Annotated in this window: 60 protein-coding genes, 1 tRNA gene and 1 pseudogene (1 of these 62 only partly in view); 30 read left to right on the plus strand and 32 right to left on the minus strand. The window is 64.5% G+C overall.

All coding sequences use genetic code 11. The features are described from left to right. The 3 genes from LC066_RS13885 to LC066_RS13895 form a co-directional block, all read left to right on the plus strand. Positions 1-30: the 3' portion of an NADH:ubiquinone oxidoreductase subunit NDUFA12 gene (locus LC066_RS13885; RefSeq protein WP_224900081.1), read on the plus strand. 354 nt of this gene lie to the left of the window's left edge; the window shows 30 of its 384 coding nt (coding positions 355-384); the start codon falls outside the window, past its left edge; its stop codon occupies positions 28-30. Positions 31-179: 149 nt separating this feature from the next. Further along, a complete protein-coding gene (mlaD, locus tag LC066_RS13890; protein WP_222478140.1) occupies positions 180-632 on the plus strand; it encodes an outer membrane lipid asymmetry maintenance protein MlaD in 453 nt (150 codons plus the stop codon). Next, on the plus strand, positions 629-1,087 hold the full coding sequence (locus LC066_RS13895; RefSeq protein WP_318246718.1) for a DUF2155 domain-containing protein: 459 nt from the start codon (positions 629-631) through the stop codon (positions 1,085-1,087). Before mlaD ends, LC066_RS13895 begins: the two co-directional genes overlap by 4 nt. Positions 1,088-1,104: 17 nt before the next feature. Here LC066_RS13895 and aat read toward each other — a convergent pair whose 3' ends face one another. The 10 genes from aat to LC066_RS13945 form a co-directional block, all read right to left on the minus strand. Next, positions 1,105-1,776 carry a leucyl/phenylalanyl-tRNA--protein transferase gene (gene aat, locus LC066_RS13900; protein ID WP_224900083.1) on the minus strand — a complete coding sequence of 224 codons (672 nt, stop codon included), beginning with the start codon at positions 1,774-1,776 and terminating at the stop codon, positions 1,105-1,107. A gap of 103 nt (positions 1,777-1,879) precedes the next feature. Next, positions 1,880-3,229: an acetyl-CoA carboxylase biotin carboxylase subunit gene (accC, locus tag LC066_RS13905; protein ID WP_222478147.1), complete on the minus strand. Its 1,350-nt coding sequence runs from the start codon at positions 3,227-3,229 to the stop codon at positions 1,880-1,882. Positions 3,230-3,237: 8 nt separating this feature from the next. Then, positions 3,238-3,741, minus strand: coding sequence for an acetyl-CoA carboxylase biotin carboxyl carrier protein (gene accB, locus LC066_RS13910; protein ID WP_224900085.1), 504 nt, complete (start codon positions 3,739-3,741; stop codon positions 3,238-3,240). A gap of 206 nt (positions 3,742-3,947) precedes the next feature. Then, complete coding sequence (locus tag LC066_RS13915) at positions 3,948-4,586, minus strand: PRC-barrel domain-containing protein (protein ID WP_222478150.1); 639 nt, start codon at positions 4,584-4,586, stop codon at positions 3,948-3,950. 181 nt (positions 4,587-4,767) lie between these two features. Beyond that, positions 4,768-6,720: an acetate--CoA ligase gene (acs, locus tag LC066_RS13920; protein WP_224900087.1), complete on the minus strand. Its 1,953-nt coding sequence runs from the start codon at positions 6,718-6,720 to the stop codon at positions 4,768-4,770. A 96-nt stretch (positions 6,721-6,816) separates the two neighbouring features. Then, positions 6,817-7,572 carry an ABC transporter ATP-binding protein gene (locus tag LC066_RS13925; RefSeq protein WP_224900089.1) on the minus strand — a complete coding sequence of 252 codons (756 nt, stop codon included), beginning with the start codon at positions 7,570-7,572 and terminating at the stop codon, positions 6,817-6,819. Between the two features lie 68 nt (positions 7,573-7,640). Then, entirely contained in the window at positions 7,641-8,402 is a 762-nt protein-coding gene (locus LC066_RS13930; RefSeq protein WP_222478156.1) for an ABC transporter ATP-binding protein, read from the minus strand. Positions 8,403-8,412: 10 nt separating this feature from the next. After that, positions 8,413-9,612 (minus strand): branched-chain amino acid ABC transporter permease, encoded by a 1,200-nt coding sequence (locus LC066_RS13935; protein ID WP_222478158.1) that lies wholly within the window; start codon positions 9,610-9,612, stop codon positions 8,413-8,415. Between the two features lie 4 nt (positions 9,613-9,616). After that, entirely contained in the window at positions 9,617-10,648 is a 1,032-nt protein-coding gene (locus LC066_RS13940) for a branched-chain amino acid ABC transporter permease (protein WP_085887344.1), read from the minus strand. A gap of 181 nt (positions 10,649-10,829) precedes the next feature. Continuing rightward, entirely contained in the window at positions 10,830-12,170 is a 1,341-nt protein-coding gene (locus LC066_RS13945; protein WP_085887343.1) for a substrate-binding protein, read from the minus strand. Between the two features lie 236 nt (positions 12,171-12,406). Between LC066_RS13945 and LC066_RS13950 the strand changes: the two genes are divergently transcribed. From LC066_RS13950 to LC066_RS13970, 5 genes are all read left to right on the plus strand, one after another. After that, positions 12,407-13,747 carry a helix-turn-helix domain-containing protein gene (locus tag LC066_RS13950; protein ID WP_224900092.1) on the plus strand — a complete coding sequence of 447 codons (1,341 nt, stop codon included), beginning with the start codon at positions 12,407-12,409 and terminating at the stop codon, positions 13,745-13,747. Between the two features lie 108 nt (positions 13,748-13,855). Next, a complete protein-coding gene (locus LC066_RS13955; protein WP_224900095.1) occupies positions 13,856-14,227 on the plus strand; it encodes a response regulator transcription factor in 372 nt (123 codons plus the stop codon). 35 nt (positions 14,228-14,262) lie between these two features. Beyond that, positions 14,263-14,751 carry a hypothetical protein gene (locus LC066_RS21535; RefSeq protein WP_318246719.1) on the plus strand — a complete coding sequence of 163 codons (489 nt, stop codon included), beginning with the start codon at positions 14,263-14,265 and terminating at the stop codon, positions 14,749-14,751. After that, entirely contained in the window at positions 14,751-17,441 is a 2,691-nt protein-coding gene (locus LC066_RS13965; protein ID WP_224900098.1) for an ATP-binding protein, read from the plus strand. The genes LC066_RS21535 and LC066_RS13965 overlap by 1 nt, the downstream gene beginning before the upstream one ends. Before the next feature lie 77 nt (positions 17,442-17,518). After that, positions 17,519-18,769, plus strand: coding sequence for a FliM/FliN family flagellar motor C-terminal domain-containing protein (locus LC066_RS13970; RefSeq protein WP_224900101.1), 1,251 nt, complete (start codon positions 17,519-17,521; stop codon positions 18,767-18,769). A 240-nt stretch (positions 18,770-19,009) separates the two neighbouring features. Here the strand turns inward: LC066_RS13970 and LC066_RS13975 are convergent, their stop codons facing one another. Continuing rightward, positions 19,010-19,432 carry a TIGR01244 family sulfur transferase gene (locus LC066_RS13975; RefSeq protein ID WP_224900104.1) on the minus strand — a complete coding sequence of 141 codons (423 nt, stop codon included), beginning with the start codon at positions 19,430-19,432 and terminating at the stop codon, positions 19,010-19,012. A 239-nt stretch (positions 19,433-19,671) separates the two neighbouring features. Between LC066_RS13975 and LC066_RS13980 the strand changes: the two genes are divergently transcribed. Then, entirely contained in the window at positions 19,672-19,896 is a 225-nt protein-coding gene (locus tag LC066_RS13980) for a hypothetical protein (RefSeq protein ID WP_222478169.1), read from the plus strand. Positions 19,897-20,028: 132 nt separating this feature from the next. Here the strand turns inward: LC066_RS13980 and LC066_RS13985 are convergent, their stop codons facing one another. Next, positions 20,029-20,244 (minus strand): hypothetical protein, encoded by a 216-nt coding sequence (locus LC066_RS13985; RefSeq protein WP_224900106.1) that lies wholly within the window; start codon positions 20,242-20,244, stop codon positions 20,029-20,031. A 167-nt stretch (positions 20,245-20,411) separates the two neighbouring features. On the opposite strand from LC066_RS13985, the gene LC066_RS13990 reads away from it, so the two are divergent. Beyond that, positions 20,412-20,678, plus strand: coding sequence for a DUF2312 domain-containing protein (locus LC066_RS13990; RefSeq protein WP_222478173.1), 267 nt, complete (start codon positions 20,412-20,414; stop codon positions 20,676-20,678). Between the two features lie 121 nt (positions 20,679-20,799). Here the strand turns inward: LC066_RS13990 and LC066_RS13995 are convergent, their stop codons facing one another. Beyond that, positions 20,800-21,675 carry a hypothetical protein gene (locus LC066_RS13995; protein WP_224900109.1) on the minus strand — a complete coding sequence of 292 codons (876 nt, stop codon included), beginning with the start codon at positions 21,673-21,675 and terminating at the stop codon, positions 20,800-20,802. 92 nt (positions 21,676-21,767) lie between these two features. Between LC066_RS13995 and LC066_RS14000 the strand changes: the two genes are divergently transcribed. Beyond that, positions 21,768-23,435, plus strand: a complete 1,668-nt coding sequence (locus LC066_RS14000) for an ABC transporter permease (protein ID WP_224900113.1) — start codon at positions 21,768-21,770, stop codon at positions 23,433-23,435. Between the two features lie 56 nt (positions 23,436-23,491). Further along, positions 23,492-23,567, plus strand: a tRNA-Thr gene (locus tag LC066_RS14005). A 71-nt stretch (positions 23,568-23,638) separates the two neighbouring features. Here the strand turns inward: LC066_RS14005 and LC066_RS14010 are convergent. From LC066_RS14010 to LC066_RS14065, 12 genes are all read right to left on the minus strand, one after another. Then, entirely contained in the window at positions 23,639-24,877 is a 1,239-nt protein-coding gene (locus tag LC066_RS14010; RefSeq protein ID WP_224900117.1) for a recombinase, read from the minus strand. 33 nt (positions 24,878-24,910) lie between these two features. Beyond that, positions 24,911-25,171: a hypothetical protein gene (locus LC066_RS14015; RefSeq protein ID WP_224900121.1), complete on the minus strand. Its 261-nt coding sequence runs from the start codon at positions 25,169-25,171 to the stop codon at positions 24,911-24,913. Next, on the minus strand, positions 25,171-25,344 hold the full coding sequence (locus LC066_RS14020; RefSeq protein WP_224900124.1) for a hypothetical protein: 174 nt from the start codon (positions 25,342-25,344) through the stop codon (positions 25,171-25,173). Before LC066_RS14020 ends, LC066_RS14015 begins: the two co-directional genes overlap by 1 nt. Next, entirely contained in the window at positions 25,329-25,610 is a 282-nt protein-coding gene (locus LC066_RS14025; RefSeq protein ID WP_224900127.1) for a hypothetical protein, read from the minus strand. The genes LC066_RS14020 and LC066_RS14025 overlap by 16 nt, the downstream gene beginning before the upstream one ends. Continuing rightward, entirely contained in the window at positions 25,610-25,963 is a 354-nt protein-coding gene (locus tag LC066_RS14030; protein ID WP_224900129.1) for a hypothetical protein, read from the minus strand. Before LC066_RS14030 ends, LC066_RS14025 begins: the two co-directional genes overlap by 1 nt. Next, positions 25,963-26,283 carry a DUF2312 domain-containing protein gene (locus LC066_RS14035; RefSeq protein WP_224900131.1) on the minus strand — a complete coding sequence of 107 codons (321 nt, stop codon included), beginning with the start codon at positions 26,281-26,283 and terminating at the stop codon, positions 25,963-25,965. The genes LC066_RS14030 and LC066_RS14035 overlap by 1 nt, the downstream gene beginning before the upstream one ends. A gap of 12 nt (positions 26,284-26,295) precedes the next feature. Beyond that, on the minus strand, positions 26,296-27,510 hold the full coding sequence (locus tag LC066_RS14040; RefSeq protein WP_224900133.1) for a DNA polymerase III subunit beta: 1,215 nt from the start codon (positions 27,508-27,510) through the stop codon (positions 26,296-26,298). A 32-nt stretch (positions 27,511-27,542) separates the two neighbouring features. Continuing rightward, the gene (locus LC066_RS14045; protein ID WP_224900135.1) at positions 27,543-27,821 is read right to left on the minus strand and encodes a hypothetical protein; all 279 of its coding nucleotides are present in this window, start codon (positions 27,819-27,821) and stop codon (positions 27,543-27,545) included. Further along, on the minus strand, positions 27,818-28,003 hold the full coding sequence (locus LC066_RS14050; protein WP_224900137.1) for a hypothetical protein: 186 nt from the start codon (positions 28,001-28,003) through the stop codon (positions 27,818-27,820). Before LC066_RS14050 ends, LC066_RS14045 begins: the two co-directional genes overlap by 4 nt. After that, entirely contained in the window at positions 28,000-28,176 is a 177-nt protein-coding gene (locus tag LC066_RS14055; RefSeq protein ID WP_224900139.1) for a hypothetical protein, read from the minus strand. The genes LC066_RS14050 and LC066_RS14055 overlap by 4 nt, the downstream gene beginning before the upstream one ends. 73 nt (positions 28,177-28,249) lie before the next feature. Beyond that, complete coding sequence (locus LC066_RS14060; protein WP_224900141.1) at positions 28,250-28,480, minus strand: hypothetical protein; 231 nt, start codon at positions 28,478-28,480, stop codon at positions 28,250-28,252. A gap of 223 nt (positions 28,481-28,703) precedes the next feature. After that, complete coding sequence (locus tag LC066_RS14065; RefSeq protein ID WP_224900143.1) at positions 28,704-29,012, minus strand: helix-turn-helix transcriptional regulator; 309 nt, start codon at positions 29,010-29,012, stop codon at positions 28,704-28,706. Positions 29,013-29,101: 89 nt separating this feature from the next. Here LC066_RS14065 and LC066_RS14070 point away from each other — a divergent pair, with 89 nt between their 5' ends. The 7 genes from LC066_RS14070 (at position 29,102) to LC066_RS14100 (ending at position 35,220) form a co-directional block, all read left to right on the plus strand. Beyond that, the gene (locus tag LC066_RS14070; protein WP_224900144.1) at positions 29,102-29,350 is read left to right on the plus strand and encodes a hypothetical protein; all 249 of its coding nucleotides are present in this window, start codon (positions 29,102-29,104) and stop codon (positions 29,348-29,350) included. Between the two features lie 99 nt (positions 29,351-29,449). After that, on the plus strand, positions 29,450-29,869 hold the full coding sequence (locus tag LC066_RS14075) for a hypothetical protein (RefSeq protein ID WP_085890078.1): 420 nt from the start codon (positions 29,450-29,452) through the stop codon (positions 29,867-29,869). A gap of 349 nt (positions 29,870-30,218) precedes the next feature. Then, a complete protein-coding gene (locus tag LC066_RS14080) occupies positions 30,219-30,770 on the plus strand; it encodes a hypothetical protein (protein WP_224900146.1) in 552 nt (183 codons plus the stop codon). A 422-nt stretch (positions 30,771-31,192) separates the two neighbouring features. Next, on the plus strand, positions 31,193-31,966 hold the full coding sequence (locus LC066_RS14085; RefSeq protein WP_224900149.1) for a helix-turn-helix domain-containing protein: 774 nt from the start codon (positions 31,193-31,195) through the stop codon (positions 31,964-31,966). Between the two features lie 14 nt (positions 31,967-31,980). Beyond that, positions 31,981-32,583, plus strand: a complete 603-nt coding sequence (locus LC066_RS14090; protein ID WP_224900152.1) for a hypothetical protein — start codon at positions 31,981-31,983, stop codon at positions 32,581-32,583. After that, positions 32,580-33,257, plus strand: a complete 678-nt coding sequence (locus LC066_RS14095) for a hypothetical protein (protein WP_224900155.1) — start codon at positions 32,580-32,582, stop codon at positions 33,255-33,257. The genes LC066_RS14090 and LC066_RS14095 overlap by 4 nt, the downstream gene beginning before the upstream one ends. Before the next feature lie 412 nt (positions 33,258-33,669). Further along, on the plus strand, positions 33,670-35,220 hold the full coding sequence (locus LC066_RS14100; protein WP_224900158.1) for a hypothetical protein: 1,551 nt from the start codon (positions 33,670-33,672) through the stop codon (positions 35,218-35,220). A gap of 610 nt (positions 35,221-35,830) precedes the next feature. On the opposite strand, the gene LC066_RS14105 is transcribed toward LC066_RS14100, so the two are convergent. From LC066_RS14105 to LC066_RS14115, 3 genes are all read right to left on the minus strand, one after another. After that, on the minus strand, positions 35,831-36,829 hold the full coding sequence (locus tag LC066_RS14105; protein ID WP_224900161.1) for a hypothetical protein: 999 nt from the start codon (positions 36,827-36,829) through the stop codon (positions 35,831-35,833). Continuing rightward, complete coding sequence (locus LC066_RS14110; RefSeq protein WP_114350963.1) at positions 36,826-37,014, minus strand: hypothetical protein; 189 nt, start codon at positions 37,012-37,014, stop codon at positions 36,826-36,828. The genes LC066_RS14105 and LC066_RS14110 overlap by 4 nt, the downstream gene beginning before the upstream one ends. A gap of 756 nt (positions 37,015-37,770) precedes the next feature. Continuing rightward, positions 37,771-38,673: a LysR substrate-binding domain-containing protein gene (locus tag LC066_RS14115; protein ID WP_224900164.1), complete on the minus strand. Its 903-nt coding sequence runs from the start codon at positions 38,671-38,673 to the stop codon at positions 37,771-37,773. Between the two features lie 163 nt (positions 38,674-38,836). On the opposite strand from LC066_RS14115, the gene LC066_RS14120 reads away from it, so the two are divergent. The 10 genes from LC066_RS14120 (at position 38,837) to LC066_RS14165 (ending at position 49,857) form a co-directional block, all read left to right on the plus strand. Beyond that, positions 38,837-40,447, plus strand: a complete 1,611-nt coding sequence (locus LC066_RS14120; RefSeq protein WP_224900167.1) for an ABC transporter substrate-binding protein — start codon at positions 38,837-38,839, stop codon at positions 40,445-40,447. Further along, entirely contained in the window at positions 40,444-41,547 is a 1,104-nt protein-coding gene (locus LC066_RS14125) for an NAD(P)/FAD-dependent oxidoreductase (RefSeq protein ID WP_224900170.1), read from the plus strand. The genes LC066_RS14120 and LC066_RS14125 overlap by 4 nt, the downstream gene beginning before the upstream one ends. 45 nt (positions 41,548-41,592) lie before the next feature. Continuing rightward, positions 41,593-41,943: a RidA family protein gene (locus LC066_RS14130; RefSeq protein WP_224900172.1), complete on the plus strand. Its 351-nt coding sequence runs from the start codon at positions 41,593-41,595 to the stop codon at positions 41,941-41,943. Positions 41,944-42,067: 124 nt separating this feature from the next. Then, positions 42,068-43,075 (plus strand): ABC transporter permease subunit, encoded by a 1,008-nt coding sequence (locus LC066_RS14135; protein WP_085887028.1) that lies wholly within the window; start codon positions 42,068-42,070, stop codon positions 43,073-43,075. Further along, positions 43,068-43,982: an ABC transporter permease subunit gene (locus LC066_RS14140; RefSeq protein ID WP_224900175.1), complete on the plus strand. Its 915-nt coding sequence runs from the start codon at positions 43,068-43,070 to the stop codon at positions 43,980-43,982. Before LC066_RS14135 ends, LC066_RS14140 begins: the two co-directional genes overlap by 8 nt. Before the next feature lie 5 nt (positions 43,983-43,987). After that, positions 43,988-44,809 (plus strand): ABC transporter ATP-binding protein, encoded by an 822-nt coding sequence (locus LC066_RS14145; RefSeq protein WP_224900178.1) that lies wholly within the window; start codon positions 43,988-43,990, stop codon positions 44,807-44,809. Further along, positions 44,806-45,654, plus strand: a complete 849-nt coding sequence (locus tag LC066_RS14150; protein WP_224900181.1) for an ATP-binding cassette domain-containing protein — start codon at positions 44,806-44,808, stop codon at positions 45,652-45,654. The genes LC066_RS14145 and LC066_RS14150 overlap by 4 nt, the downstream gene beginning before the upstream one ends. 13 nt (positions 45,655-45,667) lie before the next feature. Further along, complete coding sequence (locus tag LC066_RS14155) at positions 45,668-46,774, plus strand: alpha-hydroxy acid oxidase (RefSeq protein ID WP_224900184.1); 1,107 nt, start codon at positions 45,668-45,670, stop codon at positions 46,772-46,774. After that, positions 46,771-47,871 carry an NAD(P)/FAD-dependent oxidoreductase gene (locus LC066_RS14160; protein ID WP_224900187.1) on the plus strand — a complete coding sequence of 367 codons (1,101 nt, stop codon included), beginning with the start codon at positions 46,771-46,773 and terminating at the stop codon, positions 47,869-47,871. The genes LC066_RS14155 and LC066_RS14160 overlap by 4 nt, the downstream gene beginning before the upstream one ends. Positions 47,872-48,348: 477 nt before the next feature. Further along, complete coding sequence (locus LC066_RS14165) at positions 48,349-49,857, plus strand: hypothetical protein (RefSeq protein WP_224900190.1); 1,509 nt, start codon at positions 48,349-48,351, stop codon at positions 49,855-49,857. 275 nt (positions 49,858-50,132) lie between these two features. On the opposite strand, the gene LC066_RS14170 is transcribed toward LC066_RS14165, so the two are convergent. The 3 genes from LC066_RS14170 to LC066_RS14180 all read right to left on the minus strand — a co-directional run bounded on the left by LC066_RS14170 (position 50,133) and on the right by LC066_RS14180 (position 52,041). Continuing rightward, complete coding sequence (locus LC066_RS14170; protein WP_224900193.1) at positions 50,133-50,471, minus strand: hypothetical protein; 339 nt, start codon at positions 50,469-50,471, stop codon at positions 50,133-50,135. Between the two features lie 7 nt (positions 50,472-50,478). Continuing rightward, positions 50,479-51,534: a hypothetical protein gene (locus LC066_RS14175; protein WP_224900196.1), complete on the minus strand. Its 1,056-nt coding sequence runs from the start codon at positions 51,532-51,534 to the stop codon at positions 50,479-50,481. Between the two features lie 309 nt (positions 51,535-51,843). Continuing rightward, a complete protein-coding gene (locus LC066_RS14180) occupies positions 51,844-52,041 on the minus strand; it encodes a hypothetical protein (protein WP_224900199.1) in 198 nt (65 codons plus the stop codon). Positions 52,042-52,145: 104 nt separating this feature from the next. Between LC066_RS14180 and LC066_RS14185 the strand changes: the two genes are divergently transcribed. Continuing rightward, positions 52,146-52,412 (plus strand): hypothetical protein, encoded by a 267-nt coding sequence (locus LC066_RS14185; RefSeq protein ID WP_224900202.1) that lies wholly within the window; start codon positions 52,146-52,148, stop codon positions 52,410-52,412. Positions 52,413-52,556: 144 nt separating this feature from the next. On the opposite strand, the pseudogene LC066_RS14190 reads toward LC066_RS14185, so the two are convergent. Further along, positions 52,557-52,661: pseudogene (locus tag LC066_RS14190) on the minus strand (IS5/IS1182 family transposase); the annotation flags it as partial.

Consider the following 52,661-nt stretch of genomic DNA (forward strand, 5'->3'; position numbering starts at 1 on the left):
GCGGACTACGAGGCCTGGAGCCCGGAATAAGCCCGCACCGCCCCTGCGCGGTGTCATCGTGATCGGTCCCGGAACAGGGACGAACGGATAGGGGGCAGCACGGCTGCTGCCCCGCATATCGGGCCACGGCGGCCTGCCCAGGCCAGCCGGGCGCCACCAGAACGGGAAGGCCCGCACCCATGTCGAACAACAGGATCGAGATCGTCACCGGTGCGCTGGTGCTGCTGATCGCCGCCGCCTTCCTGGCCTATGGATCCCGCGTCGTGGACCTGGGCGGATCGGGCGGCGGGACCTATCCCCTCAGCGCCTCCTTCCGCTCTGCCGAAGGGGTCAGTACCGGCACCGACGTGCGGCTGGCCGGCGTCCGCGTCGGCACCGTCACCGGGCTGGAGCTGGATCCCGCCACCTTCCGCGCCAATGTCGGCTTCACCTTGCGCGAGGGCGTTGAAATCCCCGATGACAGCCAGGTGGCGATTTCATCGGAGGGTCTTCTGGGCGGCAACTACGTCGAGATCCTGCCGGGCGGCTCGCCCTTCAACTATGCGGCTGGCGACGAGATCCTGGATACCCAGGGCTCGGTCAGCCTGATTTCCCTGTTGCTGCAATTCGTGGCCGGGGATTCGGAGGAATGATGCGACGCACCCTGTTTCTGCTGCCCCTGGCGATGATGCTGGCAGGCCCCCTGGCGGCGCAGGAGGCCGTGGCCCCCGGCACCGGCGCCATGCTGCGCGGCTTGGACAAGATCAACGCCAGCACCGAGGACCTGGAACTGGCCACCGGCGAGACCGGGCAGGTCGGCTCCCTGGAGGTTACGCTGCGCGATTGCCGATACCCGGAAAACAACCCGGCGGGCGACGCCTTCGCCTTCCTCACCATCCGCGACATGCGGGCCGAGGAGGACACCGGGCCGATCTTCGAGGGCTGGATGGTCGCCTCCTCCCCGGCGCTCAACGCGCTGGATCACTTCCGCTACGACATCTGGGTGCTGCATTGCGTCCTGCCCGCGGGCGTGGACACGACGCCTGATGCCGTGGTGCCGGAGGCGGAGCCCGCGCCCGAGCTGGATCCGGATCAGCCGGTCGACTGACCCGGGGAAGGGCGCGGTCAGCCGCGCTCTCGCGCGGCCCGGGCGTCGTGCCGGGCCAGCAGTCCATCGACATCCTGTGGCCCGACAGCGGCGAAATTCGCGTTCAGCAGCAGGGCCTCTGACAGTTGCGCATGATAGACCGCCCGGGGCACCTCGATGGCCCCGAGGGAGGCCAGGTGGTGCGTCAGGAACTGCGTGTCGAACAGGGAAAAGCTGGCCAGGTTCAGCCGGTCCACCAGCCAGGCCAACGCGATCTTCGAGGCATCGGTGCGGCGGCTGAACATGCTTTCGCCGAAGAAGGCCCCGCCCAGGGCGACGCCGTAGACGCCGCCGATCAGGACGCCATCTTCGTCCCAGACCTCGACTGAATGGGCTTGCCCGCGGTCGAAGAGCGCCTCGTAGAGCCGGGCGATCTCGTCGTTGATCCATGTCTCCGCGCGGTCGGCGCAGCCGTCCAGAACGCCGGTGAAATCCCGGTCGAAGCTGACGCTGTGATCGGGCCGGCGCAGGGCGCGGCGCAGCGAGCGGGAGATGTGGAAGCGATCCAGCGGGAAGATCCCCCGCCGGCGCGGGTCGACCCAGAACAGTTCGGGGTCGTCACGGCCCTCCGCCATCGGGAAGATGCCGGACATATAGGCCTGAAGCAGAAGATCGGGGGTGATGCCGTCGTCTTCGCTGTCATCCCTCATCGGAAGAGACCTCCGTCGGGGCGCAGCGGCGCGGCGGGGAAGAGGCAAGCAGAGCGAGGCAGGGGACCCTGGCCCCGCTCTGCGCCGATATGAAAGCCGGCGTTCAGGGCTTGAAGGTCCTCTCAAGCCAGTCTTCCAGCCAGTGGATGTTGTAATCGCCGGTCAGGATTTCTTCCTCGCCCAGCAACATCTCGAACAGCGGCACGGTGTTTTCCACGCCATCCACGATCAGCTCCCCCAGGGCCCGGTCGAGACGCGCCAGCGCCTCGCGCCGGTCGCGGCCGTGGACGATCAGCTTGCCGATCAGGCTGTCGTAGTAGGGCGGGATCGAGTAGCCGTCGTAAAGCGCGCTGTCCATCCGCACGCCCAGGCCGCCGGGGGCGTGGTAGGCGGTGATCTTGCCGGGGCGCGGCGCGAAGGCCGGCACGGTTTCGGCGTTGATGCGCACCTCGATGGCATGGCCGTTGATCTGCAGGTCATCCTGGCCGAACGACAGCGGCAGCCCTTCGGCCACGCGGATCTGTTCGCGCACCAGGTCGACACCGAAGATCGCCTCGGTCACCGGGTGTTCCACCTGCAGGCGGGTGTTCATCTCGATGAAGTAGAACTCGCCGTTCTCGTAGAGGAACTCGATCGTACCGGCGCCGGCATAGTTGATCTCGGCCACGGCGTCGGCGCAGATCTTGCCGATGCGGGCGCGTTCTTCCTCGGTGATGCAGGGGCCGGGGGCCTCTTCCAGCACCTTCTGGTGACGCCGCTGCAGCGAACAGTCACGCTCGCCCAGGTGGACCGCCTGGCCCTTGCCGTCGCCGAAGACCTGGATCTCGATGTGGCGCGGGGTGGTCAGGTATTTCTCGATGTAGACTTCATCGTTGCCGAAGGCGGCCTTGGCCTCGGACCGGGCGGAGTAGAAGGCGTTCTCCATCTCCTTGGCGTTATGCGCGACCTTCATGCCGCGCCCGCCGCCGCCGGCGGTGGCCTTGATAATGACCGGGTAGCCCATCTCGCCGCCCAGTTTCTGCGCCTCTTCCAGGCTGGCCACGCCACCGTCGGAGCCGGGCACGCAGGGCACGCCCAGTTTCTTCATCGTGTCCTTGGCGGTGATCTTGTCGCCCATCACCCGGATGTGCTCGGCGCGGGGGCCGATGAAGGTCAGGCCGTGGTCCTCGACGATCTGCACGAAGGCGGCGTTTTCCGACAGGAAGCCGTAGCCCGGGTGGATCGCCTGGGCGCCGGTCACTTCGGCGGCGGCGATGATCGCGGGGATCGACAGGTAGCTTTCGGTCGAGGAGGGCGGGCCGATGCAGACGCTTTCATCGGCCATGCGGACATGCATCGCGTCGGCGTCGGCGGTGGAATGCACGGCGACGGACTTGATGCCCATCTCGCGCGCGGCGCGGATCACGCGAAGGGCGATCTCGCCGCGGTTGGCGATCAGGATCTTGTCGAACATGGTTCGCCTCACTCGATGATCATCAGCGGGGCACCGTATTCGACGGCGGCCTTATCCTCGACCAGGATGCGCTTGACGGTGCCGGCGCGCGGCGCGGGGATGTGGTTCATGGTCTTCATGGCCTCGACGATCAGCAGCGTGTCGCCTTCGGACACCTGGTCGCCGACCTTGACGAAGGCCGGCGCGCCGGGCTCGGCCTGCATGTAGATCGTGCCGACCATGGGCGAGGTCACGGCGCCGGGATGATCGGCGGGATCTTCCGAGGCTGCGGGGGCTGCCGCTGCAGCGGGGGCCGCGGGAGCGGCCGGGGCGGGTGCGGCGGCAGGCGCCGGGGCCGGCGCGGCATAGCTGACCGGGGCCGGGGCCTCGCCCTTGCGGCTCACCCGGACGTTCAGCTGATCGTCCTTGCCATATTCGCGCTTCACTTCCAGCTCGGTCAGGTCGTTCTCGCGCAGCAGTTCTGCCAGAGCCTGAATGAAGGCCACGTCTGCGTCATGCGTCTTTTCGGTCATTGCACCCTCGGTCACATCTACCTGCTTCCATCGCCGGAAGCCCTATGATTGCAACCTCTATAGAGAAAGCCGGGGGGAGAGAAAAGCCGTGGAACGCACGTGGGTCACAGCCGGCAAACCCCGTCCTGCAAACGGCAGAAGCCGCCCCGGGGGGCGGCTTCGCTTGGCCTATGGCCAGTCATGATCGCTTCAAGATCCGGTACGGATCAGGAGGCGCCCAGCATCACCGGCTCGTCATCGCTGACCTCTTCGGCGCTCTCCGGATCGAACTCGGCCATCGATTCCAGCTGTGCCTTGGTGTAGCCCTCGGCTTCCAGCATCTCGATTTCGCCCTCGGCGGAGGTGGCGGTGCGCAGGTCGCTCAGCGGCAGGGCGACGTCATGTTCGCCAAGACCCAGGAAGCCACCGATGCCGACCACGGCCATCTCTTCGCCGTTCACCAGCACGACGTTGTCGACCTCGCCGATCACTTCGCCGTTGTCGCCGGCGACTTCATAGCCAACCAGGGTGCTGGCGGTCAGGGTCTCCGGGGTCATGTCGTCCATCGACTCGTCGACATTCTCGGCGACGTCATTGGCGGTCTCGCTGATCGCTTCGCCAGCGTCGTTGGCGGTTTCGCTGATGTAGTCGCCGGTTTCCTCGGCGGCATCGGCGATCTCGTCACCCATCGGTTCACCGTCGTTGTCCAGGTCGATCGCGGTATCGCTTTCGGCCTGCACTTCGGCGCTGTCATCGGTGATGGCGACCGAGCTGTCGGTGTCGTTTTCCATCTGGGCGAAGGCGGGGGTGGCGGCGGCGATGGCAATGGCTGCGGCGCCGGTCATCAGGGTCTTGATCGAAGTCATGTCGGATCTCCTCTTCCGTCGTGTCATTTCCTGCCGACACAACCGGCATCCCCCGCCCTCAGTTCCGGGAAAAGTTTCGGGAACTTTTTGCCGGGGTCAGGCATTGAAGGGGCCGCCTGGAAACGCGAAAGGCCCCGCGGCAGGTGCCGCAGGGCCTTGTTTTCAGAGGAATAATGGCGGATCAGCCGCGGTTCATCCGGTTCTCGATCAGTTCGTCCACCACCGAGGGGTCAGCCAGGGTCGAGGTGTCGCCAAGCGCGCCGTAGTCGTTCTCGGCGATCTTGCGCAGGATCCGGCGCATGATTTTCCCCGAACGCGTCTTCGGCAGGCCGGGCGCCCACTGGATCAGGTCGGGCTTGGCGATCGGGCCGATCTCGGTCCGCACCCACTGTTCCAGTTCCTTGCGCAGCTCGTCCGAAGGCTCCTGATCGTTCATCAGGGTGACATAGGCATAGATGCCCTGGCCCTTCAGGTCATGTGGGTAGCCGACCACGGCGGCCTCGGCGACCTTGGCATGCGCCACCAGGGCCGACTCGACTTCCGCCGTGCCCATGCGGTGGCCCGAGACGTTGATCACGTCATCGACCCGGCCGGTGATCCAGTAGTAGCCGTCCTCGTCGCGGCGGCAGCCGTCGCCGGCGAAGTAGTAGCCCTTGTAGTCCGAGAAGTAGGTCTTCTCGAACCGCTCATGGTCGCCCCAGACGGTGCGCATCTGGCCGGGCCAGCTGTCGGCGATGGCCAGCACGCCCTCGCATTTGGTCTCTTCGATGATCGTGCCGGCGGTCGGGTCCAGAACCACGGGTTGCACGCCGAAGAAGGGCGTGGTGGCCGAGCCGGGCTTGGTGGGCGTCGCGCCGGGCAGGGGGGTGATCATATGACCGCCGGTTTCGGTCTGCCACCAGGTGTCGACGATGGGCAGCTTTCCCTTGCCGATCTTGTCATTGTACCAGTTCCAGGCCTCGGGGTTGATCGGCTCGCCCACGGTGCCCAGCACCTTGAGATCCGACAGGTCGATGCCGTCGACGAATTTGTCGCCCTGGCCCATCAGGGCGCGGATGGCGGTCGGCGCGGTGTAGAACTGGTTGACCTTGTGCTTTTCGCAGACCTGCCAGAAACGGCTGGCGTCGGGGTAGGTTGGCACGCCTTCGAACATCAGCGTGGTGCCGCCGTTGGCCAGCGGGCCGTAGACGATATAGGTATGGCCCGTCACCCAGCCCACGTCGGCCGAGCACCAGTAGACATCGCCGTCATGGTAATCGAAGGTCAGCTGCTGGGTCATCGCGGCATAAAGCAGATAGCCGGCGGAGCTGTGCACCACCCCCTTGGGCCGCCCGGTGGAGCCGGAGGTGTAGAGGATGAACAGCGGATCCTCGGCGCCCATGGGCCGCACGGGGCAGTCGGGGGCGACCTGTTCCATCATCGCCTTCACGTCGACGTCGCGGTCCTGGATCCAGGTGGTCTGGTCGCCGGTGTGTTTCACCACCAGGCACCGCACCTTGTCGGAGCAATGCAGCAGGGCGGCATCGGCGTTGGATTTCAGCGGCGTGCGGCGCCCGCCACGGGGCGCGGTGTCGGCGGTGACGACAACCTTGGCCTGGCAGTCGTTGATCCGGTTGGCCAGCGCGTCGGGCGAGAAACCGGCGAAGACCACGGAATGGATGGCGCCGATCCGGGCACAGGCCAACATGGCGATGGCGGCCTCGGGGATCATCGGCAGATAGATGACGACACGGTCGCCGCGCATCACGCCCTGGGCCAGCAGCACGTTGGCAAAGCGGCAGACCTTTTCATGCAGCTCGGCATAGGTGATGTGCTGCGCCGGATCCTCGGGGTTGTCGGGCTCGAAGATGATCGCGGTCTGGTTGGCGCGCGTGGGCAGGTGGCGGTCGATGCAGTTGTGGGCGACGTTCATCACCCCGTCCTCGAACCACTTGATGCTGACCTGGCCCAGCGTGAAATCCGTGTCCTTCACCGTGGAAAACGGCTCGATCCAGTCCAGCCGTTCGCGGGCTTCCTTGCCCCAGAAGGCCTCGGGATCCTCGATCGAGGCCTTGTACATCGCGGCGTATCTGTCCGCGTCCACATGGGCGTTCGCCACGAAGTCGGCGGATGGCGGGTAAGTCGTGTTGGTCATCACGGGCTCCTCATCGCGTGATTAATCGCGGGTCGTTCTAGGCCCCGCGCCGGGGCCGGACAAGCCGGCCCCGGTCAGGACTGTCTCACAAACGAGTCAGATCGCAAGGTATTCGGCGCGCAATTCCTCGTTGCCCAGCACTTCGGCGGCCGAGCCATCGAAGACGATGGAGCCGGTGTCGAGGATCACCGCACGGTCCGCCAGTTCCAGCGCGCGCACGGCGTTCTGTTCCACCAGGATGGTCGTGATGCCCTGTTCCTTGATGATGCGCAGGGTCCTTTCGATCTCGTCCACGATCACCGGGGCCAGCCCTTCGTAGGGTTCGTCCAGCAGCAGCACCTTGATGTCGCGCGCCAGGGCCCGGGCGATGGACAACATCTGCTGTTCGCCGCCCGAAAGCGTCACGCCCTCCTGCTTGCGGCGCTCGCCGAGGCGCGGGAAGAGGTCATAGAGACGGTCCACGGACCAGCCGATGGGGGGCGCGATCTGTGCCAGCTGGATGTTTTCCTCCACCGTCAGGCCGGGGATGATGCAGCGATCTTCGGGCACCAGCCCGATGCCCGCCTGCGCCGCCTCATGGCTGGCCATGCGGTGCAGCGGCTGGTGATCAAGCCAGATCTCCCCGTGGGTGACCTGGGGGCTGTTCATCCGCGCGATGGACCGCAGGGTCGAGGTCTTGCCGGCGCCGTTGCGGCCCAGCAGGGCCAGGATCTCGCCCTCGTGCACGTTGAAGCTGATGTTCTGCACGATGTAGCTTTCGCCGTAATAGCTTTCCATGTTCCAGACGGAGAGGAAGGCGGGGGCGGTCTCGGCGTAGTTCTTGCCCTTCGAGAAGTCGGGTTTGACGTTCATGTTCTATCCTTTCTCACTCATCTTGTCCGAAAACCGGCATCCGCTTTTCGGGATGAGTGACGAACTCCTTAGGCCGCAGCCGTTTCGCCAAGGTAGGCTTCGCGCACCTTGGGGTGGCCCTTGATGTTCTCCGGCACGTCCTCGACCAGCGGCGTACCCTGGGCCAGCACGGTGATCCGCTCGGCCAGGCTGAAGACCACATGCATGTCGTGCTCGATGATGACGATGGTGATGTCGCGCTTCTGCTTGATCTCCTTAAGCAGGTCGATCGTGTTGTTGGTGTCCGCCCGCGCCATGCCGGCGGTCGGTTCATCCAAGAGCAGAAGGCGCGGTTCCTGTGCCAGGCACATGGCGATCTCCAGTCGGCGCTTGTCGCCGCGCGACATGGAGGCCGAATGCATGTGCCGTTTCTCGGCCAGGTTCATGTCCTCCATCATCGCCTCGGCGCGGTCGCGGATCTCAGCATCGCTTTCAACGGAACGGATGCCGTTCAGCTTGAACGCGCCGTCTCGCTTGGCGAAGCAGGGGATCATCATGTTCTCCATCACCGTCAGGTCGCCGAAGATTTCCGGTGTCTGGAAGACGCGGGAAATGCCCATCTGGTTGATCTCGTAGGGCGTGCGGCCCAGCACCGACTGGCCGTCGAACATGACCGATCCGGTGTCGGGGATCAGCTTGCCCACCAGGCAGTTCAGCAGCGTGGACTTGCCGGCCCCGTTCGGCCCGATGATGGCGTGAACGGTGTTCTCCTTCACGCTGAGGTTCACGTCACCGAGGGCCTGGAGGCCGCCGAAGCGTTTGCCGACATTCTTTACTTCGAGAATACCCATGTCTTGCTCCTCACTCGGCCGGGGTGGATTGGGTGGCGGTCTTCTTCTCGGCATCCTTGCGGCGCAGGAGGCGGCCCAGACGCTGCCCCCCTTCCACGAGGCCACCGGGCAGGAAGGTCACCACCAGCATGAACAGCAGGCCCAGGGTCAGGTGCCAGCCGGAGCCGACGAAATGCTCCAGCACCCAGACCACGGCGTTCTCGATCCCGTCGGGCAGGGCGTGGAACCAGCTGTGCAGGACCTGTTCGTTGATCTTCGAGAAGATGTTCTCGAAGTACTTGATGAAGCCCGCGCCCAGGACCGGGCCGATCAGGGTGCCGGCGCCGCCAAGGATGGTCATCAGCACCACCTCGCCCGAGGCGGTCCACTGCATCCGCTCCGCGCCCGCCAGAGGGTCCATCGAGGCCATGAGGCCGCCGGCGAGACCGGCATACATGCCGGAGATGACGAAGGCTGCCAGGGTGTAGGGCTTGGTGTTCAGGCCGGTGTAGTTCATCCGCTGCTGGTTCGACTTCACCGCCCGCAGCATCATGCCGAAGGGCGAGCGGAAGATGCGGATGGCCAGGTAGAAGGCCAGCAGCAGTACGATGGCGCACATGTAGTAGCCGTTGTTGAACTGGAAGGACCAGCCGCCGACATTCATCACCTCGGTCGCGCGCATCTCGATCCCGAAGAAGTTGGTCACGGGGATCGAGCCGGTGGCCGTTGCGGTCTCGCCCAGGATGCGCGGGTCGTCGAGCGTCAGTTGCAGGCCCGTTTCGCCATTGGTGATCGGCGTCAGCACCGAATAGGCTAGGCGGAAGGACATCTCGGCAAAGGCCAGAGTCAGGATGGAGAAGTAGATCCCCGTGCGCCGCAGCGAGATATACCCGATCAGCATCGCGAAGAGGCCGGAGACGATGACGCTGAGGATGATCGCCGGGACGATGTTCATCGACAGCAGCTTGAACATCCAGACGGCGGAATAGCTGCCCACGCCCAGGAAGGCCGCATGGCCGAAGGAAAGGTAGCCGGTCAACCCGAAGAGGATGTTGAAGCCGATGGCGAAGATCCCGAAGATCACGAACCGCTGCATCAGGTCCGGATAGCCCGCGTTGAACTGCGCCATGGCGCTGTCGGCGGGGAAAGGGTTCAGGATGAAGGGGGCGAACACCACCAGGGCGGCGACGATCAGCAGCAGGGTGAAGTCTTTCTTGTTCAGTCCCAGCATGGGCTCAGTCCTCCATCACGCCGCGGCGGCCCAGAAGGCCCCGGGGACGGGCAAGCAGAATGACGATGGCGGCGACGTAGATGACGATCTGGTCGATGCCGGGGATGATCGACTTGATCTCGTTCATCGAGGCGAAGCTTTCGAGGATGCCCAGCAGGAAGCCCGCGGCGACAGCGCCGGGCAGGGACCCCATGCCGCCGACCACGACGACGACGAAGGACAGCACGAGGAAATCCATGCCCATGTGGTAATTGGGCGAGTTGATTGGCGCGTACATCACCCCTGCCAGGCCGGCGACGGCGGCAGCCAGGCCGAACATGATGGTGAACCGCTTGTCGATGTTGATGCCCAGCAGGCCCACGGTCTCGCGGTCCGCCATGCCGGCGCGGACGACCATGCCGAAGGTGGTGAACTGCAGGAAGGCGAAGACGCCGCCGATGATGACCGCCGCGAAGGCGAAGTAGATCATCCGCCAGTAAGGATAGATGATGGTGTTGGGATCAAAGCCCATCATGGCGCCGAAGTCGAAGGAGCCCTTGAACGCATCGGGCGCGGGCGTCTGGATCGGGTTGGCGCCGTAGTAATGCTTGATCAACTCCTGCAGCACGATGGCCAGGCCGAAGGTCACCAGGATCTGGTCGGCATGGGGGCGGCGGTAGAAATGCTTGATCAGCCCGCGTTCCATGATGAAGCCGACGGCGATCATGATCGGGATCGAGAAAAGGATCGCCAGGGGCACCGACCAGTCGATGATGGCATGGCCGAGGTCCGGTCCGAACCATCCCTCGATATAGGGCGTCTTCACTTTCAGCGGGTTACCCAGGAAGTCGGTGCGCGTCGGATCGACGGTCTCGAATGACAGGTTCAGCAGCTTGTTCAGCGACACGGCACAGAAGGCGCCGATCATGAACAGCGCGCCATGGGCGAAGTTGACCACGCCGAGCGTGCCGAAGATCAGGGTCAGGCCGAGGGCGATCAGTGCATAGGCACTGCCCTTGTCCAGCCCGTTCAGGATTTGGAGGATGATGGCGTCCATGGCTCTACCTTGGCTCTGTCGGCGCGCCCCGTGCCGGGCGGCCGTGCGGAAGTAGGGGGAGAGGGGCCGCACCGGTCAGGCGCGGCCCTCGGAAACGGGACGGGAAGGGGGGACAGGTGGTGCGTCCTGCCCCCGCCCGTCGCGGGGAGGGTTCCCCCCGCGACCCCGTGCCCCGCAGGCGTCAGGCGCCGGCGTTGCAGGACCCGAGCGCGCCGCCCGAGAACATCGGGTGATCCGGCGCGTAGGTGACCTGATCGACGGGCGTGACCTCGACCACTTCCAGAAGGTCGAACTCGGAGGTCGGGTTGTCCTTCCCCTTCACCACGAGCACGTCCTTGAAGCACTGGTGGTCATCGGCACGATACAGCGTCTTGCCGTTGCCCAGGCCGTCGAACTCGTAGCCCTCCAGGGCCTCGGCCACGGCGCAGGGGTTGAAGGAGCCCGCGCGGGCCACGGCATCCGCATAGAGCAGGGTCTGCACGTAGCAGGTGTGCGCGGCCTGGGACGGCGGGAAGCCGTACTTGGTGCCGAAGCTCTTCACGAAGGCCTGGGAGCCCGCGTCCTGCAGCGACCAGTGCCAGTTGGTCGACCCGAAGATGCCCTTCACGTTCTCGCCGGCGCCGCGCGCCATCAGGCGCGAGTAGAGCGGCACGACGATCTCGAACTGCTTGCCGTTGACCATCTTCTCGCGCAGGCCGAACTGCACGGCATTGGTCAGCGAGTTGACCATGTTGCCGCCGTAGTGGTTCAGGATCAGCACGTCGGCGTCCGTTTGCAGGATCGGCGTGATGTAGGAGGAGAAGTCGGTCGCCGCCAGCGGGGTGCGGACGGTGTTGACGGTTTCCCAGCCCAGCGACTCGGTCGCCGCCTTGATCGATTCCTCCTGGGTCCAGCCCCAGGTGTAGTCGGCGGTCAGGTGATAGGCCTTGCGATCGGTGCCGTACTGCGAGGCAAGCACCGGGGCGAGGGCCGCGCCGGACATGTAGGCGTTGAAGAAGTGGCGGAAGCCGTTGGCCTTCTTGTCCTTGCCCGTGGTGTCGTTGGAGTGGGTCAGGCCGGCCATGAAGATCACGCCCGCTTCCTGGCAGAGACCCTGCACGGCCACGGCCACGCCGGAGGACGAACCGCCGGAGATCATCACCGCGCCGTCCTTCTCGATCATCGACTTGGCCGAGGCACGGGCCGCGTCGGACTTGGTCTGGGTGTCGCCGGTCACGTATTCGACCTTCTTGCCCAGGATGCCGTTGCCCTCCAGCACCTGCGAGCTGAAAGTCTGCATCATGCCGCCGTCGCCTTCACCGTTCAGGTGCTCGACCGCCAGCTGGAAGGCGCGCAGTTCGTCGGCGCCTTCGTCCGCATAGGGGCCCGACTGGGGCACGTTGAAGCCCAGGGTGACGGTGCCGCCCGTGGGTTCGTTGGTGAAGGCGCTTGCGCCCGAGGTGAAGATGGTCGGCAGAGCAAGACCGGCGCCAGTCACGGCACCGGTTTTCAATAGCCCGCGACGGGTCAGAAAGTTCGTCATGGATTCCTCCCTAGATCAGGTGCGCCCGGACCTCCTCCGCCCGGCCACTTCATCACGATCGGGTTCAATACCCGAGCGCATGATGCAAAAGGATCATGGCAGAGGAATGGAAAAGCGATCAACAACCCACTTTCATTACTTGATTTTTTTGTAAATTAATCGACTATACGAGTGCGAGTTGTGTAAATTAATCAATGTTGCGCCGCAGAATATGGTTGAAAGAACAGGGAAATTTGATGGCTGAACGTGGCAGGGGCGGATCGCTGACCGGCACGCGGATTCGCGAAAGGCGCAATCTGGTGGGCATGCGGCAGGCGGAACTGGCCCGACGGGCGGGCATCTCGGCCTCCTATCTCAACCTGATCGAGCACAATCGGCGCAGAATCGGCGGGAAGTTGCTGCTGTCGCTGGCCGAGGCGCTGGGGGTCGAGCCCTCCGCCCTGTCGGAGGGCGCGGAGGCCGCGCTTCTGGCGCAGTTGCGCCAGGCCGCCGCAGACCGGCCCGAGGCCGGTGCGGACCTGGAACGGATCGAGGAATTCGTCGGCCGTTTCCCGGGCTGGGCGCAACTGGTGGCGCAGCAGGGGCAGCGCCTGGGGGCCTTGCAACAGGCCGTGGAGGCGTTGACTGACCGCCTGACCCATGACCCTCACCTGGCGGCTTCGCTGCACGAGGTGCTGTCGACCGTCACGGCGATCCATGCCTCTGCCGAGATCCTGGTGGCGGAAAAGGAGCTGGAGCCCGAGTGGCGGGATCGTTTCAACCGCAACATCCGCGAGGACAGCGCCCGCCTGGCCGAGGGCGCGCGGCGGCTGGTCGAGGAACTGGACGAGGGCGAGACCAGCGAGGCGGCCATCGCCTCTCCCCAGGACCAGGTCGAGGGGTTCCTCAGCGATCACGGCTTCCACTTTCCCGCGCTGGAAGGGGGCGCGGAGGACGGTGCGGTGGAGGCGCTGCTGTCGACCGCCGGCGAACGTCTTGGGTCGGGCGCCGCCCGGCTGATGGCGCGGCGAGTGCTGGACCGATACGCGCGCGAAGCGGCGGCGCTGCCGGTCTCGGCGGTGATAGAGGCCCTGCCGGAGGGCGTCGTGCTGGACCCGGCGGCCCTTGGCGCGCGCTTCGGCGTCGATGCCGGGCGGATGATGCGCCGCCTGGCAACACTGCCCGCCGACCGGCTGGCCGAGAAGGGGCAGGCGCCCCTGGGCCTGGTCGCTTGCGACGCCTCGGGCACGCTGACCTTCCGCAAGCCGCTGGACCGCTTCCCTCTGCCACGCTTCGGCGCGGCCTGTCCGCTCTGGCCGCTGTTCCAGGCGCTGAGCCGGCCGATGATGCCCATTGCCGGCAAGATCCGCCTGGCGGGCCGGTCGGAGGGAGTCTTCGTCACCCATGCCATTGCCCAGCCCGTGGGCGCCCCCGTGGCCAACCGCGATCCCACCTTCGAGGCGCATATGCTGATCCAGCCGGGGCGGGCCGAGGATCCTGTGGACCTGCCGCGCGTCGGGGTGACCTGCCGGATCTGCCCGAAAGCGGATTGCCGAGGGCGCCGCGAACCCTCCATCATGGCGGAAAGCGGGGGCTGAGGCCTTTTGGCGTCACTGATTCCGTTTCCGCGCGAGAAGGCGCTTTCAACGCGCCCGTGAAGACTGCTAGAACTTTCCGGCATTGCTCTGCTGGGAGGGGAGGACCGAATGAGCAAGTCCGTACTCGTCGTCGAGGACGAGCCGAACATCATCGAGGCGATTTCCTTCATCCTGTCACGGGACGGCTGGCATGTGTCCAGCCACTCCAACGGCGAGGATGCGGTGGAGGCGATCCGTGCGCGGGCGCCCGACCTGGTGATCCTCGACGTGATGCTGCCCGGCCGCTCCGGCTACGACATCCTGCGCGAGCTGCGCGCTGGCGAAGGCGCCGGGGCCAACCTGCCGGTTCTGATGCTGACCGCGCGCGGCCAGACCAAGGATCGCGCCCTGGCCGAGGAAATCGGCGCCAGCCGCTTCATGTCGAAACCCTTCTCCAACGCCGAGGTGCTGGAGGCGGTGAACGCGCTGGTCGCGCCGTGATGCGCTGCCTCGCAGATATGGGGGACTAGACGCCGATGAGCCCGCCGCCGGTCCGCCCCGTTTTCCTCGAACGCCAGAGCTACCGTCAGCGCAGGCTGATCGACGCGGCACGCTTGCTGCCGATCCTGGGGGTGCTTTTGCTGGCCGTGCCGCTGCTGTGGCCCGAGGGCAATGAGTTCGAACTGGGGGAAGGCAGCGCGGGGCAGGGCCTGCCGGTGTCGCGGGCGATGATCTACATCTTTTCCGTCTGGGCCGGGCTGGCCATCGCCTCGGCCCTGCTGGTCTGGCGTCTGTCGGTCGAGGAGGTCGAGCGGCTGGACAGTGGCGGGACCGGGGGGGCACGCGGCGCCGCGCCCGACCTGCCGGCCGAGTTTGTCCTGCGCAACCGCGGGGCGGTTTCGGCGGCTGCGGGCGCGGACTTCGGCCGTGGGGCGCCGGGCGCCGACGACATGGGCGTTGATGGTGTCAGCAACGCGGGCCCGGGCGCAGAGGGTGAGGATGGTGCCGGCGGGGGCCGGGGCTGATGGCCTCGCTCAACCTGCTGATCGCGGTCTGCATGGCCTATGGCGCGGCGCTGTTCCTGGTGGCTTTCGGCGCCGAACGTGCGGCCCTGCGCGGACGCTCGGGCTGGTTGCGTTCGCCCATCGTCTACACCTTGTCGCTGTCGATCTACTGCACCGCCTGGACCTTCTACGGGGCTGTCGGCTACGCCGCGCGGTCGGGGCTGGAATACATGACGATCTACATCGGCCCGTCGCTGGTGATGATCGGCTGGTTCTGGGGCCTGCGCAAGATCGTGCGGATCGGGCGCAGCCAGCGCATCACCTCGGTCGCCGACCTCATCTCGTCGCGCTACGGCAAGTCGAACCTGCTGGCGGTCGCCGTGACCCTGATCGCGGTCGTGGGCACCACGCCCTACATCGCCCTGCAACTGCAATCCGTGACACAGAGCTTCGCCGTCTTCGCCGCCGCCGACCCAACGGCGCGCATGGGGGCCGAAAGCCAGACCACCGCGCTTTGGGTCGCCGCCGGGCTGGCGGCCTTCACCGTGCTTTTCGGCACCCGCAACCTGGATGCCAACGAACGCCACCACGGCGTGGTCATGGCTATCGCGGTCGAGGCGGTGGTGAAGCTTTGCGCGCTGCTGGCCGTGGGGATCTACGTGGTCTGGGGGCTGGGCGGTGGCCTGGGGGAGACGCTGGCGCGGATCGACGCCTCGGCCCGGCTGGGGGAATGGCACATCGCCAACGGCCGCTGGTCGGGGCTGATCTTCCTCGCCGGTGCCGCCTTCCTGACCCTGCCGCGGATGTTCCAGGTGCTGGTGGTGGAGAACGAGGATGAACGCCATCTGCGCACCGCCTCCTGGGCCTTCCCCGGCTATGTCATGCTGATGAGCCTTTTCGTCATGCCGATTGCGGTGGCCGGCCTGTCGACGCTGCCGCGCGGCTCGAACCCCGACATGTTCGTCCTGACCCTGCCGCTGAGCCAGGGGCAGACCGGGCTGGCGGTCTTTTCCTTCATCGGGGGGTTCAGTTCCGCCACCTCGATGGTGATCGTGGCGGCCATCGCGCTGTCGACCATGGTGTCGAACCACATCGTGATGCCGATCTGGCTGAAGCTGCAGCCGGGCAAGGGGGCGATGGTTTCGGGCGACGTGCGCCACGTGGTGATCCTGGCGCGGCGGCTGTCGATCGTCGGCGTGCTCTTCCTCGGCTATCTCTACTACCACCTGTCGGGCGGTGGCGCGGCGCTGGCGGCCATCGGCCTGATCTCCTTTTCGGGGGTGGCGCAGTTCCTGCCGCCGCTTCTGGGCGGGATCTTCTGGCGCGGCGGCGCGCGGTCGGGCGCCCTGGCCGGGCTGGGTGCGGGATTTTCCATCTGGCTGTGGTGCCTCTTCCTGCCGTCCTTCGGCGAAGGCGTGGTGATCCCGGCGGAGGTCATGCGGCATGGACCCTGGGGCCTCAGCTGGCTGCGGCCCTATGCGCTTTTCGGGATCGAGGGGCTTGATCCGCTGGTGCACGGGGTCCTGTGGTCGATGCTGATCAACTCCGGCCTCTTCGCTGGGATCTCGCTGCTGTCCTTCCCCAGCCCGATGGAGCGGTTGCAGGGGGCGCAGTTCGTCAACATCTTCCAGCATTCCGCCAGCCCCCGCGGCTGGGAGGGCGGCACGGCGCAAAGCGAGGACCTGATGGTCATGGCGCAGCGCCTTTTGGGCGCGCGCGAGGCGCAGAAGCTGTTCCAGCGCGAGGCGGAACGCCAGGGCGTACAGGGTTACCTGCCCGAACCCACGGGGGAGTTCCTGCAGGTCTTGGAACGCGAGCTGTCGGGCAGCGTGGGCGCCGCCACGGCGCACGCCATGGTGGGCCAGATCGTCGGCCGCGCCGCCGTCTCGGTCGAGGATCTGATGGCCGTGGCCGATGAAACGGCGCAGATCATGGAATACTCCAGCCAGCTGGAAGCCAAGTCGGCCGAACTGGCCCGCACCGCCCGGCAGCTGCGGCTGGCGAACGAGAAGCTGACCCAGCTGTCGGTGCAGAAGGACGCCTTCCTCAGCCAGATCAGCCACGAGCTGCGCACGCCCATGACCTCGATCCGGTCCTTTTCCGAGATCCTGCGCGATGCCCCGGACCTGTCCGGCGAGGCGAAGTCGAAATATGCCCAGATCATCCATGACGAGGCGAAACGCCTGACCCGCCTGCTGGACGATTTGCTGGATCTGTCGGTGCTGGAGAACGGCCAGGTGACCCTGAACCAGAGCCGGGTGCGTCTGGGCGACGTTCTGGACCACGCGGTGCATGCCACCGGCGCCGATGATGGCCGGCTGACCCTGCGCCGCACCCCGGCGCAGGAGGACATCTGGATCGACACCGATGGCGACCGTCTGGCGCAGGTCTTCATCAACCTGATCGCCAATGCGCGGAAATACTGCGATGCCGAGGCACCGGTGCTGGGCATCTCCGTGCGCCGGGCCGAGGGGCAGCTGATCGTGGATTTCATCGACAACGGCTCGGGCGTCGAGACCTCGCAACAGGCGATGATCTTCGAGAAATTCGCCCGTATCGGTGATCAGAAGGCCGGGGGCGCGGGCCTTGGCCTGGCCATCTGCCGGGAGATCATGCTGCGCCTGGGCGGTACCATTTCCTACCTGCCGGGGCAGGGGGGCGCAGCCTTCCGCGTCGTGCTGCCGCCGCCGGAGGCGCTGGCAGCGCAATAAGGCGGGGCTAAAGCGAATGGTAACCATCTGACGCCTACAACCAGCAGGGAAACCCGCGAATGGCGGTGGCGAAAGACATGGCATCAACTGCATCCAATGCGGTGCTGCGCAAGAAGGCGTCAGCGGCGCGAGAGACCTACCAGGCCCGGGCGATGTCGCCCGAGAAAGCCTTGCGGCTGTCGCTTGCCAAAAGCGCGGATGAGCTTCTGGATATGTCGCTGGTCGTCCTGTCGTGCCAGTACGACTACCTCTCGGCCGATGATCTGGCGGGGCATCTGGCCGATGACGCGCTGCTGGTGCTGCTGGATGGGGCCGGGAGAGTGACCGGGGCGATGATGCTGGATCTGATGGCGACCTCCGCCCTGGTGGAGCAGAGCACCATGGGCCGCGTCTCCCCGCTGGAGCCGGAGCCGCGCGCGACCACGGCCACGGATGCAGCCCTGATCGGGCCGATCCTCGACGATGTCTTCCTGCGCCTGGCGATGATGCTGGAAGGGGATCCGGCGGCGGACTGGATGGCCGGGTACAGCTTCGGCGTGCGGCTGGAGAACGTACGGCTGATGAGCCTGGCGCTGGATGCCCCCGATTTCCACGTCTTCCGCCTGCACGCGGAATTCGGCGCCACCCGGCAGGGGCACATGCTCTTCGCGCTTCCAGACCGCCGCCACCTGCCCGCGATCGAGCAGGAGGGCGAGGCCGCGGGCGATGCCGGACCCACCGTGGGCGAGGCGGTCATGTCGGCGCCCGCCACCATCGACGCGGTCCTGCACCGCACCACCATGCCCTTTGCCCGCGTCAGCGCGCTGAAGGTGGGGGATCTGATCGGGATCCCCCGCGCCGCTCTGACCCAAACCCGGCTGGAAACCCGCGGCGAGACAGGGCGCGCGGCCTGCCTGGGCAAAGTGCGCTTGGGCCAGATGGGCGGGTTTCGCGCCGTGCGGCTGACCATGGCCGAACTGGCCGAGGCGCAGGGCGTCGGTGGCGCGGGCCAGGCCGGCCTGCCTGCACCGGACGGCGGCGGGGCGGGCTCGGCGATGGACGGCGGTGAGATGGATTTCGCCGCCGCTGACATGGCGGAGGCCTCGCCCGCAGCGATGGATCTCGGCGCGATGGATTTCGATACGGCGGAGATCGGCGGGTTCGACAGCGACGAGGGCGGGGAGCTGCCGCCCTTGGGCGATCTGTCGTCCTCGGATGACGCGGGGGAGGCAGATTTCCCGGCGCTCGACGACCTGCCCGACCTGTCGGACTTGCCGGAGCTGGAGGCGGGAGACGACGACGATTTTCCGGCCATGTCCCTGGCCGATCTGCCCGACCCGGAGGAGTAGAGGGCACCGGCAGGTCCGGGCGGTCCTGCCGAATGAGCTGCCGTTCTCCCCCTTTTGGCAAAGCGGAAGGCCTCTGGCGCGAAGAGCCGGAGGTGGCTGGCGCGGCATGAAAAAGCGCCCGCGAGGGGCGCTGTCACGTCATGGGTCTTGAGGGGTAGGCCAGAGGAGGGAGCCCGACGGGCGCCCTGGTGACCGCGAGGGCCGGGGCGCGGCCCGGTGACCGGGCCCGCGCCTGACTGTTCAGCCCATCTGTTCGAGACGGGGGCGCAGGTTCGACAGGTCGTAACCCGCGCGGGCGGTGGTCGCGAGGATTTCCTCGGTGCCAAGCGCGCCGCTCATCGCCTGGCCCAGCGACCAGATCACCGAACAGCGGGTGCCCGAGGCGCAATAGGCCAGCACCGGGCCATCGGCCTCGATCAGCTCCATCTGCCGCGCGATATTCTCGGGCGTCATGGTGTCATGGGTCAGAGGCAGCACGGCAAACTCGATGCCGGCGGCCTCGGCGGCCTTGGCCATGGTGTCGGCCTGCAGGGCCGGGGGCACCTCGGCGTCGGGGCGATTGCAGATGACCCGGGTGAACCCGGCATCTCGGATGGCCGTGAGGTCTTCCGGTTCGATCTGCGGAGAGACGGAATACTGCGGGGTGATTTGACGAATGTTCATACCCCATCAATAGGAGCGGCCCCGGCGCCTGTCCAGACGCAGGGCGCCCGGCGGGGCGAGGCCTCGCGACCTTCTGCCGCGTCGATGATCATTTCCTTTGGGCGCGGGGCGTCGCTTTCGCTATAGTTGTGGCAGTTCCCGTCGGAGGAGCGGCGGCCCCACTTCATAGAAAACTACCGGGAAGCTGGCCGCAGGATGCTGCGGCGCAGAGGCTTCCCCCCACACCCGGAGGAGCCATCATGAACCCTGTCGCGCTTGACGAGTTGCAGCGGAAATTCGCGAATGTGTCGGAGCTGATTTCCGGAACACGGCCGGGTAGCCGGCATCATCATTTGCCTGAATTGCATGACCTGATCGGGAATTACACCCGCCGCGGCCTGGTGGTGCCAGCCCCCCTGCGGCAGCTTCAGGAAGACCTGACCAACGAGGCGATCGAATCCCGCTTCGACAACATGCCGGTCTGAGACCGGAGGCGGGCGGCCCTCCGTCCGCGCTGCGGCGCCCGGAATGCGGCGCCGCGGCATCGTTTTGCAGGGGCACGGCGTCGAATCGCACGAGAACGGACGACCCGTAGCCCGGGCAATGCGGGCCGGCGGTCAGCCCAGCCAGATCCCCAGGATCACCAGCATCAGCCCGAAGACGGACAGCAGCAATCCGCCCATGTTCATCGGCATGGCGCGGCGGATCACCTCGCGCAGTTCGGCGTCCTCCAGCCCGGCCGCGCGGCCGCGCGCCACCTTGATGATCGACCAGACCAGCAGCACCAGGCCAACCAGCGACACCGCCGCGCCCCCCCAGATCATCACGTCCATCGACTTCTCCGCCTATCGCTTGTCACATCTGCGTTTCGCGCGTAGCGGAGCGGGACCGCCGTTGCAAGCGCGGGGGTGGAATGGACCCTTGCGGCGGGGCGCCCGCGCCGCTAGCAAAGGAAGCTGCCCGAGCAGGGGACCGCGCAGAAAAACAGGAGGCGACAGCCATGATGGACGACGAAGACGTCAAGTCCGACAACTACCGTGTGACCGCAGGCGAGCTGCGCCAGTTCATCGAACGCTTCGAGCGCCTCGATGCCGAGAAGAAGGACCTGGCGGACCAGCAGAAAGAGGTCATGGCAGAGGCAAAGGGCCGGGGCTACGACGTGAAGGTCCTGCGCAAGCTGATCGCCCTGCGCAAGCGCGAGCCCGACGACATCGCCGAGGAAGAGGCGGTTCTGGAAATGTACAAGGAAGCGCTCGGCATGCACTGAGCGCTTTGGCCCGTGCGGGACATCCCCCGCCGGCCCTCGCGGGGCGCACCTTTGCGCTCCGCCCGCCCAGGCCGGACCGCCTGCGGACCGGCGGGGCCCGGCCCACGACCTGCCGCCTCATCTATGGCGTGATGAAGGTCACCCCCGGAAGGCGTTCGATCTCGTAGACGTCTTCCTCGTACAGCTCCGTCAGCATGTCGATCATCAGCTCGTCCCAGTCGGGGCCGGTCAGCTCTTCTTCCAGCGCGTCGTCCAGGGCGAATTTGTCGAGGAAGGCGGTGGCGGCGCGGCGGCGCTGGCTTTCGCTCATCCCCGGATGGGCAGCCAGGTAGGCCTCGAAGCGGCGCATCCCCTCGGGCGACATGATGTCGCTCAGCATGTCGAACTCGCCGTCCAGCCGGTGCTCCGGTGACAGCCCGGCCAGTGCCCGCATGACCTCGCCCCAGATCAGGGGCGTATCCTCGTGGCACCAGCAGGTGATCTTCATGTCCGGCACGGTCTCGCGGATGCGGCCGATCAGCTCCGACCAGCGCAGCGCCAGCGGATCGGTGCCGCCCATGAACTGGTCGAAGCTTTGCTGCGGGGAGATGTTGAAGACGTCCGGCAGGTAGGTCGCCGGGTTGCGCACCGCCAGGAACAGCTCCTGCCGGTCGCCGGCAAAGAACTCCCGGAAATCGGCCAGCTTGGTCTCCGCGTGGGGGTAGAACTGGTCGTCCGCCACCGCCAGCTTGGGCACGCAGAAGAAGTTCTCGTTCGACAGCACAAGCCGCTCGGGCGCCTCGTGATCCAGGGTCTGCGTGAGAAACTTGTCGCGAGCCCCGGCCTCGGGCGGACGCGAGGACAATTCGTGGATGGCATCGCGCAGCGCGCGACGATAGCGCGAGGGCCCGGGGACGGCGATGCCATCTTCATGCAGGCGGTCGCGGTTCTTCAGCAGGCAACGGATCAGCCGGTCTTCGTCCGTGGTGTGCACCCCGGCGTGGAGAACAACCTGCATCACCTCACCTCACCTGCCGTCACGTTCTGCGGTCGGTTTTCTATATACGCTCGCATCTGGACAGGCAAAGCGGTTTCGGGCAACCAGACCTCATGCCGCAAGACCACGCTCAGATCTCCCGGACCGCATCGTCGCGCCCTGCGCGGCGCCTTCCCTCGCCCTGGTCGGTGGGGGCGGCGCTGATCGCGGCGCTGGCGCTCTTCCCGATCCTGTCGGTGATCTGGACCGCGCTCTGGCCCGAGGCGAACATCTGGCCGCATCTGGTGGCGACGACCCTGCCGCGCTACCTGGGCAATTCGCTGATCCTGATGGGGGCCGTGGGGGCGCTGACCGGGGCCGTGGGCACCGGGGCGGCCTGGCTGGTGACGCGCTATCGCTTCCCCGGCCATCGCTGGCTGGAATACCTGCTGCTGCTGCCGATGGCTATCCCGGCCTATGTGGGGGCCTATGCGCTGGTGGATTTCCTAGAATACGCCGGGCCGGTGCAGACCGGGCTGCGCAGCCTTTTTGGCTGGACCTCCTCGCGCGACTACTGGTTCCCCGAGATCCGTTCGATCGGGGCGGCGATCGTGGTGCTGACGGCCTCGCTTTATCCTTACGTCTACCTGCTGTCGCGCGCCGCCTTCCGCGAACAGTCCGGCGGCGCCGAGGAGGTGGCCATGTCGCTGGGGCGCGGCCCTGTCCGGCGGTTCCTGACCGTAGGCCTGCCCCTGGCGCGGCCCGCCATCGCCGCCTCGGTCGCCATCGTGATGATGGAGACGGTGAACGATTTCGGCACCGTCGACTATTTCGCGGTGCAGACCCTGACCACGGGCATCTTCTCGGTCTGGCTGCAAAGCTACAACGCCGGCGGCGCGGCGCAGATCGCCTGCGTGATCCTCGGCCTCGTGGTCTTCCTGGTGCTGCTGGAGAAAAGCTCCCGCCGTCGCCTGCGCTACTACAACCTGTCCAGCCGTCACCGGCCCGTGTTGCCGGTGCGCCTGCGCGGCCTGGCCGGCTGGGCCGCGACGCTGGCCTGTGCGCTGCCCTTCGCCCTGGGGTTCGTCCTGCCGGGGGCGGTGATCACCAGCCACGCCTGGAACGAAGCCGGGGCCTGGACCGACCCGGGCCTGCTGACCGCGCTGCGCCACACGCTGACGGTCTGCGCGCTGGCGGCCCTGGTAACGGTCGCCGCCGCGGTCTTCCTGGTCTACGGGGTGCGTCTGTCGGGCGCCGCCCTGCCGCGCCTGCTGATGCCGGTGACGACCATCGGCTATGCGGCCCCCGGCGCGGTGCTGGCCGTGGGCATCCTGATCCCGCTGGCCGGTATCGACCATCGCCTGGCCGATGGCGTCACGGCGCTGACCGGCTACGATCCGGGCCTCCTGCTGACCGGGACGGGCTTTGCCCTGGTGCTAGCCTACTCTGTGCGTTTCTTCGCCATCGCCCAGGGGGCGGCCGACAGCGCCATGGGGCGCATCCCGCCCTCGCTGCCCATGGCGGCGCGGTCCCTGGGCCGCAACCGCGCGGCGGTGCTGCGCGAGGTGCATTTCCCGCTGATCCGTGGCTCCCTGGCCTCGGCCCTGCTGCTGGTTTTCGTCGACAGCGTGAAGGAACTGCCGGCGACGCTTCTGCTCCGGCCCTTCAACTACGACACCCTGGCGACGCGGGTGCATGAGAAGGCCAGCCTGGAGCAGTTGGGGGAGGCGGCCCCGGCGGCCCTGGTGGTGATCGCCGTCGGCCTCTGCGCCGTGGCGCTTCTCGCCCGCGCCAACCGCTGACCCTGTCGCGCAACCCTCTTGAACGGCGCGGGCGATCCGCGTAAACGGCCTGTGATGCCCCTATAGCTCAGCTGGTAGAGCAACTGATTTGTAATCAGTAGGTCCGCGGTTCGAGTCCGTGTGGGGGCACCATAAAATCAATTACTTAAGAGAAGTTCTGTTTCGTCGTTTCGACCTGTTTCGACGGTGTTTCGACGGCAGGTTCACTGCGTGTTTCTGAGCTTAACGACCTTTGCGATGGATTCGTCTCGGCCGCGGGCATAGCGGTCGGTGGTTGTCACGTTCAGATGCTGCCCCGCGTCGCGCAGAATGTAGGGGTCAGCGCCGAGGTTCTTCGCCTCGGTCAGGGCGCCCGCGCGGGTGTCCATCACAGTCAAATTCTTGGGCAGTCCAAGGTCATCACGGATTCTGCGGAACGCTTGGCTCCAGCCATAGACCGTGTAGGGCATGCCAGTGCGCTCGCCTGTGATGACCGGACCGATGCGACCACGTTGCGACAGGATGAAAAGCCTGGCGCGGAGCTCTGGGACATCTGTCAGGCCGAAGCGGATCGGGTCCGGCATCGAGCGTGCAGTCTTTGAGATGACCTTCGAGAAACCTGACAGATCTTCATCGAACATGTCCCATGTGAGACCGTCCTGCCATCTTTCGTAGGCGTCGGGCAGAAGGCGCTGCCGCCGATTGCGTGAGAGCTTGCGGACGATGCCGCCGGCATCGGGAGCGCAGGGGAGCCACTGGCCCCGAACGTCGACAGAGCGCAGGCAGAAGACCCACTGGATCAGCAAGCCGGTCGCGAAGGCGAACATGCCCCTTGCGTCGGCCTCGTCCACAACGGCCCGAATTTGTTCGCGCGTCGGAGTGACCGAGCGTCGGGGCGGGGTCTGAAACCGCATGTCGCGGAGTATGTCCGAAACCTCGTGCGCCGGAGCGTACTTCAGCATCTTGCCGTATTTGGCCACCGCGCGAAGCCGCTCGAACATGCGATGGATATAGGACGTGTTGCGGCCCTTGGCTTTCATGCCGTCACGCAGATCGCAGATGGTGGTATAGTCCGTGGCGCCGATCGCGACCCTGCCTATGGCCGCGTCCCAGCGATCCAGGATCCAAATATAGTTTGTCCGGGTGTTTTCCTTGACCCCGTGGATCGGGCTATGGCGGTCGGTCTTGTAGCGGTGGATAAGCCATCCCCAAGTGCCGGGCTCGCGCGTTTCAATGTTTGCGCCGTAGTATGCTAGCATCTGGCGAGTCAGCTCGCGTGCCTCGTGCGCGCGCAAGAGATCCTGACCGTCGCCTTCCTCTCCGGTGAGGCGGATCGAGGTCTTTGGGTATCCCATTTTTCGAAACTTGGGGGAGGGCTTCCAGTAGTAATACTGCCTCCCCTTGCTCAGACCCGGGGCGTAAGACGGATCCGATCCGTCCCAGAGGGCGTCCTTGTAGGCCATTTGTCCTGCTTTCGTTGTTTCGAGGTTTCCCGGTCAGAGGGCATCGAGGTTGATGCGCTGTCGCTCGGCGTCAGGGAAAACCTTGGCTGCGTCCGTGACCCGTCGACGGTTCTCAATCCAGGCCTTTACGTCGGCTTTGATGTAGAGCTTCAGGATGGGATCGGGCCGGGGGAAGCCCTCTGCTTCGAGGTTCTGGCGCCGGTTGCGAAAGGCGCCCGGTGACATCCCGAGAAAGCTGGACACCCAGCGGGTGCTTCCCACGGCGGCTTCCTTATTGAGGGTGTGGTCGGCCATCACTCATCCTCCTTCACTTTGCGGATCATTTCCTTCAGCTCACCCAGGATGGCGACGCAGACGTTTCGCAGCGCAGGGGAGGCTCCTTCCTGCGCAAGCGACCGGGCGCGCGCGCCGATGCTCTGCAGTCGTTCGACTTCTTCGGCTTGGTAGCCAGTCAATTCATCAAGCATTGCAGGTCCTCCCGCTCAGCCAGCTGCCCACAATTCGCCTTCACCACCGCGGCTGCCACGGGCGGACAGACAGAGTTCCCGACGCAGCTGACCTGTGTGTTCTTGGTGAAGCTGCGCCAATTCCAGCCGCCATCTCTGTCCTGCTCCCAGCCGCCCTCGTTTACGTAGTCGCGGGGTAAGCCCTGTGCGGTGAAGAGCATGCGCGTGCCTATGTGGGCGAGGACGTAGCGGGTGCCGGTGATGTCCATAAGGTGCGAGCCGTCCATCAGCGGGCCTCCCGGGACAGTGCCAGCCCGCAGAGGGCGGGCAGCAGGGCGAGGGTGGCCAGCCCGGTGCAGGTGGCCATGGTGAGGAGGTTGGTGGCGTCGGTCTCGCGCCCGAAGAGCCAGCCGGAGAAGGCGGGGGCGGCCATGATGTAGGGCGCCCAGGGGCGGGCGGCGCGCAGGAGGCGGAGCATGTGGGCGCTGTCGCGGGTCATCAGGGCCAGCGCCACGGCTTCACCGCTGCAAACAACCGCCGCCAGCAGCAAGGCGGGATTGCCGGTGAGGGCGAAGGTTGCCGCAGTCATGGCGCTGAGGCTCGGCGCGAGGAGGATGGGAGAGAAGATTAGCCAGCGCATCAGCCCATCCCCATGGCGTCTTTGTACATCTGCAGCACCGCCTCTTCCTCGGCGATGTCGTCGGGCTCGCGCTTGCGCAGGGCGATGAGGAGCCTCAAGACCCTCACGTCGTATCCGCGCCCCTTGGCCTCGGCCATCACCTCTTTCTGCTGGTCCGCGATGCCCTTCTTCTCCGCCGCGAGCCGCTCGAAGCGTTCGATGAAGCTCCGCAGTTCTCCCGCTGCCACGCGGAAGGCGCCGTCACGGACTTCGCGATCCGCGTCTGTTTCCTTGAGGCCGGCATCCTCCTTGGACGCCTTGGGGAAGCCCATGTCCTTCATGATCCGTTCCCCTCAGTCGCGCATCGGCATGAGAACCCAGAGCGCATCGGGGTCCTCGGTGACGATGCGGGCGGGCTCTCCGCGCCCGGCGCTGGAGAGGGTGAAGGCCGGGGCGATCCGGGCGAACTCGGACAGCAGCGCCAGGCTGTAGGTTGCCGTCTGGCCTTCCCGCTCCGTATGGCCCTGCAGGGCGATGCTCAGATCAACGCCATCGGGCATGCTGAGCGACATGCGTCCGGCGCCGGGATCCAGCCGCAGGGGCAGGCTGCGCCCGTAGCAGGTCGCACTGGCGATGGTGCGCAGGCGGCTCAGGGCGCTGGCCGACAGGTGGGCGGTGAAGGCGTCGGAGGCCGGCGGCGTGACCCGGGTGTAATCCGGATAGGTGCCGTCGATCCCCTGGATCACCAGGCGCAGCCCGGGCGCCGTCACCATCATGTGGCGCGCATCAGCAGCGAAGGTCAGCGGGGCATTCCCTGCCTTACGCGCGATCGCGATCAGCAGATCGACGGCGCGGACCGGGACGATGAGGCCGTCGGGGCGGTCGGTCGCCTTGCTGCCGTCGGCGCGCGGCCCCTCGATAAAGCGCGCCGGCTCATCGCAGTCGATGATGGCCATGCGGTGGCCATCGGTAGACACGGCCCGCAGGGTGCCCGCGTCCGGCTTTGTCGTCAGGAAGGTGCCGTTGAGATAATAGCGGGTCTCTTCGCGGCTGACGCAGGACCGGCCCAGATCGAAGAGCCGCAGCGCCTGCGCACCCGAAAGCGTGAACGCGCCCGCGCCGGGCCCTCCCACGGGCTCCAGATCCGTGAAGGGCTGGGGGAAGTCCTCGGGAGGGATGCTCAGCTGCAGCGTGACCTGGATCTCGCCGTCGGAGAGGCGGACGCGGTCATGGTCCTCGCCACTCATATGGGTGATCGTGACGGGCCCCCGGGCGGCCCGCAGGAAACCGGCCAGCGCCCGATGCGACATCACCAGATCCGCGCGCCCGATGGTCTGCGCCTCCAAGTCCAGCGCCAGGGTCATCTTGAGGTCGGTGGCCTCCAGTGAAACCTGGCCGCCCTTGAACCGGGTCCGCACGCAGCCCAGGGCCGGGATCGTGTTCCGGCGCTCGATCACGCGAGGCAACCGGTTGGCCGCCAGCCGAAGCTCGGCAAGGGCGACGGTGGCGCTCGGGCCGTCGGAGATCTCCGGGGCAGGCGCGGCGGCGCGGGGCATCTGGTGCAACATGGCAGGTCCTTTCCGGTGGCGGTGTCTGGAGGTCAGGGGTAGGCGGGCAGGGCGTCCGCCTCGGCAGCCGTGTCGGCCACGGTCTCGCGGGCATGGGTGATCCAGGCGGCGATGGCCTTGGCCTCGGTCGGGCCGCTTGCGGTGATCCGGTAGAGGGTCAGCACGGCGCGGCCTTCGGCGGGGACGTGGAAGCGGCCGCCCCCTTCGAGAGCGGCGCAGACGAACGCCTCGTGCAGGGCGTCGCCACTCAGCGGCGCAACGCGCCCGAGGAAGTCGGTGATCGCGTGGGTATCGAAGAGACGGCCGGTCATGGCTGATCTCCGACGGTGGCGTCGGGCTGGAGCGCCCGGCGCGCGAGCGTTGTCGGCAGATCCAGCAGCGCGGCGGTGATCAGCAACGCCACCGCCAGCCAGCAAAGGCCTTCCAGCGCGAGTTGAAACAGAGACCGCCTGTGGTCGGTTCGGCGCGAGGTCATGGGCATCCGGGCGCTCATGCTTCCGGCTCCACGGGCTCGGGCGCCGGGCGCGATTGTTCTTCGGCCTTCTGGGCTTCCTCCGGGGTGGAGGCCCGGCAGGCGCCGGTTTCGCGGTCGAAGGTGGCCCAGCCGGTCGCAGTGACCGCGCGGTAGAAGCCCATTGTCTCGGGGACGATCAGGGGACGCGTCATGCCGGCACTCCCGCGATCATCACCAGGGCAGCGGTGGTCAGCAGCCAGCCGGTCAGGGCGACGGGGAGCAGGCTCATGCCGCGCCCTCTGGATGGGCGCGGCTGGCGATCAGGGCGCGGACCTTGCCACGGCAGCGCTCGGTGATGTCCAGGACCTCGGCCATCTGTGACGACACGGCCGGCGCGCCGGCGAGGTGGTGCGGGGTGAGCCGGGCCAGCCGGTCGGGCGAGATCGGGGTGCCGCGGGCGGCCTTCCGCGCGGCCCAGTCGGACCGCAGGCGCGCGCTTTCGTCAGGGGTCAGCATCGAAGCCTCCATCTGTGATGATGGAGGTTGATAGTCCGAAAAAATCAGACTAGTCAATCCAATGGTCTGAAAAATTCAGACATACGTTCTCGATTGGGGCTTGATCGGGCCGCTCATAAGTGAGAACAAAACATGAACGATAGGGAATCGAAGATGATACTGGCGCGCTTTGTTCGCGTGCTCCGAGTGCTTGGGGTCGACGTGAATTGGGTGTTTGACCCTGCTACTCGCTGGCTTTTAGGGCCGCGTCCGCCAGCTTCGCCTGCACGCTTGGGTGAAGGTGGGCAAAGTCGCCGTGGAAGAGGAAATTGAAGTCAATGCCGTGAGCCCGGTAAAAATACCTTGCAACCGAGATGGATGGCGCGCCTCGGGCCTCCTGGGAGTGGTACGTCTGCTTTGCCAGGCCAACTGCATCGGCGACTTCCTTCTGGGTGAGGCCAGTCGATAGTCGGGCTGCAATTAGGCGCAGGCGAAGTGCGTCGTTGGACGTGTCGCCTAGCAGGAAGATCTTTTCGAGCTCTTCGTGTGTCATGCCGCATGTATCTGGCTTGGTCTGAATTTTTGGAACCGATTTTCGTCAGACTATTGACAGTCTGAAAAATTCAGACCAAAGCTCGCGGTATGAGTTATGCATCCCGAGAACTGATCCGGGATCTCGGTGGGTATCGTACCGTAGCGATCCGGCTGGGGATTTCGGCGAACACACTTCATAGCCACATGATGGCGGCTGCTTTCCCAGCGAAGTTCTTCGTGGCGCTTCGCGCCCTTGCGGTTGAGCAAGGGCTGCCAGAGCCATCCCAAGAGCTCTTCTCTTTTGTTGATCTGCGCGGTGAGAAACTCGGAATTGATGGTGAAGGGGATGCCGCATGACGTGCTCATCCCTCTTTGTTTCCGATCCTTTCGATATCCCTTTCCATGCTCCGGTTATGCCGAGGGCTTTGTCGACCTTCCAGAAAACGGGGTTTCGCGATGAGCGGTGAGATCGCGGTGTACCAGGGGCCCGCCGTGCGGGCGCTGTTCAAGCAGCTGGTGCGGGACTTCGGCGGCGTGGATGCCGCGGCGGCCCTGCTGGGCTGTGCCAAGGGCACGATCTCGCGCGAGGTGAACGGCGGGCTGCCGGTCTCGATCGCGCATTTCTGCGGGCTTGAGGATGCGCTGGAGCGCTTTCCGATCACCTCGATGCTGGCCGACCGCCGGGCGGCCCGCCATGTCCGGCAGGAGGTCAATGACCTGGTGCTGCGTGTGGTGGCCGAGAATGGCGACGTGTCCAACGCCGCCGTTGGCCTGCTCTGCGCCGGCGATGCCGAGGGCGTCATGAAAGAGCTGCGCGAGTCCATCGCGGCTTCGCAGCAGCTGCTGGCCCGCCTCGAAGATGAGGCCGCCGCATGAGCTGCGCCCTCACATGCCCCTCCCGCCGACGGGCGGGCGATTGTCGTGGGGAGGGCGCTATCGTTGGCGGTGCGCTCCCCGCGCCGATCACCTTTCTTTCCAACCCCTCACGGACCCCGGCACAGGTGCCGGGTCGTGCGGAGCGCCGCCTGTCGGGCAGGGCAGGGCGCTCCCAGGCGCGGAGGGCCCATGTCCTCCAGTCCCTCCGCGCCGCCCGTTTCCCCGGACCTTGTCTGGCCGCCCCGCGGGACCGCGCGGCCGTCCGGGGCGTCGCGGTCCCGATCTGTCCGTCCCCGACTTGGGGCGCGTCCCTCCCGGCGCGCCCCGCCTTTTCCCTGGAGGGTTCCGCATGGACATCGTGACCGCAGAAGAGCGCCGTCTGATCGACGAGGCGCTGGAGCGTATCCCCGAGGAGAAGCGGCGCATCCCTGCAGGCGTCAGCGGCATGGACCGGGACTACGTCTGGGACCCGAAGACCCAGTCGATCGTCACCCGGAACGAGGCCTTCAAGGGCGGCTTCCGGACCATGCAGCGCGCGCAGGTGCCCACACTGGCAGACCGCCTGAAGGATCGCGAGATCGCCCAGGACATCAAGGATGGGCTGAGCATCAGCGAGATCATCCTGCTGCGCCACACGGCACGTCAGCGCATCCAGCGGGTGGCGCGCGAGGACGGGCTGGAGATCGCCCGGCCGAAGCCCGCGCCGCTGCGGGGCGGGCGGGAGAAGTCCGTCTCGGGCGATGACGAGGAAATCACCCGGAAGATCCTGGCCCTGGTCGATGGCCAGAGGGGACTGACCGAGATCGCCCGGCTGGCGGGCTGCCACAAGGATGCGGTGCGCCTGCGCCGGGATCGGCTGAAGCTCGATATCCCGGCAGCGAAGCGGAGGAAGGTGGCGTGATATTGTATGCTTACGTAGCGTCTTTGTTTGACACGGGCAGGGCTGCGCGAGATTGGGGGGACGTGCGCGCCATTCCCCAGGCGCGCCTGGCGTCGCTGCGTGTCCCCACGGGCTTCGCCAGGGGGCGTAGCGCCAGTCCCCATCAGGCGACTGCGCCCCCGACGGGACCTCCCCCTTTTGAACAGGCCGTGCGCGCCCTTCGGCGCTGCGCGGTCTTTCTGGCGCCCCGCGCCCCGATCACCGGTGCCGCTCTGACGGGACCGGGCGGGAGCGTTCTGCGTCGAACAGCCGGCCCCTGAGGCCGCGATAGAGGCCCGGGCAGCGGGCGGACGACCTGGAGGACAGGAGATGACTGGACAGAAGAGGGCTCGGAACCGTGGTTCCGGGCGCGGAGACGTGTTGCCTGCGGGCAGGAGGGGACGATGAGCATTCCGGCGATGAACTGGGCCTTCGCGCAGCGGGGGCTGAAGCCTGCGACCAAGCTGGTGCTGGTCTGTCTGGCGGATTGCCACAACGCGCATACGCGGCGCTGCGACCCCTCGCAGGAGACGCTGGCGGAGGAGTGCTGCATGAGCCGCTCGACGGTGAACGTGCACCTGAAGCTGCTGGAGGAGCAGGGGCTGATCCGGCGCGTGCAGCGCTCGGACAAGCGCACGCGTAAGCAGCTGTCGAGCCTCTACCTCCTGGGCTGCGACATGGAGGAGGCCCCCGCGGAGAGCGGCGAGAAACCCGTGTCCGAAATCCGGACACGGGAGACCGCAGGCGCCGAGGGAGCCGTGTCCGGAAACCGGACACGGGATCGCGCCAGCACGGGCCGGGGAGCCGTGTCCGAAAACCGGACACGGGACACAAGGGCAAGCCGTGTCCGGAAATCGGACACGGGGCAGGGCCGAGCCGTGTCCGGAAAACAGCCGATCCCGTGTCCGGAAAAGGGCCAATCCCGTGTCCGGACGGTCGGACACGAACCTGAAAAGAACCTGAAAGGAACCTTGCGCGCGGAGGCGGGCATGCCCGGGCGCGCGAGGCCGGCACGGTTCTTCACCGAGGATGAACGGGCAGATGCCCGGGAGGTGGCGGCGCATCTGCGCAGGGGCGGATCGGTGAACGCCGAGGGGATCCCGGGACGGGTGCGGGACTGCCTCGTCGCGGAGGAGATCCTGGGGCGGGACGAATTGCAGGCAATCGGACTGGGCTGAGAAAGGGCAAGAGGATGCGGATCGAGCAGGATCAGGATCACGAGACGAAGCGGGACCGGGTGCGCCGGCTGTTGCTGGGGCCGCTGGAGGGGATCGGGTTCCGGTTCCCGAAGGCAGTCGATGCAGACGAAGGCCGCAAGCGCCTCGACCGGCTGGCGGATGAGCTGGGCTACATGAGCGACGCGAACCTGCGGCGCCTCTTCGAGGCGATGCGCTCGAAGGGCGAGGGGAGGGCGCGGGACTTCTGGCCCAGCCATGCGGCCTTCGTCGCCCTGGCCCAGGTGGCTCAGCCTCGCCCGCTGGAGGAGATGCCCGGGCTGGCCAGCTGGTTCGGCAGCGCAGCCGGGCGCGCCGCCCTCGCCGAGGGGCGTCTGGTCGAGGAATACCGCTGGTGGCTCAGCAAGCACCGCCCGCCGCTGAACCCGCAGGAACGCCGGATCATCGCGGACCGGGCAGGGGCGGCGCAGTCGAAGGTGGCCCGCCTGCGCGAGCGTATCAGTCTGCGCCTGCCGGTGGATGCGGCCGACCGCGAATGGCTCCACGCCTATGAAGCGCACCAGGACGCGGCGCGCGAGCTGGTGCGGCGTGGCCAGCAAGCACAGGGAGAGGCAGCATGACCATGGCCCTCCGACATCGCCCCCGCGGGCTCAGCAGCGCGTCTCCGCGCGAAGTCACCATCCAGCAACTGCTGGACTGGGCGTTCCAGAAGGAGAAGATCCGGATCGACTTCGACCAGGGCGCCAATGAACGGCCGCAGGGCGCGCTCAAGGGCTACGGCATGGAGCATATCCTGATGCGGCAGGCGGAACTCGGTTGCCGCGTGCAGGGCGGCGGCACCTCGGAGCCGCACCCTGACGCGGATGCGGTGGCCGACGCCCTGGCGCAGCTGCCCGAGGGCGTCGGAGGCCGGCGCATGGCGTTGGTCATCGCAGATCTTTGCCGCGCGGGTGAAACCTTGGGCTGGGGATCGGACCTCGCGCCGCAGGTGCAGCCCATCGACTGGAAGCAGACGAAGCACGGGCGCTTTGCCGTGACCGAGACCTGCGGCAAGGCCCGCTACACCAGCCGCGGCAAGGTGCGGGAGGTGGATCTGCGCTGCTGCCCGATCACGATCGAGAACCACCCCCGAGACCAGGCGCGAGCACGGCGGGACTATCTGATGTGGTGGTCGGCGCTGAAAGAGCTGCGCGACACCTTCCGGATCTACGGCGGGCTGACTGCGCACCAGGTCACCGAGGCGCTGCCGCCGATGAAGCCATGGGAAGGGGAGAGGGCCAGGCGGGCAGCCTGAGGAGATCTAGGGCAGGGAGGCGCGAGAGGGTCGGGGCGGAAGCCTCGGCCCTTTGTGTTGGCGACGCGAGGTCCACTGCTGATTAGAGGGTGCCGTTGATTGAAAAGCGGACTTCCCGAAAGTAGCTCCTCAATGGCTGCTTTGCGCAGGAAGCGGACCGTCGGCTTTGTGGCGGAGTAATCGTTTCGATTTTGCCACATTCAGTCCTAGTTGCACGCCGGTAGCGCCACTATGCTGGGGCGCAGGTTTCGCGAAGCGAACCTCTCGGCCCTCATTGTGCAAACGTTCCGGTAGCCCCTAGTGGCACTGCTAAGTTAGCGCCTTCGCAGCTGGGTCAATCCAGAGTCGCAAGGCCAGTCCATCGGACGCACACTGCCCTCCGGAGCATGTCGACTTGAATTCGAAGAACGAAATGAAGCCCACGATGTCAGGCCGAACCGCGCGTTCGACCGGAAGGTCAGCACTATTCCTAGCCAAGGCGAGCTGGGCCATTGCAAAACCGGTTGGGCGTCAGGCTGGCAAATTGGCCGTCAAAGGTGGCGTGGCCGTCAAGGATCAAGCGGCTTTAAAGTTTGCAGAGTTCGAGTTGAGACATTCAGAATATACCAACGAGAATTTTTATGAGAAAGCTGCGACTGCCTTAGAAGACCTGGTCGATGCGTTGTTGATAGAAAAGCGCGGGACATCGGCAAGGATTGTCAGGGCGCTGTCTGTAAAGCTAGCTGCTGCTGGAACAACGGCAGGGATATTCTCTATTGCCTCCTTTCTTGGGACCGCCAGTACAGGAGCCGCAATCTCATCACTTTCAGGCGCGGCGTTTAATAGCGCAGCCCTTGCATGGATCGGTGGGAGCGTTGCGACAGGTGGTTGGATCGTTTTGGGAGCCGCAGTTGCGGGCAGCACCATGGCATACTTCGGGTCCCGCGCAGTCATCAGCAAATGGACTGGCAAACGACGCAAGAAAAAGTCCTTGGACCCTCAGGAGAAGCGATTTGTTGAAACCTGTCTGATGGTTGCAACTGCATTTCGCAAACGCGCTGATCAGAACGCCGTCCTGGATCCGATAACCGCTCAAGTCTTGCAGCAGCAGCTGCGGAATGACCTCTTGGAGCAGCTGGATATATGCATCGCCAAGGTCAGCGACTGGCCAGATCTTCCACGTAGGAGGCTGGATGCTCGCAAGGATGACCTGATGGAGTTGTTCGAAGCGATATCGTTGGCAGAGGGCAAGGCTGGACCCGCGCAAGAACAACCAAGGACAGGGGCGCCTATGCTGACGGGCGTCGTCTCTGCGACGATCATGAAGTTGATGTCAGAGAACCGGTCATCTTTTACTGGGGACGAGGAACTCGTGCTTGATGCCCTGCGCCGGTCCAACAGTAGCCTCTCGGATGCCGGTGAGGCCGAACTCTCTGACTATGTTCAATCGCTGTCCGTTGATCAAATTGATGGGCTGAAGAACAACGTGAAAGGCATATATCACGAACTCGCGTTTCAGCAGCGTGAGAACCTTGATGGGGACGAATACATCGTCGAACTCTTTGGCGATACCAACCATGCGGGTGCAGACGTTAAGATAATCAATCTCGCGACGGGCGACGTTTCAGAGGTTCAGCTGAAGGCCACCCAATACGCATCCTATGTCCGAGAGCATAACGAGAAATACGAGAGTATCGAGGTTCTGACGACCAGCGAGGTCGCGGAGGCGTCGTCGGAGTGGAGCTCATCGGGCTTCAGTGACATGGAACTATCCAGGGACACGACCACTACCTTGGGCAAACTGGGGCATGAGACCGGCGCTGAGGTAATGGAAAGCATGGGGGTCGCGGCGATGGTGACACTGGCCGTGAACGCAAGGTCCTTGCTGAAGGGTGATGCTCTGTCGCAAGATGCCAGACAGAGAGTTGTCCAGGACGGTGTAGTTGCGGCAAGCGTCGCTGGCTTGGTGCAGCTCATCGTATAGGTCACGCCCTGGGACAAGGGCCGCGAATTTCCTATACTCCCCGTACAGCCAGGCACGGCAAGCTCGGAGCTCAAGGTTACCTCTGGTTGCCGAACGCACCAATTCGGCTGAGGCAGTCAAGGTGGAGCAGACAGCCGCCATTCACTGCGCCATCGCTTAGACACAGGAAAGCGCAAAAAGCGTACCAGTAGCTTCGTTGCGGATCTGACGAACCTGATTGTCGCAACCCGCCCTTCGTGAAGACGCCTGGCACTATGCTGCTGTGAGCGGGAGGGCGGGAGAGCCGACCTTCGCTGCGCCCAGGACGAGCGGCAGCTGTGCGCAGGAAGCGAACACGTCAGGCGGGCTGCCTCCAGTCGCACCTCTAAGCGCTTCCGGCCCAAACCTGCCTTTCAGTCTCTTGCCGATCTCCGCGGTGTAGCTTCACCGAACCAGCCATTCGTGCATCGCGCAGCATTTTTCGTGGGTTAAGTTCGGCAGTGGCGGACATTGCTGACCTTCGCGAGAGTGTCACTGATTGTCTTCGGTGCCTGAGCGGTCGGGCGGGGCGTCGCCTCCAAGAGGACGGACAGCAGGTCTTCAGCAAAGAAACGCATTATCAAACTCCGGATCACATCGACATCAGCTGGCGGCGTTCGATGCGCTTCCAGTCGCGCCCCGAGACACTGCCCCAGTTGCCCACTTCGTTCGGACGGCGCCAGCGCGGCGTGGCCATCTTCTGCAGGGCAGCCAGCGCCTCGTCGAAGGACGGATACTGAACCTCTTCGCCCTTGGCGCCGATCATGAACTTGCCACCGCGCGCGAGGCCGGGATGGAAGTGGCTACCGTCTGCGGCGACGGGGACGAAGACCACCTCTTCCGCGAAATCTGGGCTCGGTGCCTCTGGCGCCACCTCATCGGGCAGCTGCCAGATCGAGGCAAAGAACTCCTTCCGACCCTTCAGCCACGTGGCTGCGCTGACGGCCGTCACCCGCTGGCCGACCTTTTCAAGCCCGCCATCGCCGCTGGAAAGGATGTTCCGGATACGGCCCTCCGTGACCCCTCCGAAGATGGCGAGAGAGCCGATGTCAACCACGCCAAGCGTTTCCTCGCCAGTGTCGTCATAGCTGAACCCGGTATCCAGAGCGTGGCGGGAGAGCGCGAGGTTCACGACACGGCTCATCTCGCCATCCGCCTTCAGATGAAGGTAATCTTTGAGGTCAGCAAGCTGCAACGGGAGCTTTGCCACCCAGGCTCGCCGCGCTGCAAAGGGGATATCTTCGGGCGTTACACCGAACAAGCCATAAAGACCCGCGCCATCCAACAGCTCGACAGCTTTCCAGCCTCCGTCGCGAGGAGCAGAAGGCGCAAAGAGCACATCTCCCCATGTTTCAGCATCATGGGGTGCATTGGGGACCACCTTGAGAAGGTGAGATGCGACAGCGTCGCGCCCGAAGAGCTGCTCAACTGCGCGAAAAACCGCAGCGGCGTGATCGCCCAGTTCAAGATCGTATCCGCGCAGATACTCGACCAGTCCGGTGCGTTCGTCGCCGAACCAAGCCTCGCGACGATCCGCAGCCGTCATCCTTTCCGGGGTAGGGGCGGGCATGTTCATGGTTTTGTCCTTCAAGCGTGCAAGCGGCGGATCATGGCGCGGAGGTTATGGCGCGCACGGTGATCGGAGGGCGTGGAAGCCGCGATGAGAAACCCCCTCTCGAAATGAAGAGCGTAGTGACGGCCGCGCGGCTCGATGCCGAGCAAGTCAACACCTTCTGCACGACACAGTTGCTGATACTCTCTGACGACCTTGCGCATGAGGCAATCTCCGTGAAATCATATTTGTTGCCTCATTTTCACACTAGTTTGCGCACATGTAAATGGCGTGTTTTCACTTTTCACCTATTTTGCCGCATTGGCCCACTGAAGCCCAAGCGGGCCCTCGGGCGTACTTTTTTTCACGCAATTTCATGCACAAAGCCTTGCCGCCCTCAGCGACAGAAAGCGATGATGAGCGTCTGCACGCACCCGTCGGCCTAATCCACAGCTTCCTTCACCCATCCCCTTGCCGCGAATCGAAGCCGGCCGCACGGCTCGCTCCGGAGAAGAGCGGCCCTCAACCAGAAGCATTACAGGTCAGTCTGCATAGGAGCCCTTGGAAAGCCGCGCGGCGAATGGCCGCTTCCCGCTCTTCGCGTCGGTGCCTCGCGGCGTGCCGCGTCGTGCACGAATGTCCCGGACGGGCTGGCTCCGGTCATTCGCTGCGGCAGGCACGAAGGTCCGCTTATGTGTTCTCGGCCACCGCGGCGCTGTTTCTCAGGGGTGCAGAGGAGATCTCTGGTTGGGGTTCGGGCTAGTCGCCTGCCGATGCCCCCCGGGGGTACCCTGAAAATCTGGGCACCATGCTCCTGACCGGTGAGGGGACCGCCGTTTTCGCGCTCGGCTAATTGGAGAAAAAAGCCCACTCGGTAGAGTTCGGATCGGGGCCATGAGGTCTTCAAGCGGGGTCTGATCTGCGTGTCTGACAGACGGCCGCAATGAAGTTTCGGTGCCGCTGCCTTGCGTTGGCAGGCTCTACTCTGCCTGGTCGACATCATACCGCTTGAGATGCTCGCGCAGTACCTCGACCACTCGCTCGGTGGCTTGCGAAGGCGGGCGCGAGGCGGGCAGCAGGATCCAGACATTCATCGTCGTCAGCGGTACCACTGGGCGGCGCACCAGCTTGTCCTCCTCATAGCCCAGACCGACGAATGGAGGGAGGATCGACACGCCGGCGCCGCCGGCGACAAAATCGCAGGCGGTTTCCGACATCGGCACCTCGACGATTGACCGCTTCTGTACCCCGCGCAACTGGAAAGCGCGGTCGATGGTCATGATCGAACAGTCATCCCGCGCCAGGCCGATGAACGGCTCATCCTTCAGGTCTTCCACTCGGATCAGTCGTTTCTCTGCCAACGGGTGCCCTGCCGGCAGGGCGCAGACCATGGCGAAGCGCATCGCCAGCTCCGACGTAACGTTCGGATGCTCGAAAGGCTGCACCGACAGGCCAATGTCGATCTGCTGCCCCTCGACCAGTTCCGCGACCCTGGGACTGGAATGGCTGGCGATCGAGATGTGCATTTTCGACTGTTTCGCCATCAGCGGGCCCAAGGCATGCGCCAGAAAACGGGCAGAGAGAGCGGGGGGCGCTGCAATTGTCACCTCCCCCCACTCTCGATCGCGCACCGCGCGAGCAAGCTTCTGGATGCGGTCCGTCCCGGAGAAAAGCCGCGATACCTCGGAGGCCAAAAGCTGCGCGTCAGACGTCGGCAACATCCGACCGCCACTGCGCGTGAACAACCGAAAGCCGCAACTTTCTGAGAATGATTTCAATAGTTTGCTGACGGCGGGCTGGGATATGCCCAAACGTTCGCCAGCCAGGGTTACGGAGCCCGTCTCCATGACCGCGTGGAAGGCTTCGAGCTGTCTGATGTTCACGGAAGGGGCCTCCGGCAATGAGAGTGATATGAGGTTTAGTTATGATGTGACGACAAATAGGGATTTGACAATCATGTTATGCGTCGGCTCGCATGGCGTCATCCGGAAATCTCCCCACAGCAAGCCAAGGCTGCCCGAAAAAGCGATACAGGAAGGTACTGAAATGAATAAATTCGCATATCTCTGCGGGGCGGCGGCGCTGGCGCTGTCGGCGCCCGCCGCCCAGGCTCAGGTTCTGACCGTCTGTCTGGAAGGTGCCCCCGAGACCTTCAACCCAGAGCTGACCAGCAACGGCACCACCGCCTATGTGCTTGGCCAGATCTACGACGGCCTGGTGTCGGTCGAAAGGGGCGGTTCGGAGATCGAGCCCGCCCTGGCCGAAAGCTGGGAGGTCTCTGAAGACGGGCTGACCTACACATTTGCCCTGCGGCGGGACGTAGCTTGGCAGTCCAACGATTCCTTCACGCCCTCGCGCCCCTTCAATGCCGATGATGTCGTTTTCACCTTCCACAGGATGATGGACAGCGAAGACCCGTTCTATGAGGTCTCGGGGGGCAACTACCCGACCTTCAACGCGAAACTGGCGGACAACCTGGCCTCGGTTGAAAAGGTGGATGATTACACCGTCGCCTTCACCCTGACCAAGCCGATGGCCGCCTTCATCGGCACGATGGCGCATGGATCGCTCGGCATGACCTCTGCGGAATATGCCCAGGCGATGATGGACGCGGGCACGCCCGAACAGCTGGACCTGGCGCCCATCGGGACCGGCCCGTTCCAGCTTCAGGCCTATCAAACCGACGCCATGGTGCGCCTGTTGCCCTTCGCAGGCACCTGGGGCGCGGAGATGGGCGACGACCTGCGCACGCCGATGGTCGATGCGGTGGTCATGGCGATTTCGGGCGACGCCACCGTGCGCCTGCAGCGTGCCTTGGCGGGCGAATGCCTGATCGGCCTCTACCCGAACCTGGCCGACAAGGAGACGATCGAGGCCTCCGACGCGGTCGAGGCCGTGCAGACGCCGGTGCCCTCGACCGGGATGCTGCATTTCAACTTCGCCGAGGAGCCGTTCCAAGATCAACGGGTGCGCCAGGCCCTGGCCCAGGCCATCGATATGGAGAACTTCGTCGAGGTGATCTATTCCGGCATGGGCCATCTGACCGGCGCAGTGGTGCCGCCCGCACTGTGGGGCACCGCCTCGGAGATCGGCCCGTGGGACTATGACCCCGAAGAGGCGAAACGCCTGCTGGCCGAGGCTGGCTACGAGGACGGGTTCGAGACCGAGGTCTGGGCAATTCCAGTGTCGCGTCCCTACATGCCCAACGGACGCCGCGCGGCAGAGATCGTTCAGGCCGATTGGGCCGAGGTGGGCGTGGACGTGTCCATCGTGACCTACGAATGGGCCGAATACATCCAACGGGCCCGCGCTGGCGAGGCCAAGGTGGGCATGTTCGGCGGCATCTACGACTTCCCTGATCCCAGCCAGATCCCCAACAACTACCTGACCTGCCAGCCCGACGGCTCCACCGCTCCGTCCAACATTGGGGACTGGTGCGACGACCGCTTCAATGAGGTGATGACCGAAGCCGGATCGATCACCGACCAAGAGGAGCGGATCGCTCTTTACCATGAGGCGCAGCAGATCGTGCATGACGAGGTGCCGGTCATCGTGCTGGGCGGGGCCGATACGATCACCGCGGTCAATACCTCGGTGCAGGGCTATGTGCCCGCCGTCTTCGGCTCGTCTCGTCTGTCGGGGGTGACCGTCGAATGAAAGTGACAGTGATTGGCGCCGGGATTCTCGGCGCCAGCACGGCCTACCACCTGGCCCTGTCGGGGCATGAGGTGACCGTGATCGACCAGGAACACCAGGGCAAGGCGACCCTGGCGGGGGCAGGCATTGTCTGCCCCTGGGCCACCAAGGCGGATGAGCCTGAGTGGTACAAGATGTATGCCGCAGGTGCGGCCTACTATGATGCTCTGGTCAGCGACCTGGCGGCGCGCGGCGAAAGCGATGTGGGCTACCGCAAGGTGGGCGCGCTGGTGACCGCCGAGGATCCGGCGGAGTACGACGCTGCCGGGGAACGGCTGGCGCTGCGCACCGCCGAAGCCCCCGAAAGCGGAGGCTTCGAGGAACTCAGCCCGACCGAGGCGCAGCAGAAGTTCCCGCCGATCAACCCCGCCTACAAGGCTTTCTGGGTGCCCGGCGGCGCACGGGTGAATGCCCGCCAGCTGGCTCCGGCCATGGTCCGCGCGGCGGTGGCCCTGGGCGCTACCTTCCGCAGCGATTTTGCCACGCTGGAACTGGAGGGCGCCAAGGCCCGGGTTCTGGACGGGCAGGGGAAAGAGATCCCCTCGGACCAGATCGTGGTCACTGCGGGCGCCTGGGCCAGCCAGATCCTGGCGCCTCTCGGGCTGGACCATCCGGTAAAGCCGCAGCGCGGTCAGATCCTGCACTTCGGCATGAAGGGCGCGGATACCTCGCGTTGGTCTGTGCTGCTGCCCATGGCCAGCCACTACCTGCTGGCCTTCGACGACAGCCGCGTCGTGGTTGGCGCCACCCGCGAGGACGGCAAGGGGTTCGACTACCGCGTGACCTGCGAGGGGCAGCACGAAGTGCTCAGCGCCGCGCTGCGCTACGCGCCGGGCCTGGCAGATTCGACCCTGCTGGAAACCCGCATCGGCTTCCGGCCCGCGCCGCCGGAGTTCCGCCCCATCCTCGGCCCCGTCCCTGGGATCGAGGGGCTGATCCTGGGCAATGGCCTGGGGGCTGCCGGCCTGACCATCGGCCCCTTCGCCGGCCGTCAGCTGGCCCGCATCGCCACCGGCGAGGCCCCCGAAGTGACCCTAGATCCCTACGCCCCCGCCGCTTGAGCGGGGGAGCAAGACCAACGCAAGACCAACGAACGGACAGACCAAATGATCCAACGCCACAACGCCCGCCCGCATCTGCACGGCGCCTCCGTCCACAACGGGGTGATCTATTGCTCGGGCCATGCTGCGACCAACCTCGACCTAGACATGAAGGGCCAGACCGAGGAGATCTGCGCCAAGCTCGACACCCTGCTGGCCGAGCTGGGCTCGGACAAGTCGAAGATCCTTCAGGCCCGCGTCTATCTGTCGGACATGACCGCCAAGGCCCAGATGAACGAGGCCTGGATGGAATGGATCGACGCCGCCGACATGCCTTCGCGTGCCGCCATCGGTGGCTGCGACCTGGGCGACCCCAAGCGCCTGGTCGAGATCGTGGTGACCGCCGCGGTCGGCTGACGCCCGCCCGTGAACCATCCCGTGCGGCTCATCTCCCCAAGTTGCCGCGCTGACTTCCGGGCCGCTTCGCCCTTCGTGGCGGCCCGGATCTGTTCCCCCTACGCCTTGCCCGAAAGGACGCCCCTTGTTCCGTTACCTCCTCGGAAAGCTCGCGGTTCTGATCCCGACCTTCTTCGGGATCACCATCGTCGCTTTCGGGTTCGTCCGTGTCCTGCCCGGCGATCCGATCATGCTGATGGCCGGCGAACGCGGCCTGACGCCGGAGCGCCATGCGCAACTGATGGCGCAATACGGCTTCGACCGCCCGCTGTGGCAACAGTACCTGTCCTATCTCGGCGACCTCTTCCAGGGCGACCTTGGCACCTCGCTGGTGACGCACCGCCCCGTGGCCGAGGACTTCCTGACCTTCTTTCCTGCCACGATGGAACTGGGCCTTTGCGCCATGATCCTGGCGGTCTGCATCGGCCTGCCCCTGGGGGTGCTTGCGGCGGTGAAACGCGGCAGCTGGTTTGAGCAGATCTCGATGTCGGCGGCCCTGGTGGGCTATTCGATGCCGATCTTCTGGTGGGGCCTGCTGATGATCATCCTCTTCTCCGGCACCCTGGGGTGGACGCCGGTCTCGGGGCGGATCTCGTTGATGTACTATTTCCCGCAGGTCACCGGCTTCATGCTGATCGACAGCCTGCTGTCGGGGCAGGCGGGGGCCTTCCGCTCGGCCGTGCTGCACCTGATCCTGCCCTCGGTGGTGCTGGCCACCATCCCGGCGGCCGTCATCGCGCGCCAGTCGCGCTCGGCCATGCTGGAGGTGCTGTCCGAGGATTTCGTGCGCACTGCCAAGGCCAAGGGGCTGGGGCCTGCGCTGGTGGTCGGGCGCCATGCGCTGCGCAATGCGTTGATCCCCGTGGTCACCGTGATCGGCCTTCAGGTCGGCTCGCTCATGGCCGGGGCCATCCTGACCGAGACGATCTTCTCCTGGCCGGGCATCGGCAAGTGGATCGTCGATTCCATCTCGAAACGCGACTACCCGGTGGTGCAGGGCGGCCTTCTGGTCATCGCCGCCGTGGTGATGATCGTGAACCTGATCGTGGACCTGCTTTATGCCGTCATCAACCCGAGGATCCGACATGGCTGATCCCGCGACCCTGGGCCCCGCAGCCGAGCCCGAGCGCAGCACCACCCGCGATGCCCTGCGCGCCTTCTGGGCTGACTTCCGGCGCAACCGTGGCGCCGTGATCGGCCTGGCAGTGATTGCCCTGCTGGTGCTGGTGGCCCTGCTGGCCCCGCTTCTGGCCCCCCATGATCCGACGCAGCAATTCCGCGACGCCCTGCTGATGCCGCCCGCCTGGAAGCCCGAGGGGCAGGGGGCATATCTGCTGGGCACCGACGCCCTGGGCCGCGACATCCTTTCGCGGCTGATCTTCGGGGCGCGCTATTCGCTGCTGATCGGGTTGATGGTGGTGACCATCGCCCTGACCGGCGGGATCACCATCGGCGTGATCTCGGGCTATTTCGGCGGCTGGGTGGATACGGTGATCATGCGGATCATGGACGTGATCCTGGCGTTCCCCTCGCTGCTGCTGGCGCTGGTGCTGGTGGCGATCCTGGGACCGGGATTGACCAATGCGATGGTGGCCATCGCGCTGGTTCTTCAGCCGCATTTCGCCCGTCTGGCACGGGCCAGCGTGATGAACGAGAAGACCCGCGAATACGTGGTGGCCGCCCGCATCGCCGGGGCCTCGAACCTGCGGCTGATGCTACGCACCATCCTGCCCAACTGCCTGGCGCCGCTGATCGTGCAAGGCACGCTGTCCTTCTCGACCGCGATCTTGGATGCCGCCGCCCTTGGCTTCCTTGGCCTTGGCGCACAGCCGCCAACGCCCGAGTGGGGCACCATGCTGGCCGATGCGCGCGAGTTCATCCTGCGTGCGCCCTGGGTGGTGACCTTCCCGGGGCTGGCGATCCTGACCACCGTGCTGGCGATCAACCTGTGTGGCGACGGCCTCCGAGATGCGCTCGACCCGCGACTGAAAAGGGGCTGAGAGAGATGACGACGTTACTCGAAATTCGCAATCTCACCGTCACTTTCGAGACTTCCAACGGACCGCTGACTGCGGTCTCGGGGATCGACCTGCACGTGGATGCGGGCGAGGTGCTGGCCATCGTCGGCGAAAGCGGCTCTGGCAAATCCGTGGCCATGCTTGCGGTGATGGGCCTGCTGCCGGACACTGCCACGGTCACCGCCGACATGATCCGCTTCGACGACACCGATCTGCTGGCCCTGTCGCCGAAGGAGCGGCGCCGCATCATCGGGCGCGATATCGCCATGATCTTTCAGGAACCCATTGCCTCGCTCAACCCGGCCTTCACCGTGGGCCTGCAAATCGGCGAGGTCCTGAAAAAGCATCAGGGTATGAACCGCGCCGCGCGCCGGGCTCGCACCCTGACCCTGCTGGAGGCCGTGGGCCTGCCCGACCCGGTGGGCAAGCTGCGCGCCTATCCGCACCAGATGTCGGGCGGCCAGTGCCAGAGGGTCATGATCGCCATGGCCATCGCCTGTGCGCCGAAATTGCTGATCGCGGATGAGCCAACGACCGCGCTCGACGTGACGATCCAGAAACAGATCCTCGATCTACTGGTCGAGTTGCAGGAGGCCTCCGGCATGGGGCTGATCATGATCACCCACGACATGGGCGTGGTGGCCGAAACCGCCGACCGGGTCATCGTCCAGTACCAGGGGGTGAAGCGGGAAGAGGCCGACGTGCTGTCGCTATTTGAGACGCCGCGGGACAGCTACACCCGCGCGCTGCTGTCGGCGCTGCCAGACCGGGCGGCGGGCGGCCCGTTGTCGGGGGTGGTGGTCTCATGAGTCGTTTCGTGCTGGAGGCCAAGGGCCTCATCCGTGATTATCCGGGACGCGGCGGGCTGCTGCGCAAGGCGGACCCAGTGCGGGCGCTGAAGGGGATCGACCTGGCGTTGGAGCAGGGCACCACCCTGTCGGTGGTGGGCGAGTCGGGCTGCGGAAAGTCCACCCTGGCGCGCATCCTGACCCTGATCGACCCGGCCTCGGGGGGCGAGCTACTCATCGACGGCCAGGCGGTGGACATCGCCCGCCACCGCCCCTCGGCAGAGGTGCGGCGCAAGGTGCGCATCGTTTTCCAGAACCCTTATGGCTCGCTGAACCCGCGCCAGAAGGTGGGCGATGCCCTGGGGGAGGAACTGCTGCTGAACACCGGTCTGTCGGCCGAAGAGCGGCGCGGCAAGGTGGGCGACATGTTGGAGCGGGTGGGCCTGCAGCGGGCTCATGCGGGGCGGTACCCGCACATGTTCTCGGGCGGACAGCGCCAGCGGATCGCCATCGCGCGCGCCCTGATGGTCAACCCGAGGATCCTGATCCTGGACGAGCCGGTCTCGGCGCTGGACTTGTCGGTTCAGGCCAAGGTGCTGAACCTGCTGGCTGATCTGCAACGCGAGTTCGCGCTGTCCTACATCTTCATCAGCCACGACCTGTCGGTCGTGCGGCGGATCTCGGACCAGGTAATGGTGATGCAAGCGGGCGAGGTGGTGGAGCGCGGTTCCCGCGACGCGGTCTTCGACGCGCCCTCGCACCCCTATACGCGTCAACTGCTGGCCGCGACGCCCTCCACCGATACCGAGGCCATCCGTGCCCGGCTCGCACGCCGCGCCGCCCTGCGCGCAGAACAGACCCTCTGAAAAGGAGCCCCATATGCTGGACGACGACAAGGATGTGCGCCGCGATGACCGCTACGCCACGACACAGAAATATGCCTCCCTACGGGGGATCCGGGCGGCGGCGCGGAAGAACCTGTCGGACATGGTGTGGAACTACATGCACTGCGGCACCGGCGACGAGGTGACGGCGCGGACCAATGTGGCGGCTTTCGACGACTACCTTTTCGAGGCGCCGCTGTTCGCGGGCGTGGCCAATCCCGACACCTCGACCCGGGTGCTGGGCCATGATCTGTCCTTTCCGGCCTTCACCGCGCCCTTCGGCGGCGGCGAGACGCTGTTTCATCCCGATGGCATGTGCGCCGTGGGCCGCGCGGCCCATGCGGCGGGGATCAAGCAGTTCGTACCCGTGGCGGCCGGCCATTCGCTGGAAGAAGTGCGCGCGGCCTCTCCCGCGGCGCTGGTTTTCCAGCTGACCTTCGTGGGCGAAGAGACCCAGGTTATCGATATGATGCACCGCGCCAAGGATGCCGGCTACGGGTACATCTGCGTCACCTATTCCCCGATCCGCCAGTGGCGCGAACGGATGATGGAAGACCGCTTTTCCATGCCCGGCGCGGGCAAGCCCGCGAACTTCGGCCCCGACACCTCGGATCCGGCGATGTTGCAGGAATTGTTGGATTTCACCCGGCCGCGCTGGAGCTGGGACCAAGCGGCGCGGGTCATCGCGGCCTCGCCGCTGCCCTGCATCGTCAAGGGCGTGACCAGCCGGGCCGATGCTACGGCGGCGCTGAAGGCTGGCGCGCAGGGCCTTTACGTGTCGAACTACGGTGGCCGTACGATCGACCGGGAACCGGCCTCGATCTCCACCCTGGCCGATGTCCGGGATGAGGCGGGTCCCGATGTGACTGTGGTCTTTGACAGCGGTATCCGGCGCGGTTCCGACATTGCCACGGCGCTGGCCCTTGGCGCCGATGCGGTGCTGCTGGGAAGAGCCTGTGCCTTGGGGCTGGCCGCCGATGGCGAGGCGGGGGTGAAGCGCGTCCTCGACCTTCTGCGGGACGAGTTCTGGACTACCTTGGGCCATCTGGGATGTTCTTCGGTCTCTGATCTGTCGCCCGCCGTCTTCCGGTCGCGCCTATGAAGATCGCAGTTCTGGGCGCCGGTGCCATCGGGGCCAATATCGCCCATCGTCTGGCGGTGCGCGGCGCCGAGGTGGTGCTGATCGACGGGCAGGCCCCGGCGGCGGGCACCAGTGGTGCTTCCTTTTCCTGGCTGTCGTCCTTTCCTCAGCTCTCTTGGGCCGAGGATCCCGGACGCCGCGCGTTGCGCCTTTCGGTCAATCGCCATTTCGACCGCCTGGCGGAGGAACTGGGCGGCGACTGGCTTGACTGGTGCGGCACGTTGACGGTCGAAAGCGCGGTGCCTGCCTTCGACGGGGCGGTGGCGCGCTCAACTGAGGCCGGGGCGCAGATCGAGGTCCTCGACGCCGGGGACTTGGCGCGGATCGAGCCGCATCTGCGGCTGGCCGAGGGGGAGAGGGTGGCCTTCGAGCTGCGCTCCGGCTGGGTGGATGCGCCCGAGATGATCGAGCAGCTGATCCGGGTCTTCCACCTGTCGGGGGGCACCTTGCAGTTAGGCCAGCCGGTGACCGCGCTGCGCCGAGCGGGCGCGCGCGTCATCGGGGTCACCCTGGGAGACGGCACGCAGATTGACGCGGACCTGGTGGTCAATGCCGCCGGCGCCTGCGCAACACATATCGCTGCCACGGCTGAGCTGTCGATCCCGATGGAACTGGTGCCAGGCATGATGCTCTATGCTGGAGCCAGGGCAACCGCTCTGCCGCGCCACGTTATCAATGGCGACCGTTGGCTACTGCGCCCGGACCGGCGCGAGGGCTTGGCGATCCACTGGCGCGGCGAGGGGCTGACGGCAGTTCATGGCAACAACGGCGCCGATGGTCCCGCGATGCTAGCCGACGTGGCCCACTCGGTCCCAGCTCTTGTAGGGCAGCAATCAATGCGGGAACGGATCGGCATCCGAGCCATCCCCTTCGGCGGGCCAGTGATCGGTTCGCTGCCGTGGATCTCGGGGTACTACAGCGCGGTCTCCCACGGGGGGATTGGCTGGGGACCGATTTGGGCGGATCTGGCCGCACGGGAGATCCTGGACGGGACACTCGCGCCGGAGTTGTCAGGCTTGAGGCCGACGCGTTTCTACATGGATGTGCCCGAGCGGTAAGAGGCCGCCATGAGCCTATATCTTCGGGTTGCGAGCTGACATTCGCTGCGGTCTGAACGAGCGGTAGTGAGGCGCGGGTAGCGAACGCCGCATCGGGGTTAGGCAGGGGCGCAGGACCAGTCGTGATCGGCCCAGAGCCGACCTTGGCGCAAAGTGCAGCGAATGGCTGATGCCAGCCCTGCCGCGAAATTCGGGCGAAACGCAGCATGGCCGCAGGCGCCGACACTATCGGGCGGAGAGCGGTCGTTCGCTGCGCACTGCGTTAAGGACACCTCTGCGGGACGCAGCGGCCGTGCGCGGTGCGGCATGCAATGACCGGTTCCCGCCAAAACGCGACATTCATTTTAATCTGCCCACAGCCTTCTTGCGGCACTAAAGAAGACCTGAGACGCACAGAAAAGCTGGCACGACAGGAGAGCGTTCCTTGCCATGGGGAGAACTTTGTGTTCCGGTATGCCGAAAAGGAAAGGCAAGAAATTGACAGAATCCATTCTTTCCCCGCTGCAGCTTCCGAGGCGATGGGAGGTATTGACAGATCGAGCCGAGGAGGCGGGCGTAGATCCATCTGACCTCGTTGAGCGTGCTCCACTAGCCGAGGCGAGAATTGATCAGCTCCTTTCCAGAATTCAATCGGGTTCGGGGGGCGTTTTTGAGATCCTTCTTGGAAAATCTGGATCGGGAAAGACCACCTTTGTAAAATCTCTACCCCGATTTTTTGATAATATTTTCGTGATATCCATTGACCCCGGAGTAGACCTGAATGATCTACCTCAGATTATTAAGAGGAGCGATCAGGAGGCGAAGGGGAAGCATAAATTAGTTTTGATTGAAAAGCGAGACAATCCAAGGCAGGCGGACATTGACGGATCTAGAGATTACTTTATTAGCTGGCTTGATTTTTTAAGGGAATCTGAGGGAAACGTTGTCATCCTTTGGACAATGACTGACCCGAACGCTGCGAAGGAAATCGCTGAAACAGCTTGGGATGTTGGTAGAGACTCCATATGCGCTCACGATAGTCGTGGAGTATTCAGCTTTGAGGGAGTTGGTAAAAGCAAATACTATGACATTGCCGATAATACGGCACTAAATCTCTCCGGAGATGGTTTAGAGGCTTATGGCGTTTCTCGAGAAGTAGCTGCTGCATTTATTGATAAGTCTGAGACGATCTCCGATTTCTTTCAAGAGGTTATTTCTGCCTCAGCGGCATCCACTACTCACTTTAGGAGCCTAATCAGAGAGCGCGGGCAGCCGCGCTTGTGGGTTTTGTTGCATGGAGACGACAGATCAGCGATTGGGCACACTGTCGGATCCCTCACTCAAGGAAGCCATTGGCAAGTTGATTTGTCTCGCATTCTCGATACAATTGATGACAACCACAACACAGCCACGTATGCAAAAGAATGGCGCAAACGGAGAGCCAACGCCGGTCAACTTTTGAGAGCGCTGGATGCGCGTGTGTTTGCCATCCCGCCAAACGTATCTGTGCATGCAGTCCGTTGCTTTGGTGATGGGGTGGTAAAAGGTCCATTGAAAAATAAGTCAGGAGCGAAAGCTCCTGCGGCCGCATCCCTGAGGTCCACACCTGTTTACAAAGAACTGCTCATTGTCTTGGGCAAAGAAGCTTCTCCCTCCAAGGCGTCCGGGAAAATTGCTGATGCTACAATTGAAGAATATAAAGCCATTCAGGCCCTTGCACGGAATAATGACGAAAAGCTCAACCAAGCAATTGGCAAACTGTTTGAGTACACACTCCAGGAAGATGGACTTGACGTTGAAGTCAGTATTGAAAAGCGTTCCGACCTTATTTCTGGAATCCAGGTTGATATCGGGATCCGCGTTGGTCAGGCGGAGTTCGTATGCTTGGAACCAACGTGGAGATCAAAGAGCGGTGGTGATAGCGGTCAAAATACTCTCTCAGAAGGGCATATAAAACCGTATCTTCTGGACAAGGCGTTAAAATACATCGCAGCTATGGATCTATAAACAAGGGACATTCCGTGTGAGGAAAATTACTCGAGATTGAATAGGCCGCACGATGTGTGACGCAGAATTAGTTGCGCCGAGAAGCCTCCGGCACTTTGGGCTCGGAGCAATCACTTCTTGTCAGTTGGATGAACGGCAGCTCCGGGCCGTTCCTGTCGGTTCATGACGTTAAAAACCGGAGTCGATTGGCTACGAAAACAGTAACCGTTGAATCTTTGCGCGGTGAACCTTTAGGAACAGGTGCTTTCGGATTGCGCAGTAATGGCGCCGGTGTTCTAACCTCCGCGCGTAAATTTGAGTACGATCCCTGCTTCCGCTTTTCCAGAAACGAAACCAACCGTGCCTTCGCCGCTGACGGACAAAGTAACCTCAATCTCATTCAGTCGCATTTTTGTATCCGCTTCTTTGTCTTCCGCATCTTTGATCATGTTGATGACCACCTGATTGGTATTCTGCCAGCTTTGCTGAAGAAGGTTAGGGTCAATTTCCTTGTTCTGACGGAAGAGCTTCTTCAAGCTATGGCCTGTGAATTGACCATCCGCCGCTGGAGACCTTTGGTTCAGGGGCTCATCGGCTTCTGAAACAATAACGTAAAGTTTGAACTCGTCCGACATGATGGATTTACTCCCATAGATCAATTGAAAAAACGTTTGCGACCTGATCCAGACCTTGTGAAATCTGGTATGTTTGTCCGTTAGTATCAATGACGCCCGAGTATATGCTCAATCCATTTCCTGTTTTGAGGCTGCGAACAAGGGCACCGCTATCTCCGGGTTGACCCCCTGTGTCCAATCGAACCCTTGCCGGTTCCATGGAACTGGTGACACCGGGCAAGACACTGACGGTGGTAACGTTCCCCGATACAGTTTTCGACTTCATTCCGTAGAATTCATAAGGCTCGTTGGGTTGCGGGCATGGTTCCGGCGTTATTCTTACGATATTTTGCGGAGGGTTTTGATCGATGTGGACGAGAGCTCCATCGATTGGGTAGTTGGCCACGGCGTGGACGTTTCCGTCTACGCCACCTTCTAACGTTACATTTTGACCGTGATTTACCCAGTTGAACGTGTGAGCGGCAGTTAGGACTAGCCAGCCTGCGCAGCTTGCCCAGCAAGTTGACGTCGCATCGATGAGATTGGGCGTTGAAAAGTACCGCGAACTGCCTTTTTCGAGGATCAAAGGTAAACCTTTCAGACGCATATCAAATTCGCCCAAATCAATGAAAGGTGATCGACCTGATAGATCGATATGCTTTTCAAGACCGATCAGCGATGCACCGAAGATATAGGGCGTTTGCTTTCTAGATTTTTGAGCAAGACCATCTGCGTAAAGACGCTTAGGAAGCTCCACAAATCCAGTAGAAAAATATATTCCTTCGTTTTCGAGATGAGGGTAACCACGCTCAGAATGCCATGGATGCTTTCCCAAATAGTCGAGCATCCTGTATCGGTTCTCGCCAATAATTTGCTGAAGCAGGTCGTTCCAGTATAAAATTCGTTTCGAAAGTGTGTTTTCATCGCGTCTAGACGGCTCTTTTCCCTCTACGTCGTCCTTTTCGTCTCTGAAGTCACCGTCGCGATCTTGGTCGCGTTCCAAGCGGTCGGTAGCCGCTTCGCTTAGCGACATTTCTGGCAGGTCTTTTGGAACAAGGGCGTTCGCGATCTCATCGGTCAACATGGCTTGGTCTCAAAATGAACGTTAAAACTATCCAGCTATGATGTACCAAGTTCGCGGATCGGACAACAGTCTTGCGAAAGCTACCAACATACCGCGAAGACCCTAAGGTGAATTTCAGCGCTTGCGGGCAACGTCCGCTGTGCGGGCTGCAACTGCAGCATCGTATTGAAGTCGTGAATGTCTCTTAAGGGCCGATTGCTACGTGAGGCCAAGCCATAGGCGTGCCTGCGGCCAGATCTACTTACTGCGCCAAACCGCCATCAGTCCAGAGCGCAGCGAATGTCTACTCCTCGCCCGCTGCGCTCCTTGTTATGCATGGCGAAGCTTTTTGCCCTGTCGGGCAATGAATGCTTCTGCTTCCTCGCGGGTCTTAAACCCAACATCGGATCGCTTGTGATAATACTCGCGGCCTTCGACCGTCACGACATCATAGATCTCGAAATAGATCGCTTTCCGTCCATCTGGAGTGCGGATGGACTCTTCCTTTACGATCATTCGGTCGGGCATGGAGGCTTCTCCTAACTATAGATGACGGGACAGTTCTGTATGATAGCAATGGGGACATGTTGTAGCTAGACTGATCTCAGATCACCCTTGCTTGGAGGCCGAAAATGAGCGGATCGAAGAGGTTGCTCGAGGAAATTCAGGAAGAACGTGCGTGGGCTGTCCAACTCCTGCTTGATGCAGGCGCGCTGGCCGAATGTGAGAATCACGGGTATCTCACAGACGAATTGGACAGCGCCGCTCTTGACGATGCAGTCGCGGCGGGGATGCGGAGTTCTGGTGACAGCGAGGCTAAAGTGAAGCGACGTTTGCAGGATGTGCTGGACGAGTACGGCGAGGAATGCCCTGGTTGCGTAAAGAACGCTGCGGATTGATAGGGGAGCGAGAGGCGGGCACTCGAGCCGGGAGGCGATCCGCTTGGTGAAAGGCGGCGTTCGATGGCCATCCACAGCATACTGGTGGGGCGCGCGCGACCGTAAGCTTACTGCGGAGTGTAGCCGTAAGTCTAGGGTCAGGACTCATAGCCAGTAAATAACGAGGGCTGCGAGGGCGATGGCTGACAGGAAGACTTTCGGGCATCTGTCGTATCGGGTCGCCACACGCCGCCAATCCTTCAGCCTGCC

Origin of the sequence: Pseudooceanicola marinus (assembly GCF_020177265.1) — a bacterium.
Taxonomy (GTDB): Bacteria; Pseudomonadota; Alphaproteobacteria; order Rhodobacterales; family Rhodobacteraceae; genus Pseudooceanicola; species Pseudooceanicola marinus_A.

Bases quoted from the DNA above. Each gene is read 5' to 3' on its own strand.
- LC066_RS14130 (WP_224900172.1), top strand. From the start codon at position 41,593: ATGATCCAACGCCACAACGCCCGCCCGCATCTGCACGGCGCCTCCGTC.
- LC066_RS14045 (WP_224900135.1), bottom strand. From the start codon at position 27,821: ATGACCGGCCGTCTCTTCGATACCCACGCGATCACCGACTTCCTCGGG.
- LC066_RS14095 (WP_224900155.1), top strand. From the start codon at position 32,580: ATGACCATGGCCCTCCGACATCGCCCCCGCGGGCTCAGCAGCGCGTCT.
- LC066_RS14015 (WP_224900121.1), bottom strand. From the start codon at position 25,171: ATGGCCGACCACACCCTCAATAAGGAAGCCGCCGTGGGAAGCACCCGC.
- LC066_RS14125 (WP_224900170.1), top strand. From the start codon at position 40,444: ATGAAAGTGACAGTGATTGGCGCCGGGATTCTCGGCGCCAGCACGGCC.
- LC066_RS13950 (WP_224900092.1), top strand. From the start codon at position 12,407: ATGGCTGAACGTGGCAGGGGCGGATCGCTGACCGGCACGCGGATTCGC.
- LC066_RS13935 (WP_222478158.1), bottom strand. From the start codon at position 9,612: ATGCTGGGACTGAACAAGAAAGACTTCACCCTGCTGCTGATCGTCGCC.
- LC066_RS14150 (WP_224900181.1), top strand. From the start codon at position 44,806: ATGAGTCGTTTCGTGCTGGAGGCCAAGGGCCTCATCCGTGATTATCCG.
- LC066_RS14065 (WP_224900143.1), bottom strand. From the start codon at position 29,012: ATGACACACGAAGAGCTCGAAAAGATCTTCCTGCTAGGCGACACGTCC.
- LC066_RS14020 (WP_224900124.1), bottom strand. From the start codon at position 25,344: ATGCTTGATGAATTGACTGGCTACCAAGCCGAAGAAGTCGAACGACTG.
- LC066_RS13930 (WP_222478156.1), bottom strand. From the start codon at position 8,402: ATGGGTATTCTCGAAGTAAAGAATGTCGGCAAACGCTTCGGCGGCCTC.
- LC066_RS13955 (WP_224900095.1), top strand. From the start codon at position 13,856: ATGAGCAAGTCCGTACTCGTCGTCGAGGACGAGCCGAACATCATCGAG.
- aat (WP_224900083.1), bottom strand. From the start codon at position 1,776: ATGAGGGATGACAGCGAAGACGACGGCATCACCCCCGATCTTCTGCTT.
- accB (WP_224900085.1), bottom strand. From the start codon at position 3,741: ATGACCGAAAAGACGCATGACGCAGACGTGGCCTTCATTCAGGCTCTG.
- LC066_RS14180 (WP_224900199.1), bottom strand. From the start codon at position 52,041: ATGCCCGACCGAATGATCGTAAAGGAAGAGTCCATCCGCACTCCAGAT.
- accC (WP_222478147.1), bottom strand. From the start codon at position 3,229: ATGTTCGACAAGATCCTGATCGCCAACCGCGGCGAGATCGCCCTTCGC.
- LC066_RS14070 (WP_224900144.1), top strand. From the start codon at position 29,102: ATGAGTTATGCATCCCGAGAACTGATCCGGGATCTCGGTGGGTATCGT.
- LC066_RS14035 (WP_224900131.1), bottom strand. From the start codon at position 26,283: ATGAAGGACATGGGCTTCCCCAAGGCGTCCAAGGAGGATGCCGGCCTC.
- LC066_RS14110 (WP_114350963.1), bottom strand. From the start codon at position 37,014: ATGCGCAAGGTCGTCAGAGAGTATCAGCAACTGTGTCGTGCAGAAGGT.
- LC066_RS14080 (WP_224900146.1), top strand. From the start codon at position 30,219: ATGGACATCGTGACCGCAGAAGAGCGCCGTCTGATCGACGAGGCGCTG.
- LC066_RS13895 (WP_318246718.1), top strand. From the start codon at position 629: ATGATGCGACGCACCCTGTTTCTGCTGCCCCTGGCGATGATGCTGGCA.
- LC066_RS14025 (WP_224900127.1), bottom strand. From the start codon at position 25,610: ATGGACGGCTCGCACCTTATGGACATCACCGGCACCCGCTACGTCCTC.
- LC066_RS13965 (WP_224900098.1), top strand. From the start codon at position 14,751: ATGGCCTCGCTCAACCTGCTGATCGCGGTCTGCATGGCCTATGGCGCG.
- mlaD (WP_222478140.1), top strand. From the start codon at position 180: ATGTCGAACAACAGGATCGAGATCGTCACCGGTGCGCTGGTGCTGCTG.
- LC066_RS14120 (WP_224900167.1), top strand. From the start codon at position 38,837: ATGAATAAATTCGCATATCTCTGCGGGGCGGCGGCGCTGGCGCTGTCG.
- LC066_RS14060 (WP_224900141.1), bottom strand. From the start codon at position 28,480: ATGCTGACCCCTGACGAAAGCGCGCGCCTGCGGTCCGACTGGGCCGCG.
- LC066_RS14170 (WP_224900193.1), bottom strand. From the start codon at position 50,471: ATGTCGGACGAGTTCAAACTTTACGTTATTGTTTCAGAAGCCGATGAG.
- LC066_RS13995 (WP_224900109.1), bottom strand. From the start codon at position 21,675: ATGCAGGTTGTTCTCCACGCCGGGGTGCACACCACGGACGAAGACCGG.
- LC066_RS14145 (WP_224900178.1), top strand. From the start codon at position 43,988: ATGACGACGTTACTCGAAATTCGCAATCTCACCGTCACTTTCGAGACT.
- LC066_RS14085 (WP_224900149.1), top strand. From the start codon at position 31,193: ATGAGCATTCCGGCGATGAACTGGGCCTTCGCGCAGCGGGGGCTGAAG.
- LC066_RS14175 (WP_224900196.1), bottom strand. From the start codon at position 51,534: ATGTTGACCGATGAGATCGCGAACGCCCTTGTTCCAAAAGACCTGCCA.
- LC066_RS14185 (WP_224900202.1), top strand. From the start codon at position 52,146: ATGAGCGGATCGAAGAGGTTGCTCGAGGAAATTCAGGAAGAACGTGCG.
- LC066_RS13990 (WP_222478173.1), top strand. From the start codon at position 20,412: ATGATGGACGACGAAGACGTCAAGTCCGACAACTACCGTGTGACCGCA.
- LC066_RS14010 (WP_224900117.1), bottom strand. From the start codon at position 24,877: ATGGCCTACAAGGACGCCCTCTGGGACGGATCGGATCCGTCTTACGCC.
- LC066_RS13940 (WP_085887344.1), bottom strand. From the start codon at position 10,648: ATGGACGCCATCATCCTCCAAATCCTGAACGGGCTGGACAAGGGCAGT.
- LC066_RS13985 (WP_224900106.1), bottom strand. From the start codon at position 20,244: ATGGACGTGATGATCTGGGGGGGCGCGGCGGTGTCGCTGGTTGGCCTG.
- LC066_RS14100 (WP_224900158.1), top strand. From the start codon at position 33,670: ATGAAGCCCACGATGTCAGGCCGAACCGCGCGTTCGACCGGAAGGTCA.
- LC066_RS14090 (WP_224900152.1), top strand. From the start codon at position 31,981: ATGCGGATCGAGCAGGATCAGGATCACGAGACGAAGCGGGACCGGGTG.
- LC066_RS14055 (WP_224900139.1), bottom strand. From the start codon at position 28,176: ATGACGCGTCCCCTGATCGTCCCCGAGACAATGGGCTTCTACCGCGCG.
- LC066_RS14075 (WP_085890078.1), top strand. From the start codon at position 29,450: ATGAGCGGTGAGATCGCGGTGTACCAGGGGCCCGCCGTGCGGGCGCTG.
- LC066_RS13975 (WP_224900104.1), bottom strand. From the start codon at position 19,432: ATGAACATTCGTCAAATCACCCCGCAGTATTCCGTCTCTCCGCAGATC.
- LC066_RS13970 (WP_224900101.1), top strand. From the start codon at position 17,519: ATGGCATCAACTGCATCCAATGCGGTGCTGCGCAAGAAGGCGTCAGCG.
- LC066_RS14155 (WP_224900184.1), top strand. From the start codon at position 45,668: ATGCTGGACGACGACAAGGATGTGCGCCGCGATGACCGCTACGCCACG.
- LC066_RS14140 (WP_224900175.1), top strand. From the start codon at position 43,068: ATGGCTGATCCCGCGACCCTGGGCCCCGCAGCCGAGCCCGAGCGCAGC.
- LC066_RS14160 (WP_224900187.1), top strand. From the start codon at position 46,771: ATGAAGATCGCAGTTCTGGGCGCCGGTGCCATCGGGGCCAATATCGCC.
- LC066_RS13945 (WP_085887343.1), bottom strand. From the start codon at position 12,170: ATGACGAACTTTCTGACCCGTCGCGGGCTATTGAAAACCGGTGCCGTG.
- acs (WP_224900087.1), bottom strand. From the start codon at position 6,720: ATGACCAACACGACTTACCCGCCATCCGCCGACTTCGTGGCGAACGCC.
- LC066_RS21535 (WP_318246719.1), top strand. From the start codon at position 14,263: ATGAGCCCGCCGCCGGTCCGCCCCGTTTTCCTCGAACGCCAGAGCTAC.
- LC066_RS14000 (WP_224900113.1), top strand. From the start codon at position 21,768: ATGCCGCAAGACCACGCTCAGATCTCCCGGACCGCATCGTCGCGCCCT.
- LC066_RS13980 (WP_222478169.1), top strand. From the start codon at position 19,672: ATGAACCCTGTCGCGCTTGACGAGTTGCAGCGGAAATTCGCGAATGTG.
- LC066_RS14040 (WP_224900133.1), bottom strand. From the start codon at position 27,510: ATGTTGCACCAGATGCCCCGCGCCGCCGCGCCTGCCCCGGAGATCTCC.
- LC066_RS14050 (WP_224900137.1), bottom strand. From the start codon at position 28,003: ATGAGCGCCCGGATGCCCATGACCTCGCGCCGAACCGACCACAGGCGG.
- LC066_RS14030 (WP_224900129.1), bottom strand. From the start codon at position 25,963: ATGCGCTGGCTAATCTTCTCTCCCATCCTCCTCGCGCCGAGCCTCAGC.
- LC066_RS13915 (WP_222478150.1), bottom strand. From the start codon at position 4,586: ATGACTTCGATCAAGACCCTGATGACCGGCGCCGCAGCCATTGCCATC.
- LC066_RS13925 (WP_224900089.1), bottom strand. From the start codon at position 7,572: ATGAACGTCAAACCCGACTTCTCGAAGGGCAAGAACTACGCCGAGACC.